The sequence below is a fragment of the Streptomyces sp. NPDC002851 genome (assembly GCF_053591935.1).
Map to the genome: position 1 here is coordinate 173,015 of NZ_JBSFUT010000010.1, position 46,574 is coordinate 219,588.

Here is a 46,574-nt window from a genome sequence, read left to right on the forward strand (position 1 = left end):
GGCACCTGCTTCTTTCCCCTGCCGCTCCTCATCTGATCCGACGCAATTCCGCATTTCGTATTCTGTATTCCGCAAGGCAACCCTGGGGGGTCCTGAACATGGGGGTCCTGACGCCCCGTACGCGTACGAGTGGAACCCGCGCACTACAGCGGGCCGTTGGCGTACTCGCGGCAACGGGCGTCTGCCTCGCATCGGCCGCAATCCCGGCCTCGGCCGATACAAAGGAGCCCAAGGACCCTGGCGACGTCAACCTCACCGCCAGCTCCGAGTGCAAGTTCGGCGGCAAGAACTTCCCGTCAACGCCATGGTCGCTCCAGCGCATACTCCTGGACCAGCTGCGTGACAAGGCCACCGGCAAGGGCGTCACGGTAGCGGTAATCGACACCGGCGTAGACGACTCGAATAAACAACTGGCCGGCCAAATGGCCTCCGGCGGCAAGGATTTCGTCGGCAAGGCGAAAGACGGCACTACTGACATCGAGGGCCACGGAACCAAGGTCGCAGGCATTATCGCGGCCAAGAAAATTCCGGGCACGGGCTTCCAGGGCATCGCCCCTGGCGCAAAGATCCTCCCGCTGCGCTACACGGGCGCGGAGGAGAAGCAGGGCAACTCGAACACGATGGTGGCGGCGATCAATTACGCGATCGACCAGAACGTCGACATCATCAACATCTCTTCGGACACCACGGACCGGAAGAACCCCCCGCCCCTCGCCGCCGCCATCAAGAAGGCCGTGGACAACGGCATCCTGGTCGTCGCGGCCTCCGGAAACGACGGCGCGGACGGAGAGTCCAAGGAGACCTACCCGGCGGCCTACGACGGCGTCCTGGCGGTCGCCGCCTCGGACCGCAACGACGAGCGCGCCTTCTTCTCACAGGCCGGCGACTTCGTCGACATCGCCGCTCCCGGCGTCGGCATGGTCTCGACGGTCCCGAAGGGCGGCCAGTGCACCGACGACGGTACGAGCTTCTCCGCTCCGTACGTCGCCGGAGTAGCCGCACTGCTGATGGAAGAGCACCGCGACTGGACCCCGGAACAGGTCGCGACCCGCATGCAGGAAACGGCCCAGCGCCCGACGACGGACCCGAACCGCTACGTGGGCTGGGGAGTGGTCGACCCGATCGCCGCCCTCGAGTCGGACGGCAAGACACCGGGCAGCTCCCCGAAGCCGGAGCCGCCGGCGGCGAGCGCTGAGCGAGTTGAGCCGATGGCGGTGACGCTGGGGGAGACCAGGGCGGAGCGCGATCAGAGGGTGGCCACGTACGTGATGGGGCTCGGCCTGGTCCTCGTGCTGACGGCGGCCGGTAGCGGGGTGGCCGTCCGGGACTGGCACCGTAAGAGGTCCAACTCGGGCGCGGAGTAGGAAGACTTCAGAACTTCAGGGCAACGCAAGGCACAGGGGAGAGGAACGGGGAGATGTCTGACAAGAGCAACGGGCTCAGGGTCGATCTGAGTGCTCTGGACGAGGTTGTCCAGAAGCTGCGCTGGCTCGTGGACGAGACCAGTGGGGTGGAGAAGAAGGCCAAGTACAACACGAATCTCCCGCCGAACGCCTTTGGTATGTCCGGGGGGACAGCTTCAAACGGAGATGCTGTTGCGTTCCGAGAGGCCGGCGACCTGTATGCGGCTCATGATGAGATGAAGCTGCAGCTTGAGAAAATCATCAAGAAGCTCAACGGACTGATCGACAAGTTCGGGACCGACACAAAGAAGGTCAGGGACACGTACGCGAACCAGGAGCACGGGGTCAAGCGCAACATGGGTGACGGCTCCAGTGGCAGCAATGACGGCGTTTACGGATAAGCAGAATTCGTTCATTGGCGGCTGACGGAGGGGTTGATCCAGGTGAGCAATGACGGTCCGAAGGTGCACAGCGTTACCCCGGAGGCCGAGGGGGATGGCGAGCACCATGACGGTAGTGGCATCAGGTGGTGGGGTGGACCTGATGCGGAGGAACACCAGAAACAAGTAGAGGGAAACCATGACTCCCTCCTGAGTTCGAACACTAACGCCCAGGGTGATCGGCGGCCCGACCGGGTAGCGGATCACCGGCAGGGTGAGGCTGCGCCGACCAACTTCTTCGATTACTCGATCAACGGGATGAAGGAGATGGTCAACTCGGCACAGCCAGACCAGATCGACGAGGTCCGGCTGAACTGGATGCAGGTCTTCGAATGGCTCTCCGGCGGCGACTCACAATCCGATGCGCGGACGGATGTTGAGGCCAAGGACAGCGTCCTCGGCATGCTCAAGGCTGCGGTCACGAACGTGACGGAGCACTGGGAGGGGCAGGCTGCGGCCGCTTTCACGCGAAAGGCCAATGAGATTGCCATCAGCATTCAGAACGCCTCGCGATTCGCCAAACTCACAGCACAGCAAATCGAGCTTGCCAACAACGACTTGAAGGAAGTCCGGACGAAAATCGCGGACATCGAGGAGCCTAATAAGGTCTCCTCGTTCGGCGACTGGGTCTCTGATGGCGGTGAGCAGAACGACGAGCAGGCAATGAAGGACCTCAAAAACGGGGTCAGGGCCGACGTCGTGGCCGCGGCGAATGAAGGAGAGCTGTCCGCTGGTATGGAGCGGAAGCTGCAGGCTGTGGCTCTGATGGAGCAGCTGGCGGCTAACTACACGACTTATGCTCGGAACCTGCGGAGAAACAGCTCCACCCCGATTGACGACGACAAGAAGGGGATCGGCAAGCCGAACGAGGACCTGGAACACGGAGGGCCCATCGGTATCCCGGGAGCGGGGATCGGCGGCCCGGGCAAGGCTGGCGGAGCAGCCAAGCCGTGGAGTGCGGGCCTGCCGAAGAAGATTGATGCGGCTCCCACGACGCCTCGGGATAGGGGCATCACAGGTGGGTCCCAGCTTCCGGGCGCCAAGACGAACATCGACAGCATCTCGCCGGGCCTGACGGGAAAGAACACGCTGCCGAATTCCGGGGGGCTCCCTGGTCCCGGTGGTAGCGGCCCCGGCGGCACAGGAGGCACTGGGCTCGTGCCAGGTGGTGGGCCTGGCCTCGCTGGTGCAGGTCGCGGCGGGACTGGTCCCGGAGGTCGCCCCGGTATTGGCGGCATGGGCGGTGCTGGCGCGAACCGAGGAACAGGGGGCCGCGCCGCTGGTGGCCGCCCCGGTATGGGCGGTATGGGCGGCATGGGAGCCGGCGCTGGCCGTGGTGGTGCAAGCGCTGGCGGCCGCGGTGCACTGGCGAAAGCCCGGGGCGGAGTGGTCGGCGCTGCCAAGGGAATCGGCGGCAAGGGCAATGGCGGCGGTGCGGGACTGCACGGCAGCCGTGGTGGAACCCAGCGCGGCGCAATGGCTGGTGGCATGGGCGCTGGCATGGCAGGCCGCGGTAACGGGCGTGGAGACGACAAGGACCGGGGAGACCGCCCCGACTACCTTGTCGAGGACGAAGAGACGTGGATCTCGGAAGAGGACCGCAACCGGAACGTGCCTAGGAACATCGAGTAAGCGCGTGAGCGAGCCAGCGGGCATGCATCCGCTGGCTCGCGTATGAAGGCTGGTCAGTCCAGCTGTAGTTGAGCGAGGAGCAAGGAATTGAGTGTCAAGCGACTCTGGTCAGTAACCGGGGCCCTGGCGATGGCAGGGGCCTTGCTCCTCACCTCAGCGCCCACTGCGTCAGCCGATTATGTTCGTGACAAGCAGTGGACCTTGGACGCCTTCGACGTCGAAAATGTCTGGCAGGAGTCACGAGGGCGAGGGGTAACAGTTGCTGTAGTGGATACCGGCGTCCGAGGAAGTCATCCTGACCTCAAAGGGCAGCTGGTCAAGGGGAAAGACGTCACCAATGGCTCCAACCCGCAGTTGGACGTCAATGGGCATGGCACTCGGATGGCGAGCCTCATCGCGGGTCGCGGGCACGGCCCAGGTAATGCAGATGGAGTGATGGGCCTGGCTCCCGAAGCCAAGATCATGCCTATCCGTGCTTCAGATGGGGAAATGGGCGGCTTTGATGAAAGGCGCTGGGCAGATGGAGTTCGTTACGCTGTCGACCACGGTGCTGAGGTAATCAACCTTTCGTTCGTTGATGATGCCGCCCGCCCCGGTTCTCCTGGAGCACAAGCAATTGCTTACGCTCAGGAGAACGATGTGATCGTCGTGGCAGGTGTTGGTAATGATGGGATCGATGAACTGGAGTATCCGGCGAAGCTACCTGGTGTAGTTCGTGTCGGTGCGATTGATGAGTCCCAGAACCTTTGGGAGAACTCAAACTACGGCAGTGGAATCACCCTGATTGCCCCGGGCGAGAACATTGTCGCAGCGGACCACACGGTCCCTGAAGAGTACTCCAGCGCATCTGGCACCTCGGACTCCTCAGCCTTCGTATCGGCTACAGCTGCATTGGTCCGCTCCAAATTTCCGGACCTAACCGCAGGCCAGGTGATCAACCGTCTGATCAAGTCAACCACCTTCCTCGACCACAAGGTTGACAAGGTCCCCGACGAGAAGTTCGGCTACGGAATGATCCGCCCGAACAAGGCCCTGCGGATGGACATCCCAGCTGGCCCGAAGGCCGGTCCGCTGCCGCAAGCTCCGGCGGAGAAGGAATCTGCTGCTCCTGAGACCCAGGGGGGCCAAGATTCGGCTTCGGCTGCTCAGAAGGACAGTGACTCTACCTCCGGCGCTTGGCCTCTCATCATCGGTAGTGCCGTGGCGGCGTTGCTCGCCTGCGCGATCATCATCGCCATCGTGCTCAGCCGTCGTCGGAGCTCATGAATGAGTGGCCCGATGGCCTAAGGGCACATGCTCCGGCTTCTCAGGAAGCCGGGAGCTCACTGCTGGGTCGATCGCTTATAGAGATCCCGGCGTCGCCGAGCCTTCGCTTCCTGCTGTGCTGCTCGGCTTGAGAGCAGTTGAACCGTGCAGCAATTAGTGGCTGGAGGCAGATGGTGGAGGATCGAGAAGAGAGCAGCCTGATAGCCAGTTGCATGGTCTGGACGGGCACAGTCGGAGCGATCTTGTGTCTGCTGCTACAGGAAAGCGCATCACCGCCGCGTTGGGATCTTCTGGCCTGCGTCATGGTGTCGGCTGTTGGCATTTCTTGGCGGTTGAGGAGTCAGCAACTGCAAAGAAAGAGGGCTCCATTGGAGCCCAGCGGCCCAATCTCTGGTCAAGCTCCTCCCATTCGGTTGATGGGGCGCTGGACGGCAGTCAATCAGGGTTTCCGTACCTCGCTGCTCGTGGCGGCTTGCACTGTCCTCCTTCTGATAGCGGGCTTTCAAGACAGTGACGTTGCTGCTGGGGAAGACACTCCGGGCTGGGTCACACTGGCCGGCAGTAGCTATGTCGGCCTCATCATCTTGGTCTGGTCTGTGGGATCCCGTGCAGCAAAGGCTGCGGAAGGGTCGAAGACGGCTTCTCGCGTAGAGCAGGCGGCTCAGGAAGGGCTGGCCCGTGTGTTGCCGGTGTCGGTAGTCGGCCCGGGTGTTGGGACTCATGCCCCGCCTCCGCCGAGCTCGTTCCTGAACTTCGACCCTGCTCAGCCTGGTCCTTATCCCTCGAAGCGGTTCCGGGAGGGGCGTACCAAACGTCGGGCGGCTGCTCTGCAGCTTGTTACCGGCCAGGGTGGTACGAGGGCTCTGTTCCTGGAGCGTCCGTTGGGAGCGGAAACACTGGCGGCTGTACTCCACGGACGCCGGGGCTGGCTCTATTGGGTGCCAACCGGCGCGGTCACCCGCCCGGGTTGGTCGGCGCCAGCTGTTCTGGCTCTGGACAACGGCCGCTATGTGCGTGGATGGACGCAAGACGCTCCGCAGTTGGCCCTGCCTCAGGGGGAGGAGATGGGGGCGCATCGAGTCCGGGGGTATGTGCAAGGACTTCAACCGGTGCAGGCGTCTGTCCTGTGCGACCAGCAACCGCGGTGGCTCGGCTTTCTGTTCCTTGGGGTAATCGGGCTCATGGGGGTTCTGACGCTTTTTCTGGGAACCCCGGGATCTGGGTTCATCAGTGATGCCGTACCGGTCATCCTGATAGCTCTCGCGACTTACTTCATCGGCGTACGAGTTGCTCGGTATCGCTCGCTCAAGGAAAGCCCAGCTACCACTCTTGCCGGTGCTGGTTGGGCGTCCTCCAATGATGGAGCGTCGTTGTCCCAGAGGGCGATAGACGGATCTGTTCCCCCTCCGCCTCCTCCGAGGCCTCCAACTAAGTAGAAGTCTCGGCTCTCAGCCGACTGGAAATGTTTAGCCGCACGCGACCGTAGTAATTGAAAACGGGGACGGGGATATCAATGGATACGTTCGGAGTCCAGCCAGGTGACCTTGATGGCTACGCCAAGCTAATTGATCGAGCTGGCGACGATATGGTGGCTGCGGTGCAGTTCGTGCGCGACAACGTGGATGTCGAGCAGTCAGGAGCTGGCAGCGTCATATGGGACATGATGGTTGACGCGCATCGTCAGCATTCAGAAGTGGTCTCTCAAACGCTCGCGCTCTACAAGGAGGTACTGACTGCGTCTTCGGACGAGTTGGTGCGTTCGGCTCAGTATTATCGAAGCACCGATAAGGCGGAGGCAGCGCGGCAGGACGCAACCTACCCTGCAACGAAGACACCAGATGGCCCAGACATGATCGATGAAGTGATCGCGGGGTCTCTGCCGAGCTTCCGTGACACGGAAGATGCGCAAAGTAAGCTGAAGATGGATGCCGATCCTGGATTTGGGGATCGGCTGGAAGCCGCGACTATCGGCCGGGTAGAGAGCGGGTTGGATAATTCCAACGGGACAGCCTGGGGGATGATAAACGCGGGGACTGGGATGGTCCTGGACCTCGCTAGTCCGACTGCCCTTATCAATGAGGGGCTTAAGCTCCTGGGCTGGGACCCGCTGGGAGATCTAGCCCAAACCGTGGGCGGTAACTGGGAAGGATTTTCTGAAGCCGCCCAGGTCTGGGGAAAGCTTGCTGCGTTCAGTTCCGCAGTCTCGACCAATGTGCAACGCGGGGCCGGAGCTGTGTGCATCAACTGGAACGGCATGGCTGCAGACGTCGCGTTCGACTACTTCAACGGGCTTGCCGAAAAAATAGCGGGGGCGAAACCAGTCCTTGAGGAACTGGATCGGATCTATCTGGAAATGGCCGGTCATATCAGTTCGTTCATCGACGTTCTGAAGGCTGCTATGACCCTGATCGGAGACCTTATAATTCAGGCAGTTTTTGCGGCTGCTGCTGGCAGTGCCGCCGCGACAACGGGCGTTGGGTTGTTCGTGACGGCTGGGGCGTATGCTGTCGTGGGCAAGAGAATCATGGATGTCATCAACGTTTTCAACAAGACCATGCAGGCCCTCACGATGCTCTATGTGACGATGAACTCTGCTCAGGCGGCTGGACAGAATGTCACGGTAGCTAAGTTGGACGAGATGAAGAAGTTTCCGAAGCCTGGCGGTTCCTACGACAACAAGCTTGTTTAATCCCGAGCGTAGGGGGCTCAGCCAAGAGTTGGTTGAGCCCCCGTTGCGGCCAGAGTTAGTACAGTGACCAGCCCTGGGCGTCGTGGCGACTCTTTCCAGTGGGACGGCGGTTCTCTTGCTGCTCTCCTGAGAGCTCCTGCTCTATTTTGGAGAGTTCCTGCTCGCCCTTGGCGGCCAATTCTTCACGCTCGGAGTCGGATAGTCCATCCCACTTCTCTTTAAAGTCCTGTATTCCTTGGGTCAGGGCCTCAGCGTATGCCGGAATGCTAATGGCTTCCCTGATTCCAACGCGACCTGAGAGTATCTCCTGGGCCATTTCCTTGAGCGGACTGTCTCCTTTGATTTTGGCAAGACTCTCCATGGAGTCGCGAAGCATCTTTGCGCTGGCAGGATCTCGTCCGATCGCCAGGAACTCCGAGTTGTCGGGTTCCTTGTGTGGGTCTGAGGCATTCGTGTTAGTCATCGCGTCTTCCTGGATCTGATAGGAAAAGGGTGCGTCTTTCTGGGGCATGATGTTAGCCACGGGTTAGTTGCGATGCGATGGGCCCGTCCGCACTCGTCACAAGAGGTGGTCGGCCTTTCCCGCCTTGATGTCGCGGATCATCGTACGCAGCGCCTCGCGGGAGTCGGTGAGATAGGTGTCCTCAGACCCCGTCACCGCGATGTACGCGTTGCCAGCGCTGTCCGTGCCTATACGGAAGCAGTTCGCTCCCTCGGCGCAGAACGGCTCTTCCCAGATTATGTCGGTCATGAGGGGCCTTTCTCAGAGGTGGCGGGCGATGTCATTGATGAGGTCGCGTGACTCAGCGGCTGTGAGTGCCGCGGCTTTCATCCAGTCCAAATGGGTACGGTACTTCTCGAGTTGGGCCTGGGCATGGGTGAACTCCGGGCCATGTGCGGAGTCCAGTTCCACGGTGTCGAGCTGTGGGACGACCCCTTCCGCGTAGATCACCGACTGCCCGGCGCCGGGGAAGGCTCCGGCTTTGAAGGTGATGACCCGGACCTCGACGTTGTCGAGCTCGGACATGGCGCACAGATGGTCCAGCTGGGCGCGCATCACCTTGTCGCCCCCGAACTCGATGCGCAGAGCTGCCTCGTGGACGTATCCGACGTACGAGATCGGAGCCTCGCGATGCAGCACCTGCTGCCGCTGCAGGCGTAGGGCCACGCGCAGTTCCACCTCCTGGGCCGAAAGCGTCGGCAGTGCGGCACCGAAGAGGGTCCGGGCGTACGCGTCGGTCTGCAGGAGCCCAGGCACGTGCACGGTTAGGCCTGCGCGCACGCTCTTGGCGTGCCACTCCAGCTCCGCGATGTCCAGGAGTCCGGCGGGGAGTTGGCCGCGATACGACTCCCACCACCCCCGGGTGCGGTCGGCGGCTATTTCCGCGAGGGCGTCGACGTAGGCCTGGTCGTGGCAGTCGTAGTTGCAGGCGAGTGTACGCAAGCGCTCGGGCGTGATGACGCGCACGCCGGACTCGATATTGGAGATCTTGGTGCGGTCGAGCCCCAACAGGCCTGCGGCGTATTCGGTGGATACCTCCGCTGCCAGGCGCATCTTGCGTAGCTCCGCGCCAAGTCGTCTCTGGCGCTCGGTCGGTGTGGTCCTCGGCGGCATGGCCGTCAGTCTGCCTCTCGGAGGTGTGACCGGTCCACCGATGTGGTGGCAATTGCCTGAAATAAGTGGCACCGTGCCACTCCGCGTTCTATGTTGAGCACCACGACAGTCGCTCAACATCCGTTCAAGCGCTGGGAGTTACCCATGACCGTCACCACGACCTGCTTCGCTGCCCCTGAGAAGTCCCGGGTCCAGCCCGCCCCCGAAGACCTCAAGTACAGCGTCACGCTCCCCGGCCTCCCTCGCCTCACCAGGCATCGCCCGCGGCGCCACCCGTCACATCCTGGACGCCCACGGCCTGCACTACCTGAGTGATGCCGCACTGCAAATCGTGGGAGAGCTGGCGAGTTGCGCCTGCCGCTTCACGCCCCACACGGAGGTGTACCTATCACTGCGGTACAGGGAGGACGCCTTGCGCGTGGCCCTTTACGACGGACATCCGCAACACGAGAACGCGCGGCTCGTTGCTGCCTGCGATGCCCGGCGACGGGCAGCACTCCGGCTCCTGGCCTGTGTGGTGAGGGCATGCGGCGGGGATTGGGGCTACGGGGAAGCCAGGGAACCTGGCGGCGGAACCCGTATGTGGGCAACCCTGCCGATTCAGGGGGCGGCGGAGTATGGCGAGGCGTAACCGTCCAGAGGCAGGTCTCGTGCGGTCCGGTGGTGGCGGGGCCGGGTGTGCCTTTGCTCTGCCGCGGTCGCCTTACGAAGCCGTGGTGCCAGTGGGGAGAGCGGGGTTGATGGTGTCTACGATGCCTTGGTGCCGCACGCTGGTGGGGTTTGAGGGAAGACGACCGCGCCGTCGAAGCTCTGTGCCGGTGGCAGTCGATAGGAGCGAGCTCTGATGAGCAGCAATGGGCCCGGACCGGGCCACGGCCCCCAGGGGGCGCCCCCGCAGCCAACTCCGCCCCATGTTTCGCAGGTCCCGCAACAGCCCGCGCACGGATTTCCGCAGCACGCGCAGCAGGCGTCCCCCGCCCAACAGCAGGCCGTGTCCCCGCAGTCGGCATGCGGCTATCCGCAGGGCTTCACGGGACCGGGCTTCCCGGGACAGCAGCCCGCGCTCCCTGCGGGGCCACGCAAGAAGAGCAGCACCGGGCTGATCGTCGGGCTTCTCGTCGCGCTCGTCGTGTTTGGTGCGGCGGGCGGTGCTGCATGGTTGGTGCTCGACGCCGGTGACGAGGGCGGGCCGCTGTGGAGTGTCCCCACTCAGGCCTACACCCTGTCGGGTGTGGACGAGGTGGACGGCGTCTGGTTCACCGACGAGGCCGTGGTCCAGACAGCGGCCGACGGTGTGAAGGCGTACGACAAGGACTCGGGTGAGCGCTTGTGGGAGAAGCCGCTTCCGGGATCCAGAAATGTGCCATGTCTGGCCCCGGCGGAGTCCTCCGGGGACATCGGCTTCGTCGCCTACGGGGCCTCGGACGAGGGCGGGACACGTCAGATCTGCGATCACCTGGTGGCGTACGACCTCAAGTCCGGCGCGGAGCTGTGGAACAAGAAGCTCGAGGTGAAGGACGAATTCGGCATGGGCAACGACCTGTCGGTCGCCCGGGTCGACGATGTCGTTGTTGTCAGGACGGAGCGGGAGCACCTGGCGCTGAAGGTGTCCGACGGCCGCGCGGCCTGGGATGTGAAGAAGGCGGTCACAGCCGTCTGCAATGACGAGGGCGCATACACCGGCGGCAAAAACCTGATCCGGGTACGTAGTTGCTCCAAGGGCGACCCGCTCGACGACGGGAGCAACTGGAACGAGATCTCGCTGATCGACCCCGAGTCCGGGACCGCGAAGTGGACCACCCGGGTCAAGACCGGCGACGCAGAGAAGGTCGCCTCGACCTCCCCGATCGTGATTCGCACGGAGAAGAAGAGGATGTACTCCGTCGACGAGACGAGTGGGCGCGTCCGGCAGGCGCTCGAGGGCAGCGCGGGCACGTACATCACCCAACTCGCAGATAACGGCAGTCCGTGGCGGCAGATGACGAGCTCCGGAAGCGTCTTCGTGGTGGCCGGCTCTCATCCTGGCGATCCCGACAGCAGTAACCAGTCCATGGCCGCGTACGACCTCAACAGCGGCGAGCGGCTGTGGGAGACGGACCGCGAAGACGGCATCGGCTACTTCCCTGTGCGGGCGAAGACAGACGGCAAGCTTCTCGCCTACAAGCGGACTGCGGCCGAGAGGCCCGAACTCGTTGAGGTCGACATGCAGAGCGGTGACACTACGACCTTGCTCAAGTACCCCGAGGATGTTCGGAAGAAGATGAGCGCCCTGGCCCGCCCGTTCTGGAACGACGGCCGGATTTTCATCGCCAGCCTTGGGGGCAGCATGGCCGGTGAGTCGTACGGTCTTGTGGCGCTGCCGACGAAGGTGCAGTGAAGGTCGTTGAAGTGACTGTGGCCATCTCGGGCTTGGCCTTCAAGCGTCGGCTGTTGCGATCCCCGTGAGCAGTGGAGGGGCCGATGGCGTGCCCACAGGCCTATGTTCTGTGGTGTCCCGGCCAAGCGCTAGGGTGGCCTGCCCGCTGATCGGTCGCTTCCGATGACGCGAGTCCCCAGTGGTGCCGAGAGTGGATGAAGCAGTCGACCTAGGGGGTTGAAGCGTGAGGTTCAAACGGGGCCGGTCGGCGGTGGCGGCCGGAGTGCTGGCGGGGGCTTTGCTCTTCACCTCGGCCCCGCCGGCCGCGGCGGACGACGTCAGGGACCAGCAGTGGATGATGGACGTCTTCGCCTTCGAGGACACCTGGCAGCATTCGCAGGGCGAGGGCGTCACTGTCGGCGTGGTCGATTCGGGGGCGGACGCCAGCCATCCAGACCTGGCGGGCAACGTCCTCAAGGGCAAGGACTTTACCGGCGGTGGTGACGCCCAGAAGGACTTGGACGGGCACGGGACCGCCATGGCGAGCCTCATCGCCGCGCACGGCCACGGTCCGGGCAACGAGTCCGGGATGATGGGCGTCGCGCCCAAGGCCAAGGTCCTGCCCATTCGGGTTTTCCAGAAGCGCACGGACAAGACCCTGGACGAGGAGTGGGCCAAGGGCGTTAAGTACGCGGTCGACCACGGCGCCAAGGTCGTCAACCTGTCTCTGGGAGACCACAGTAACGGTCCCTCGTACGAGGCCAGGGAGGCCATCGCGTACGCCCACGCGCACGATGTCGTGGTCGTCGCGGGCGCCGGGAACGACCCGACATCGCTCATCTACCCCGCGGGCATCCGTGGAGTCGTCGCGGTCGGCGGCGTGGACAAGAACGCCGAGCGATGGGTCGGCTCGCCCTCCAGCACCAAGGCCAAGCAGCTGACGCTGATGGCTCCGGCGGACAAGGTCCTGGTCGCGGACCCGAACAGGCCAGAGGGCTACGAATTCACCGAAGGCACCTCCGATGCCTCGGCCTTCGTGTCCGGCGTTGCCGCTCTGGTGCGCGCGAAGTACCCGGATCTGACGGCCGGACAGGTCATCAACCGCCTGATCAAGTCCGCCTCCTTCCTCGGGCACAAGGGGCTCAAGGCGCCCGACGAGGACTACGGCTACGGCATCGTCCGTCCCCGCCAGGCGGTGACCATGGACATCCCCGCAGGCCCGAAGGAGGGCCCGCTCGGGCTGGTGAAGGCGCCCCCGCCGAGGGACCCAAATCCGGGCAGGGAAGGTGAACTGGACGGTTCGTCATCGGCCTACACGATGCTCTTCGTGGGCGGTGGTATCGCCGGAGCCGTCATCATTGCGGCCATCGTGGTGCTCGCGGTGTTGTCCCGGCGCCGCAACCGCCGGGGCGGGCCCGGCGGGGGGCCGTCACCGGGGCTCGTGCCACCCATGCCTGGTCAGGCTCAAGGATCTGTGCTGCCCATGCCTGGCCAGCCCCAGGGATCCGTGCCGCCGCCTATGCCCGGCCAGCCGCAGTGGTCCATGCCTCCAGCGCCGGGGCAGGTGCCGCAGGGGCCTCCGAACTACGGCCAGTATCCGCCGTCACAGGGACACTGACCGGCCCGGCGCACCGTTTGCCCGAACCATTGGATAGGGCCGGACGGTGTGTCGGGGCGGGTGTCCCGTACGCCCTACGAGCGGTCTCTCTGCGCCGCCTCGAACGTGCGCATGACCTCGTTCAGGGGCGGGGCGTCCGTGCAGGCGGCAGTGGCCCGGACCTCACCCTGGGGCGCCGCGGTCGCGGCAGACGCGGGCTGTGGGGTGGGGCGCGGCTTGTTTCGCTTCCCCGCTTGGCGGGCGAATTCTGCGAGTGCGTACGCTGCACGGGGCTATGGGCAGGGGAAGCGTGCGTCGAGTCCTGGCACAGAGTCGGAGTCGACCAAGTACGGGAGGATCAAGCTCGGATGAGCACCAACAGCCCTGCCCCGGGTGCGGGGCCGCAGTGGCAGCAGCCGCAGTACCCGCCGCAACCGTCACAGCCCGGCCAGGGGGTTCCGCAGCAGCCGATGGCGCCTCAGGCTCAGCCTTCGTCCCAGTCTCAGCACCAGTACCCCGGGGAGCCCTCGTCGCCGGTATTCGGGCAGTCGTGGCAGTCGTATCCCACCATCCCGCAGCAGGCTCAGCCGGGGCGGAAGAGGAATGTGGGACTGGTCGTCGGGCTTGTGCTGGTAGCAGTGCTTGTGCTCGGAGGCGGAGGCACCGCGGCCTGGCTGTTGATTGGTGCGGACAAGGATGCCGATCCGTTGTGGACTGCGCCGATCGTTGCCTCGCCCATGACGGACCTCGCGTCCAACCTCGTTGAGGTGGAGGGCGTGTGGTTCACCGACGAGGCCGTGGTGCAGGCGACGGCCGATGGCGTGAAGGCGTATGACAAGGAGTCGGGGAAGCAGTTGTGGGCGACGGGTCTCCCTGGGTCCGGCAATGTTCCGTGTCTTGCTCCCGCGGAGTCGTACGGCGGTATAGGCGTCGTGGCCTACCGGGCCTGGATGCCTGACGGGTCGCCGGGGATCTGTGACCGTGTTGCGGCGTACGACCTCGGCTCCGGCAAGGAGTTGTGGCACAAGCGGTTCAAGGTGGAGGACGAGCTCGACACCACTGAGTTGTCCGTGGCGCGGGCCGGAGACGTGGTGATCGTCAGGACCGAGCTGGAGCATGCCGCACTCAAGGCGTCGGACGGCAGTGTGGCCTGGGACGTGCGCGCGGCGGTCACCAAGGACTGTGGAGAGGGCCGTTACACGGGTGGCGAGAACCTGATCCGGCTGCGCAGGTGCGGTGTTGGTGATCCGTTTGAGGACGGCCGGGGGTGGGACGAGATATCCCTGATCGACCCGACTACCGGCAAGGCCGAGTGGACCCGGCGGGTCGAGAAAGAGGGGGCGGAGCTGGTGGTTTCGAGCGCCCCGATCGTCGTCGAAAGTGGTGAGAGGGACTGGTACCCCCTGGACGAGAAGGACGGGAAAGTGGGGCACGAATTCGATGGGTCCCCGGACTCGTACGCGTCCTCGCTCGACGACCAGGGTAGCCCTTGGCGCAGGATGACGCGTGTCGGCGACATTTTCGTGATCGCCGGTGGCCATCCCGGAGACGGGCCTGACAGTCCGGGCGGCGGACGGCAGTCGATGGCCGCGTACGACCTCAATACCGGCGAGCAGCTGTGGAAGTCGGATCCGGAGCAGGTGATCGACTTCTATCCCGTGGGTGCCGGGGACGCGGGCAAACTTCTGGCGTACAAGACCGATGGCCACGAGCAGCCGGAGTTGGTGGAGGTCGATGCGCGGAGCGGCGACGAGACCACCGTGCTCAGGTATCCGGAGGAGCTCGCGGAGCGGACGGGCGCGTTGCCGGGAGTGTTCCGGGACGGTGACCAGGTCTATGTCGCGAGCATCGAGGTCGGTGGGGTTTCCGGGTCGTACGGTTTGGCGGCACTTCCGACGAAGGAGCAGTAGTGGTGCAGCCCAACTCACCCCATCCCCAGCACGGTCAGCAGGCGTGCGGCGGTCCGCAGGCCTACGGCGCCCCGCCGGGCGGTGGTTACGCCCCTCAGCAGGCGCCTCAACAGGCCCCTCAGCACGGCTATCTCCAGAGCCCTTCCCAGTTACCTGCGCAGGGCCCTCTGCATCCCGATCCCGGTGGCCGGGGGTATCCGACGGTTGTCCCTGCGCCGCCGCCGAAGCGGGATCGTGCGGTCCGGGTCCTGATCATCCTGACCGCGTTGGTCGTGCTGGGCGCGGGCCTGGCCACGGTCTTCGTGGTCACTTCGGAGGACGAGAAACCTGCTGAGCCCGCCATGCCCGCCCCCACGCGCTACCAGCTGACGCTGCCGAAGAAGGTCTTCGACGGGAAGTACGACTTGGTGGACTCCTCCAAGACACCTCCCGTAGGCGATAGGCCCTGGCACCCGGCCGAGGTCGGCGACCGTAAGGGCATCTCCGGCGTTTACACAGACCCGGAGGAGATCGCGAACGACCTCTCCGTCTCCGGGATGTACGGGGACATCAAGCGGCCCGAGCGCGTGCGGGAAGCCCTGATGCGAGGTGCCGCGGACCGCGATGGCGCCGTGCCTGCGGTGGGCCCGAGAACATTCCGGTTCCACCCCGAGGAGTTGGCGGAAAGCGGGCTCGACGGCGTTCCTGTGCCCGTGAGTTGCGAGGTCGTGATCAAGAAAGAGGGCCAGGGGAGTGCCCGGGCGCTCCTGACCGTATGTGTCTGGGCTGACAAGGACACCGCCGCGGTCATGACGAGTATCTGGCGGAGTCCCGCCGTCGAGGACCCGGAGGATGTCGACCTCGAGAATGTGGCCTTCGAGACGCTGGCCCTCCGGAACGAACGGCGCAAACCGATCGACTGAAGCCCCACTGACGGGGCATATGGGCCATGCCCCGAGCGCCGCTAGGCTTCCGGTGCCGCCCGGTCGGCCGATCGCGGCGCACGGAACAGAGGGCAGGACAGTCATGGCATTCCAGGAGCCGCGGAACTCCGGCGGAGCGCAGTCGGGGAACGGTGGGCCGGTGACGGCGGACGCATTGCGGGACGGGTTTCGTGGTGAAGGGCAGGCGGAGCTCGCCGCCGGGCGGGCGCGGGCGGCTCGGCGGGCGCGGGGGTGGCTTGCCCTTGGCGTTGCCGTGATGTGTCTGGTGCTGGTCGGGGTGCGGCTCGGGCGTGGGGATGGGGTGGGGGTTTGGATGGCCTTCTACTTTGGTGGCAGCGTCGTCAGCGGGCTCGGCTTCGTACTGGCGAAGAACGGGCGTACGCGGTGGGCCACGGCGGCGATTCTCGTCGGGGTCGGGCTCGCTTCGTTCGGGGACAATCCGTTGGTGCGGTGAAGCCGGGACCGGCGGGGCGAGGCGAGGTGCCCCGACCTGCGGCAGGCTGATGCCGTCACAGGAACAGACTCACCAGCCACGCCAGCGCCGCCCCCGCGACCCCCACTCCCAACATTCCGATCACGGTCGGACGCAGCGCGCCGCGCCCCGCCGCGTCCCAGGCCCCGTCGAACGTCACCCTGCTGCGGCCGAACGGTGAATAGCCCGTACCCGCGCAGAAGACGCCGAGGCCGGTCAGGGCCAGGCCGCCGAGGAGACCGGCCGTCCAGCGCAGGGCGTTCTTGGCGGTGACGACCACGTAGCCGCCGTCGGTCGAAATTTCCGGGATCAGCGTTGGGCCGGGCTGCCGTCGCACCGAGAGCTCCGCGCCCTCCGGGTACCCGGCCTTGATGTCGACGTACGCTGAGGTGTCACGGGCGGCGGTGGTGCCCTTGGCGCCACCCGGGACGAACGTGCCGTAGCAGCGCATGTTCTGTCGTCCCTTGCGGCTGTTGCGGGCGGCGTTGTCCGGGTTCTTGACGGCGCACTCCGTCACCTTCAACTTGCCGTCGGCACCGGCGAGTCCGGCCGCGTACGCCCCCTCGTAGCCCGCGTAACCGATCACGAGCAGGCCCAGGATGAGGAGGACGGCGCTGCCGGTGCGGGAGAGGAGTTGTGACATGGGGCCGTCCGTCCTTTCGTAGGTAGGTCTGACGTCTGTGAGGAGCGCGAGGGGCGATGTCCCGCCCACTGGTCATGCGGAATACTTCCGTGGACGCGAGGTGAGGAGAAGCCCTGTGGCCAGGCAATCACAGAACCCCCAGAACCCCCAGAACCCACACGGCCCTCAGGGGCCCACGGGCTCGGGTCCGCAAGGCCCCGACGCCGCGTCCGACGGCAGCGGTGCGTGGGACGAAGCGCTGGAATCGGAGCAAGTGGCCTCCCTCAACTCCGCGTTGCGTCGTATCACCAACACCCCCGGTGCGAGCCCTGAGATGCAGGAGATGGCCAAGAAGCTGCTGTCCGGGCGGGTTTCGCTGCGCGACATCGTTGACGACCCGGATGGTTCACGGGCGCTCGGTAGTGGTCTGGCCTCGCTGCGGGGCAAATGGGAGGCGCTCTCGGAAGAGGACCGCGATCGGTTCCGGGCGGGGGAGCCGCTGTCCGGTGACGCCGCGGCGGGCGGCTCGGACAGTTCGGGTGGTTCGGGTTCCGGTGGTTCGGGCGCCGGTCGGGACGGTGCCGGACAGGGGCCCTCCCGTAAGAAGGGCCAGGGGCGGCACAGCGGGGGGTTCTCGCTGTACTGAGAGCGTAAACCGGTGAACCGGCCCGTCACACGCAGGAGTGGCCGAACTGGACCTTCGCCTCCGTGGTCGCGTACAAACTACGACTGCAGGGCCTCCTGACACTCGTTGTAATAGCAACCACGAGCTACCAAGAGGCCCTGTCCTCGTGCTCAGGCCGCCTCTCCTCGTGCCCAGGCGGCCTCCGCACCGATGAGGTGACCCTCAGAACAACCCGTGCCACATCTGCTCGACGATCAGCGACCACCACGTGTCCGGACCGGTCTGGGCCGAGCCGTCGATCGCGGCGAGTTGCTCCTGCAGTCCGGCCACCGCCGCGCCCGCCTCGTACGGGTCCATGCCCCGCATCTGCTGCCGGGTCTCGGCGAGCAGGGCGAGGGAGCGGGCGTAGGCGGGGACGGAGGTGTTGACGTAGCGGGCGGAGGCGGTGACCGGGTCGATGGCCCAGACCGCGCCGAGGCCGTCGGGCCGGGTGGAGCCGGGTACGCACTGCACGGAGATGACCGCGACGCCGTCCCAGCCGATCCGGGTGAGGTACCCGAGCGCCGCGAGCTTCTCCTCACCGGCCGGGCTGCGGCGCTCGCGCAGGTTCGTCGGTACGTCGGTGAACAGGCCGCCCGCGGGCGGGGTTTCGGGGCGGTCCGCGGTGAAGAACAGCGGGACGTCGGCGGGAAGTCCGGCGCGGGTCAGCGTGCCCTGTACGGCCTCCGGGAGTTGGCTCGCGGCGACTGCCTCCGCGTCGTAGAGGCGTACGCCGTCCTGGCCGAAGACGGCGGTCAGGTGCTCGCCCAGGGCCGAGTCGGTCAGCATTTCGGCGGGTTGCACCTGTGCGGGCAGCGGGGCGCGGTGCGGGCGGGGTGGCGGCGTCCGGCCTGCCAGACGGTGAGTCTGCTCGACCTGGGCGACGAGTGCGGCGATGCCTTCGGCGCGGGCCTCGGCGCGGGCGCCGTAGCTCTGCGAGCAGGTGAGATGGGCGTTCCGGAAGGTGTTGAGCAATTCGGCCGTGTAGCCGCCGGGCAGCAGGCTGGGGCGCAGGTCGGTGTGGATGGCGGTGACGCTCTCCGGCGGTACGCCAAGGCGTCGTAGTTCGGCCGCGACCTGGTACTCGACGGGCGGTTGGCCGGGAGACGACGTACGGAAGAGGGTCTTTTCCTCGCCCGACGCCGGGTCGGAAGCCGGGTCGGGGAAGGTGAACACCGCTGTGTTGCCGGGGCCCGTGGCCGGGCGGCCGTCGCCGCCGTCGCCGCCGTGCTTCTGCCGGTACATCTGGATGACCTCGTCCACGGGGATCGAGGGCCACACGGTCAGTTCGCCGGTACGGCGGTCCACCACGCCGCAGGCGTCGCCGAGTTCGGCGGGCGGCCGCCGCTCGCCCGTCTCCGGGTCGCGTTCGAGGGGCGCCGGTGCGGCCCACACCACCCAGCCGAGGTCGAACTCGCGCATGCGGACCTCACGGCGAGGAGTCGTCGCACCGCTCGGGTTGAGCCAACGGTCGGCGGCGGCGAGCGCCTGCTCCTGGCTGGTCACGAGGGAACTCCTTTACGGTTCGGCTGGCGTGGCTGCGCGTTCATGAGGCCGGAGCCTCGGGCGGGGGCAGGATGCGCAAGGCCTTGGCCCCACGCTCGGTCGCGACCAGAAGGATGCCGTCGGGCGACAGATCCGCTCCCGTGAGAGGCAGATCGCTGACCAGGAGAGCCAGGATCTCCTCGCTCTCCCGGTCCCATACGCGCAGATAGTCGGCGCCACCGCTGAACTCGTAGCGGGAAGCGGCCCGTTCCTCCTCGGAGGGCCGCACCACCTGGCTGGGGTCGACCTGGCTGGGATTGAGCTGACTGGGGTCGGCGCCTTCGGGCAGATCCGGCTGCGTGAGCCCGTGCAGGAGCAGCGCCGCGTCGCCCGGGCCCGGTACGGGATGCGCTCCGGGGGTGCCGGCCGGAACCGCGAGCGCGGCCACGGCGCAGGACCGGCCGTCGGGCCCAGGCCCGGGCTCGGGCCCGGGCAGCGCGCCGACGGTCACGGCACTGACCCCGTGGACCGGCACGCTCCACAGCGTCTCCCACGGCAGATCGAGGCCGAGCCGCCGCACCGCCGCCGCGTACTCGGGAAGGCCGTCCTCGACGAACGCGCTCTCCAGGAGCGCGGCACGGAACGCGGCATCGGCCTGGGTACGGGTAAGCAGCGGAGCGATGCGCAGATACGTCCGCGCGGGCGCGCCCAGCGACTCGATCGGTACGGCCTCCATGGCCGACCGCAGCGGAACCGGATCCGCGTGCACGAAGAGTCCCGGATCGGTGAGGAGCTGTGGCAGCAGCCCGGCCTCAAGGGTGTGCCCTGCTATGTGGTCGCGTACATAGGGATCCGCCTTGCTCCAGTCCTGCTCGGGAACGGCCGACAGGAGGGCGGAGGCGATCCGGGACTGGGCGGTGCGCACCTGGGGCAGCCCGGCCCGGACCGCCTCGGCGACGGCCGGGTGCTGCAGCCGAATCACGACCCGTCCGGGTACGTCGGCGTCCGCCGCCTCCGCTGCCGCGTCCGTCGCGTCCGCCGAGTCCGCTGCGTCCGCCGAGTCTGCTGCGTCCGCCGCGTCCGCCGGGCCCGGCGTCTCGCTCGCCGTCTCGTCCAGCTCGACGAAAGGACCGACGAGCATCAGCCCGTCCTCGACGGCCTGTTCCAGATCCTGGCCGCCGAGTGCCCCGACGAGCCGTGTCCACAGCGCCATCGGTACGCCGGAGTCCTCGGCCAGAGCGAGCGGCGCGAGCAGGGAACGCAGCACCTGCGGATCGCTGCCGAGCCGTGTGGCGTGCAGGTCGAGCGCCTCGCCGACCGACGACGGGAGCTGCCGCTCGTCGCCCGGGTCGAAGCCGTCCGGCGCCATCAGGATCGACTGGACGCACAGCTGTACCACCAGAGGGCTCGTTCCCGCTCGGCCGGCGATGGCGGCGGCCAGTGCGGTGCGGGTCTCGGCGTCGGTGGTGAACGCGAGCTCCGGCGCCCCGAGTTCGGGGGACAGGGCCGCCTCGGCGTGCCGCACGAGCCCCTCCGGGTCGGCCCATTCCGGTTCGTCGAGGTCGATGACCTGGGCGGCTCCAGCGGGCAGCCCGTCGACGAGCTCCGGCACGCAGGCGCGGGGAACGTCCGCGAGGAGCCGTACGGTCCCGGACGCGGCGAGCGGCTTGAGCACGTCCCGCACCACGCGCGCGGGCTCCCCCACGGCCCGGACCGGCCCCGCCCGGTCGACATCGGGGACGACGACGGTCGCGGGCGTCTCGCGGGCGGCCAGCTGGTCGAAGACCTCCTGGGCCGTCGGCGCCCGCAGATCGTAGTGATCGGCGAGCAGCCAGGTCAGCTGTGCGGCGGTCAGCCCTCGCGGGTCCGGCACCGCCGGGGCTGGCAGCTCCGGGGGCACGGTGGACGGGTCCATGTCGTTCAGCGGCAGACGCTTGCGGAACTCCGGGTCGCACATCATCAGGAAGCCGCCGACCAGCCGGGACACTCCGCTGCCGGGACTTCCCGTCAGGACGATGACGCGCGGCGCCCCGGGCCATTCCATGCGCCAGGCGGCGAGCGCACGCAGCGCTGCGGTACGGCCGCCAAGGTGCGGGTGCGGTACGTACTCGCTGCCCCTGCTCATATCCCTGCCTTCCGGAGTGCAAGCATCCGTGCGTGCCTCTGCGCGTGGCTCTGTGCATGCCCTCTGCGCGTGCCTCTGTGCGTGCGCGTCGACCCTGTCGATCCTACGGTTGCGCTCGTGGCGGTCTCTGCGGGCTCGGCCCGGGAGGTCCCGGCCCCTGACCTGGGGGCCGATGCCCCCTAGGGCGCGCCCCCTAGCGCTCCCTGGGGACGACGACAGTCGCGTTCAGACGATGTCATCGCCGTAGGCGGCGAGGTCCCAGGTGCTGTCCTCGAATTCGTAGCCCTCGAGGATGTTGGCCCAGACCTCGCCGCGGGCGGCCGGGCCGTCGATCTGTTCGCACCAGGCCGTGAGCGAGGCCCGGGCGTCCTGATGGTCGATGTCGTACGGGAAGTGAACGCGCCGGAATTCGTCGAAGAGCCGGACCATGGCGAAGAATTGGGACAGGCTGCTGCCCGCCAGGGGTTCGTGCATCCCGCCGGTGGTGTCCCGCCAGAGCTGTCCCGTCGCGCCGTCCAGGAGCAGTCGGGAGTACATCCAGTGCCCGAGCTCGTAGAACGGGCCACTGGTGGGGGCCTCGACCTTGGCCTGCTGTCGCCAGGGCGCGTCAGGGCCTGTACTGGGCCAGGGCACTTCGACGAGTGCGCGGCCGCCGGACGGTGGTGTGATGCCCAGGTGCAGCAGGCTACGGATGTCCGGGAGGCCGGTGTCGGTGAGGAACCGCCGGGCTCCCCGGTGGATCAGGCCCGCGGGGAGCTGATCGGGGTCCAGGCGGTGGCAGCTGCCTTCGCCGAAGGTCTCCTCGAACCAGTCGCGCAGCCCCTCGCCGCGGAGCGCCGCGGCCGCGCGCTCGGGCAGCGGCCAGAGCGCGGCGGTGGTGTGCGGCGCGACCACGGGTTTGACGGGGAACGGTTCGGGGTGCTCCGGCAGGTTCTCGTCAAGGACCCGGATGCCGAAGATCCCCGGTCTACCTGCGAGAACCCAGCGGCCACGGTCGCTTTCGAGCCGGACGGCGTCGGTCACCGGTGCCGGGCAGCGGGGCGGCAGCGGGCCGGTGCGAACGGTCTCGCTCTGCCAGGTGCCGTCGACGTTCCGGGCGAAGACAGCGGAGCCGTCCCGCGGCTCGTGCTCGGCGCTGTACCAGGGCCAGCCGCCTTCGGCCAGCGGCTCACTCACGCTCACCGGTGCCGATGAGGAGGTGCCCGACTCCGCGTCCCATTCCTGCCGCAGATACTTGTGGATCGGGTAGGAGTGGCGGTTTCTCGTGATGTCGCGTGCGGTGATCACCGACGGCCCGTTCGGGCCATCCGCGTCCTTGGTGATGCCCAAGACGTCCACTCGCCCGGAGGCCTGTGACCGAAGCCCGAAGACACCCATGGGACGGCACCGGGTCCACTCGGTCCGCCACGGCAGCGGCACCCCGGAGTCGAGGAGCTGCGCGGCCAGTTCGGCGCGTCCCTCGGTGAGCGCGGCGTGGTGCAGCCAGGCCACCCACTCGCCCTGCGTGGCCGCCTCGACGCCCTGGGCCTCGAGGTAGCGCACGAGGGCCGGGACGGTCGCGTACGGGACACCATCGGGGTACGCGAGTGCCAGGGCCGTGTGCAGTCCAGAGGGTGCGCACTGGGCCAGCAGGCGGCCATCGTCCAGGACTCGGGACAGCACACCGGCCAGGGCCGCGTGCACGGCGAGCGTCCGGCACGCATACTGCGCCACCGGACCGAGCTGTTCCCATGCGGTGTGCGGCAGTTCACGGCACGCGGCGACCAACGCGTCCACGGTACGCGCCTGTTCGGCGGGTCCCCACGGGGTGCGTCGGCGCCAGTTGTGCAGGACCGTGTCGTCCAGGAAGCCCACCAGGACGGGTCCGGCCGTGCCACCGTCACCGCCCGCCGTGATCCGTACGTCGGTACGGTCTCCGGCGAGGGCGAGGAGTTCCGCAGCAGTGGTTTCGGTACCAGCCGCGGAGCACAGCAGTCGCCAGACCTCCGGGGGGACCGCGCGCTGCTCGGCGGCGGCGAGGGCGGTCAGGCGGGGGTCAAGCTGTTCCGTCTCGGTGTCCGGCAGGGGGGTCGTGCCGATCGGCAAGGTGATGTCGTAGTCGTTGGGCCTAGGGGCCGGCACCCGGGCCGGGTCCCGCTCAATCATGACCCACACCTGACGCTTGCCGACTCGGCGAAGGCGCCACGCCACAGGGTGAACGATCCGCGAGGGTTCGGTGGACGTGGGCAGTTCACCGGCGTACTGCACATTGGCGAGCAACAGGACGACGGGCTCACCGTCCGGCAGGTCCAGACAGGCCCGGCGCATTCGCGTCGCCACCTCGTCGGCACTGAGGCCTGTGCAGTCGATGAGCGCGGAGCCGGGGAGCCGGTATCGCACTGCTTCCAGGAACGCCGTCTTCCCGGAGCCGGCAGGCCCGGTGACGGAGAACACCTGTGTCTTTGCCCGTGGCTGCCCGAGCCATGCCTGGACGAGTTCCCAGTCCTCTTCACGCAGAGCAGGCAACGGAGGGGTCCTTTCCACACACTGAGGAGGTCGTTCCGATGGGTCGCTCCATGATCACAGGCCGCCCGTCGCGTTGCTCCGCCATGTGCTCTTCAGGTGATTCACGTATCGCACGAAGTCGTTGGAGAATTGCTTCGCGACATACTTCTTCGCCTCGGCCTCGGTCAGCGCGTCGCCCTTGTCATCCGTCCACTCGACATCCGGGTCCATCTGCCCTCTCCGGAAGCCGACCCCGTAGTGGATGCGTAGCTTGTTGCGCTGACCGCTCTCGCTGGATTCGTCCCCGCCGCCCTCGACCCTGTCGCCCAGGTAGTCGGAGCAGTCGTTGCCCGAGGCGGGTCCGCAGGGTTCTCGCTCGGTGTAAAGGCTGATCGGCTCGTAAGGCTGGAGGCCTTGGTCCTCGCGGCGCTGGTTGACCGACTTTATCCACTCCATGGCATGGGGCTCGGAGTGCACACCGCCGCCCCATGCGGAACTCATGGGGAGCGAACTGTCGACCACGTAGCGAATCTCCCCGCTGTTTTCAGGGTCAAGCACTTCGACCACGGCGAAGTTCTTGCGAGACCAATCCCCCTTGTGGTCCTTGAGGGAATCGATTTCCCTTTGAACCGCGTCCGAGAGCTCGTCCGCGGTGAGGTCGTTCGCGCCCTGCACGCGCTGGGTGATCGCCTCTTCCAGGGCGGCACGTCCGGGTAGCGCCTTGCCGTTGTGATAGTGCAGCCCGGCGGACTTGATTCCGGCCTTGTCCATCAGGTTCTGGATGACATCACGGGCACGCTGCGACCGTTCGAGCTTTTCGGCGTCATCCGTCTTCGGCTGGAAATTCTGGGGCGAGTGCGGGTTGTCCGCGTCGGGGTCGAGGGTGGTGCCCACCGCACTTGTGGCGTGGAACGCCAGATCCATACGAGCCAGTGCCGCGACCACGGCGCTCTGCTGACCCTCGGTCAGGTCCCGGAAGCCGGTCAGGGCGTTCTCCAGCGTTTCCTTACGGACGCCGCCCTGCTCGTCCGCCAGACCGTCACGGAGCAGGGACTGCAGCTCGCCCGTGCTGCTCCACTGATCCAGGCTGTCGTAGACCGGCTGAAGGTCCGTCTGGAAGACGTCGTTCGAGTCCCGCAGCGCCGCCTGGGACGGCTCGGGGAGCATGTCGTAGTGCGTGTCGTCCGGACTCTGCGCGGTGTCGTACGGGGCGCTGCCGCGCGGCCGCTCCGGAGTGGAGTCCTGGCCGTCGTCCTGCGGCGCACCGGCCGGGTCGTCGGGCGGCCGGCGGTCGGTGCCCGTGGGAGTGCTGTCCGGACGGCGCTCGGGCTGTGCGGCCGTCGAGTCGGTGTCGGTGGTCCGGGTCGACGTGACCGGCTGCCGGTCGCTGTCCAACGGGATGGCGAAGACCCCGTTGTTGCCGCTGTGCAGCGGGTTGGGGCTGGTGCGGCCGGTTTGGGCGTCGATGTAGGTGATCTTGCCGTTGTGGTTGACGGCGTTCCAGGCGTGGGCGCGGCCGTTGGAGTCCTGGGTGATGATGACGGCCTGGGAGCCGTGGCCGCTCTGGCGGAGCGTGTTCTCCAGGCGGTTGAAGGCGTCGCGGCCGTTGCCCATGTCGCTGAAGCGGGCGCCGAGGGTGTTCTCGATGCGGTCCCGGCCGCCGCGCTCACCTCGGTCGGAGGGCGTGCCGTCCGCGTCCGGGTCCGGGGTGCGCGCACCCGCGGCCGTGGGGTTGCCCGCGTACGTGTCGACGGTGGACAGGGCCGTGTCGACGCAGTTGTTGTTACGGCCGGGGGCGTCCGGGCCCTCGCCGTTGATGTGCTGCACCCATGGGCCGTCCGCGGGGTCCGGTGGCCGGGTCGGGTCGCCGTTCTCGTCCCGGGGGACGGAGTTCTCCAGGCTGTCCTGCTCGTCCCGGGTGGGGTCGGTGACGCCGCCGGGTGGGGAGTCGTCGCGGGTGGCGGCGGCCGGTTTGGGGTCCGGCCTGTCGGTGGCGGTGTCGGGGGTGTTCGGCGTGTTCGGCGACGGGGTGGACGTCTGGATGGTGTGCGGGGACTGGCCGTTGGGCGTCGCCGGGGTCGTGGTTGTGGTTGTGGTTGTGGTTGTGGCGTGGGTGTGCGTGTGGGTGTGGACCGGGGTCGCCTGCTGCTGGGGTTGCTGGGTTTGCTGATTCGGCTGCTGGTGGGGCGCGTTGATGGCCGTGGGGGTTTGGCCGGGGTGGTGGGTCCAGGGCTGGCCCGGCTGGTTGGGGCTGTTGGGGTTGTTGGGGGTGGTGTTGGGGGTGTTCGGCTGGCCGGACTGGTGGGGGGTGCTCGGGGAGCCCTGGGTGCCCGGTGTGGAGGGGGTCTGGTTCTGCGGGGTGTGGCCCGGGGCGGCGTTGCTCGGCGACTGGTGGGGTGTGGATCCCGGCGTACGTCCATCGCCCGACGGAGATGGAGACGGAGACGGGGACGGAGACGGAGAGGGGGCCGACGAGCGTGAGGGGGACGGGGAGGACGTCGACGGTGACGACGACGGGGAGGAGTGGGACGGTGACGGCGACGGCGAGGTCGGGGAAGGCGTCGACGACGGCCCCGACGACGGCCCCGGCGAGGGCGTCGACGACGGGCTCTGGTGCGGCCGCGACGACGGGTTCGGGCTGTTCGGCGTGGAACCGCTGTCCGACGGCGTACTCCCCGAAGGGCTCGGGCGCGAACTCCCGTCCCCCGCGGACGGCGTGGTCGGTGAGGTGGGCGAGGACGGCATGCCGGACTGGCCGCCGCTGTCCGGACGCGGTCCGGACGCCGAGGGGTCCGAAGTGGTCGGCGGCGGTGCCGAGTTGGACGAGGACGGCATCGTGGCCGCCAGGCTGTCCACCTGGGCGCCCACCCCGTTCCCGTCACCCGACGGCGTACTGCTCGACGGCGTCGGCGGAGGTGCCGACTGCGGCGTGGGGGAGGTGATGCCGCCCGGGTTGGAACCCCCGGAGCTGCTGGTGCTGGGCGTCGAGCCGTTCGACGACGGGGCGCCCCCACTGTCCGGCGAGCTCGGCGACGGCGAGGGGGAGGGTGCGGACGACGAGGGGGACGGGTCGTCGAAGTCCCCCAGCGACGGGCCGTCGGACGGCGACGGCGCCGGGTAGCTCGTGCGCGGCGTCGAGTCCGGGCCGCCACCCGAATCGGAGTCGGGCCCCGCCCCGATGGTCGGCCCGGAGGGCCCGTCGCCGCCGGTGTCCGCCTGGACCGTGCCGCCGATGTCCGGCGTCGGGTTGGAGGACGACATGGGCGACGTGCTCGGCGTGCTCGGTGTACTCGGCGTGTCTGAGGAACTCGACGGCGAGTCCGAGGACGGCGTATCCGAGGACACATCCGATGACGAAGGTGAATCCGACGTCGAGGGCGTCTCGGTCGACGCAGGCCCGTCCCCGTACAGCGTGCTGTTGATGTGGTTCTCGGCCCCGCTGCGTACCGCGCCGCCCGCCTTGCTGCCCAGGCTGTCCCGGATGCTCTCGCCGAAGGTCTGCGGCGTCTGTTTGAGGGCCTCCCAGCCGCCCTCGGCACCGGCCTTGGCGGTCGCCGCGAGGTCGTAGCCCTGCTGCGCGCCGAAGCTCACGTTCACCGTCTGCCGGACCAGGTCCTTGACCATGTCCTGGATCGCCGAGATGGCGGGTTCCTTCATGCACTCGACGACGGCTTCTATGAGCGCCTGTTTCAGCTCGTCGAGGAGTCTGCGCACAATGACGCGCGTGGCCGCCGTCGCCCCCAGCGCGCCGAGCTCGGACAGACCGAAGGTGAACGGCGCCGCCGCCTGCGCCGCGATGAATTCGATGGCCAGCGCGATCAGTTGGACGATCACCGCGGCCTTGCAGATGACCACGACGATGGCGGCCCCGCGCAGCGCCATCCCGATGGTGAGCGCCGCCGTCGCCGCGTCCTGGAGATATCCGTCGCTGCCGGTGTCGAACTTCTTGTACGTCTTCTGGAACTTCTCGATCGACAGGCCGGCGTTGTGCGAGACGACGTTCGACGCGCTGGTGTTGGCCCGGGTACGCAGGCCCATGACCGTCTGCGCGAACTGCTCCCACGCCTCCGCGCACTCGACGAGCTTGTCCTCGTCCCCGGTCGGCCAGTTGAAGCCCAACATCTCGAGAACCCACTCGAGTTCGTCCGGCAACATGAGCGACACGGCAGAGCACCCCCGATGAGCGGCACCTGACAACACCCCGTGATGTCAGGGGAGTTGTGGTGGGGAGAACAGCGGCACTTGAGCCTATGACGTCGATCCCGGGCCCACATGGGCGGGATGTCACAGGAGTGCTGCAGGATTTCGACGAATAAGCGGCTGCTGGGCGGCCGTTGGACGGTCTACGTGGCGGACCGCTTCAGGCGGCCTGCTTCACACGAACTGGGTCAGGCGGACTGCGTCAGACGGACTTCATCGACTTGACCTCGGCGCCTACCTGCCCGTCGTACTCCGACGTGGCCGCCTGGTACGCCTCGTACTGGGCCAGTTCGCCCTTCTTGTGGCGTACGCCCATCTCGCCGAAGGCGATGCCCATCCCGGCGAGCCGCTCGGCGAGGCTGCCCATGGACTCGTACATGCCGTCACGCAGACCCTCGTAGGCCACGCCGAAGTACTCGCCCAACTCGTCGTCGCCCCATGGGGGAGTATCGCTTTTCTCCAGGGCGGTGAGGGTGGCCTTCAGGTCGTTCACCGCCTTGGCCCAGTCCTGCCCGACCTCGAACATGTGCAGGCCCTCGGTCTCGAGCACTTTGGCATCGGCGCGCAGTCCGTCCCCCATCGACATAACTGGTCCCCCATGACTCGCGATTGGCTACGGAAGAGCAGCGTAGCGCCCCCAACAGGGCGGCAGCACAGGTCGATTAGGGTCGGGAGCCGGTATCGACACCAAAGCCTTACAGCTGTCTTACGCGCCCTCTGAAGGAACCCTCCGTGATCAGCGCCCCGCATCAGACCCTGCATCAGGCCCCGTACGGCATACCCCCCGCCACAGGCCCCGGCCAGACGGCCGTCTTTACTTATGTGGACCCGAAAAACGGTGAGGAGACCTCACTGTTCCGCACCTCGTCCCCGGGGCTGCCGCACGCCGAGATCCAGTGCTTCGGGGAACTGCGGCGGATGGGGGTCCCCGAGCGGAACGTGGTCGCCGTGCACACGGACCTGCGTCCCAGCCTGCTGCCCGGCGGCTACACCGGGGAGTTGGTGGTCGGCGGCATGCTGCCGAGCGCGCAATTCTCGTGTACACAGAAGTACGGCATGTTCGAGCACGAGCGTGAGGAGGGCATCCACGCCCTCATCGACCACGTCGAGTTGATGCACCGCGTCGCCGGGCAGGAGCCGCCGCCGCGCATGCACCGGATACCGGTCCCCGAGCGGGTGGCACCGGCCCGGCCGGTCGCCGACGCCGACCTCGGCCGTCACCTCGACAAGCTTCTCGAAGAAGCCAATGGCGTACGGCGGTTCGCCCCCGAGGAACTCGCCGCGCTCCCGCTGCCCGAGGCCGCCCGGCAGACACTCATTGTCGCCGGGCTCCCCGCCGACGTGCCGTTCTTCTTCGGTGCGGCCCGGCCCGGCCATCCGGTGATGGACGCGGCGAGCCATCTGCGGCACATCGGCGCCGAGATCCCCGAGGCCCAACTGGCCACGCTCGCCGGGCACGTACGGATCGGCACCGACGGCTGGGCCGAGATCACCGTGCAGTGCGCGGGCCCGGCGGACTGGCAGGGTCTGGTGTGGGCGGCGAGCCCCAAGTCGGGCTCGGGGCGCCTGGTGAACACCTCGGTCGCCGCGTTCGTACGGTCCCTCGCCCTGCTCGTCGCCACCCGCAACGGCATGGTGGGCATGGACCCGTACCAGGCGGGCGCCGCCGTCGCCGCCTTCCAGGAGCGCCTGACGGCGATCGACGGCCGCGCCCTGGAGAAGGACAACTGGTGGGCCACGGTGGTCGACCAGATGTGGCACGGGCTGTTCTGAGCCCGGCCGACGCCGGTACGCCGAAAGGGGCGGCACCCACACGGGTGCCGCCCCTTCGACGACGTACGGCGAACCTCAGAAGCGCGGCGGCAGCCACCCCGTCTGGATCATCTGACCGCCCCGGCGGCGGGTGTGGAACTGGCCACGGCCCGGCGGCAGTTGGGTCGGCGTGATGTTGCCCAGGAGCTGTCCCTCGCTGCGGTCGCCGGAGAGCACCACGCCCTGCGCGCCGAGTTCACGGATGCGCTGCATCACCGGCTCGTACAGGGAGCGGCTCGCGCCACCGGACTGGCGCGCGATGATCAGGCGCAGGCCGACGTCGCGGGCGAACGGCAGGTACTCCTGGAGCGGGCTGAGCGGGTTCATGCCCGTGGCCACCAGGTCGTAGTCGTCGATGATGACGAACGCGTCCGGGCTGCTGTACCAGCTGCGGTTGCGCAGCTGCTCGGGCGTGACGTCCGGCCCCGGCATCCGGCGGCTGAGCGAACCGGCCAGGCCCTCCATGGTCTCCTGGAGTGCGGGCGCCGCGGCGCAGTAGCGCGACAGGTGCGACTCCGGGACGCCCTCCAGGTGGGCGCGGCGGTAGTCACCCATGACGATCTTCGCCTGCTCCGGCGTGTACCGCTCGGTGATCTGCTTGATGAGCAGCCGGATGAGCGCCGACTTGCCGGACTCGCTCTCACCGAAGATGACGAAGTGCGGGTCGGTCTCGAAGTCCACGAAGACCGGGGCGAGCGCGGTCTCGTCGATACCGAAGGCGACACCGCGGTCCGGCACCTCGAAGCCCTTGGGCAGCCGGTCGGCCTCCAGGAGGCGGGGAAGGAGACGCACCGCGGGGGCCGGGTTGCCCTGCCAGTTCTCGTTGACGCCCTGGATGAGGACCGCGGTGGCCTCGGACAGGTCCTCGTCCGAGGAGGAGCCGTCGACCCGCGGCAACGCGGTCATGAAGTGCAGCTTGTCCTGGGTCAGTCCGCGGCCGGGGACCGCCGCCGGGACGTTCTGCGCGACCTTGCGGTCGACCTCGGACTCCGTCGGGTCACCGAGGCGCAGCTCGATGCGGTTCTGCAGCATGTCCTTGAGCGCGGGCCGCACTTCGGTGTACCGGCTCGCGGTCAGGATGATGTGCACACCGAAGCCGAGACCGCGCATCGCCATGTCGGTGATGGACGCCTCGAGCGCCTCGTAGTCCGTCTTGAAGGTGCCCCAGCCGTCGACGACCAGGAAGACGTCGCCCCAGGGCTGGTCGGGCAGCTGGCCCGCGTTCCGCCGCTGGCGGTAGGTGTTGATCGAGTCGATGTTGTTCGCGCGGAAGTACTCCTCGCGCGTGTTGAGGATCTGCTCGACCTCGCTGACCGTACGGCGGACCTTCTCGGCGTCCAGACGGTTGGCGACGCCACCGACGTGCGCCAGCTGTTCCATCGCGATGAGGCCACCGCCACCGAAGTCCAGGCAGTAGAACTGCACTTCGCTGGGCGTGTGCGTGAGCGCGAAGGATCCGATCAGGCTGCGAAGGAGCGTGGACTTGCCGGACTGCGGGCCACCCACGATCAGACCGTGACCGGCGCCGCCGGAGAAGTCCCGGTACAGCACGTCACGCCGCTGCTCGAACGGCTTGTCCACCATGCCGACCGGCACATTGAGGCGGCCGAGCGCGGTGTAGTCGGGCGCCGTGAGACCGCGCTCCGGGGTGACGGCGAGCGCCGGGAGCAGCTGCTCCAGGGACGGCGCCTCCTCCAGCGGGGGCAGCCACACCTGGTGGGCGGGCGGGCCCTGGTTGACCATCTTGCCGACGATCACGTCAAGGACGGTGTCGGCGAGCGCGTCGTCGACCCGGTCGTCCGGCTCCGGCTCCTCGATCACCGGCTGCGGCGGCAGGGCCACCTTCTCCGCGGTGAACAGCGCGGGGCGCAGCTGTGTGGAGCGCTGCACGCGTGTGGGACCCTCGCCGCGGTACGGCCCCGACACATAGGCGGCCTTGAAGCGGACCATCGTGTCCGTGTCGTACCGCAGGTAGCCCGAACCCGGCACCGACGGCAGGTGGTAGGCGTCCGGCACGCCGATCGCCGTACGAGACTCGGCCGCGGAGAACGTCCGCAGACCGATCCGGTACGAGAGGTAGGTGTCGAGGCCGCGCAGCTTGCCCTCTTCGAGGCGCTGCGAGGCGAGCAGCAGGTGTACACCCAGAGAACGGCCGATCCGGCCGATCTGGATGAACATGTCGATGAAGTCGGGCTTGGCGGTGAGGAGTTCGGAGAACTCGTCGAGCACCATCACCAGGGACGCCATCGGCTCGAGGGCGGCACCGGCGGCGCGCGCCTTCTCGTAGTCGTGGATGTTGGCGTAGTTGCCCGCCGTACGAAGGAGCTCCTGGCGGCGCTGCATCTCACCGGTGATCGAGTCCCGCATACGGTCGACGAGGGTGAGGTCGTCCGCGAGGTTGGTGATCACGGCCGCGGTGTGCGGCATGTCCGCCATACCGGCGAACGTCGCACCACCCTTGAAGTCCGCGAGGATGAAGTTCAGCGTCTCCGAGGAGTGCGTCACCGCGAGGCCGAGCACGAGCGTACGAAGGAGCTCCGACTTACCGGAACCGGTGGCGCCGACGCACAGACCGTGCGGGCCCATGCCTTCCTGAGAGGCTTCCTTGAGGTCGAGCATGACGGGCTCGCCGCTCTCGCCCACACCGATCGGCACCCGCAGGCGCTCGTGCAGGGTGCGCGGCCGCCAGGTACGCGAGACGTCCACGGAACCGGCGTCGCCGATGCCCATGAGGTCGGTGAAGTCCAGGTTGGACAGGAGTGGTTCGCCCTCTTCGGCGCTGCCGACCCGGAACTGGGCCAGCTGGCGCGCGAGCGCTTCCGCCTGCGCGTGGCTGAGCACATCCGGCTTGCCGGTGTACGCGGACTCGTGGCCGACGAACAGCTGAAGCCGGTCCGGCTTCACATAAGAAGTGAGGCCGCCGCGCAGCTCGTCCTCGAGCTCACCCGGGGCGATCTCGACGAACGTGACGCCCTGCAGGCCCTCGGCGCCCGCGAGTTCGGAGTCCGGCGGGACGGTGCCGCCGTCCAGGATGACGATCAGGTGCGGCTGGTCGTAGACCGGGTTCGCGTCGCGGTTCCAGCGAGGCCGGTCTACGAGCTGGTCCTCAAGGGCCTCCTCCAGCTCACCGAGGTCGTCGAAGAGCAGCCGCTCGGAGCCCGCGCCGTCCTTGGCCTTGGGGTGCTGCGCGTGCGGCAGCCACTTGATCCAGTCCCAGTCCTTGTTGGCGGACGGGTGCGCCACGACCGCGAACAACAGGTCCTCGGGGGAGTGCAGCGTGGCGAGTTGGGCGACCGCCGCGCGCGCGTTGCCGTACACCGTGTCCGTGTCACCGCAGAGGGCGATGTGGTAGAAGGCGCGCAGCGAGACGGAGACCGGCAGGTCTCCGATGCTGCCGTGAGCGTCGAGGAACGCCTTCATGGCCGCCGCCGTCAGCGGCTCCAACTCCTCCTTGGGAGCGGTCTCCGGGGCGACGAGCGGGGTGGCGAGCTGCTGGCTGCCGAGGCCGATGCGGACGGAGGCGAAGTCGGCGTCGGTCGGGCGCCGTTCCCACAGCCGCTTGCCGTCCGCCGCCAGCGCCCAGAGCTGGTCCGGGTCCGGGTGCTGGAACAGCTGGCTGTTGCGCTGTGTCTCGGCGGTCTTGTGGACGTCCTTGCGGACCTGCTCCAGATAGCGGAAGTAGTCCCGCCGGTCCTGTGCCATACCGGAGCCGCCGGTCTGCCGGGACTTGGCGAACTGCGCGATGGCCATGGCGAGCGTGGAAGCGAGCATCAGACCGCCGACAACCCGCATGTACGGCGGCAGGCCCGGCATGAAGAAGAAGCCGACGGAACCCAGCATGCCGAACATCGGCAGCAGGTTCATCAGCATGCCGTCATCGCCCTCCCGCGGAATTTCGGGCGGCGACTCGAGCTTGACCTCCCCCTCCGGGACGGCAGGCGGCTGGATCCGCGGCTGCCGCTTGATGATGACGACGCTCACCGATGCACTCATCCTTCATGGTTGCTGTGTCTTCCCGGGGCCGTGACACTGGCGAACCACGTCGCGGTCCCCCGGAACCCCCGGCCGACAGCCAGCCGGTCAGTCTCTGCACCGACGCCCCCCGTTGAGCGGCGACGGCATACCCGTCCGCGTAGGCGCCGATCCTACTGTCAAGCACTGACAGCCAGACAGTCAGGACGGTGGAGAAGGCGCAAGGGTGCGGTGAGAAATGAAGAGGCGACACCGGGCCCCCGGAAAGTGGACGGTAGGGTGGCGCTCCGCGTTATACGCGCGGCATAAAGACGTCCCGGAGCGAAGGCCCGAGCACGGCGTGCGCAGGCGCTTGGCGCAATGCGGAAGACGTTCGAGAACACGTTCAAGATGCCTTGTCCAACAGGGGGAACAATCAGGTGAGCACGGGCACATCGACGGGTTTCTGCCGGGTCACCGTCGCAGCGCCGGACAGTCGCATCGATGTGGCGCTGCCAGAGGACCTGCCCATCCAGGACATCTATCCGGAGATCATCCGGCTCTCGGGCATGGCCCAGGCGGACGGCGCGCTCGCCGGCTACCACCTGGTGCGCCGGGACGGTGACGTCCTCGACGCCAGCAGGTCGCTCTTGGAGCACCGCGTCCGCGACGGCGAGGTGCTGCTCCTGCGCCCCTTCGCCGACTCGCTGCCGCCGGCCGTCCACGACGACGTCGTGGAAGCGGTCGCGGCCGCCGTCAAGCAGGACCAGCGCAGCTGGAACGACAACCTCATGCGGATCGCGGGCCTGGTCTCCGGCGTCCTGCTCCTGACCATGCTCGGCTTCGTCCTCTGGTTCGCCGACCCGCTGCGCCACGACATGCACGGCCTCCAGGGCATCGTCGCCGGTCTCATGGCGATCGCCCTGACCGCCCTCGCGGGCGTACGCGCCCGGGTGTACGAGGACCGCGGCGCCGCCGTCGCCCTGGGCATCGCCTCGTTGCCGCACGCGCTCATCGCCGGATCCGGCGTGCTTCCGCAGGACGCGGGTGAGGGACCGGGACGGCTCCAGTTCCTCGTCGGCTGCGTCGTGGTGCTGCTCTTCTCCGTCGTACTGATCATGCTGCTCCCGCAGGGCGACGCTCCTTTTGTTGCCGCCGCCCTCGCCGCCGCGATCGGCACCCTGGCCGCCTTCGGCGGCGTACTGACCGAGGCCGCCCCGAGCGAGATCGCCGCCTGCACCGCCGTCGTCGCGGTCGCCGTGGTCGGCTTCCTGCCCGGCTGGTCCGCCCGGTTCGCCAAGCTGCCGATCGGCTTCCGCTCCCCGGAGGACCTCGCCCGGGCCCGCCGTGAGGGCCAGGACGGCGACGTCGAGGCCGTCGACGTACAGCGCATCGTCGCCCAGACCAGCCGCGGCCACGAGCTCCTGCTCGGCCTCGTCGGCGGCTGCGCCATCGTCATCGCCGGCTCCGGCGGTGCCGTCCTCGGCTTCAGCAGCAACGGCTGGGCCCAGCTCGTGGCCCTGGCCGTCGGCCTCGCCGCGATGCTCCGGGCCCGCCTGTTCCGCTACACCGCGCAGGTCAACTGCCTCCTGGTGTCCGGCGTCGTCACCATCGCGCTGCTCGTCCTCGGCCTGGCCATCAACCCGCCCATGGAGATCCTGAAGGACCTCTACACCGGCGACTCCGGCCCGGTCGACCTGCGCACCCTGTGGCTCGGCGCCTGCGTCGCGTTCGGTGCGCTGCTCCTGATCGCGATCGCTCTGATCGTGCCGCAGAAGGGCCTCTCGCCGTTCTGGGGCCGGATGCTCGACCTGGCCGACTCGCTGGTCCTGCTCTCCCTGGTGCCGCTCTGCCTGGCGGTCCTCGACGTCTACGCCAAGGTCCGCGGCGGCATCTGACCCACTGCCCCGCACAGCACCGTTCGGCACACCGCAAGGGCCCGGGACCAGCCGGGCCCTTGCGGCGTTCCCGGGCCGTACTTCTGTGGTCAGGGGCCCGGACCCCGGCTGGTACTCTGTGTAGCGGCCGTTTGTGTACGCGCCCCCGGAACGCTCTTGACAGCTCTCTGGAGGCAGCGCCCAGCGGATCCCCGCCTCCCGAGTAACGGAAGCTCCCCTGAGACCAAGACCAGGGGCACTCGGTGGCCTTCAGAAGACGCATGAGGAGTTCGCGTGTCCCTCGACACCGCCACGAAGAAGAAGATCATGGCCGAGTTCGCCACCAAGGAGGGTGACACCGGCTCCCCCGAGGTTCAGGTCGCGCTGCTCTCGCGCCGCATCTCGGACCTGACCGAGCACCTGAAGACCCACAAGCACGACCACCACTCCCGTCGTGGTCTGCTCATCCTGGTCGGCCAGCGCCGCCGCCTGCTGCAGTACCTGGCCAAGAAGGACATCCAGCGCTTCCGTGCGCTGGTCGAGCGCCTCGGCATCCGCCGCGGTGCGGCGGGCGCCCGATAAGACGCCCGGAAGGGAGCGGTTCCCACTCGAAGGGGGCCGCTCCCTTCGTGCTATACGTGCGCAGTGTCACCGCCCCTTTGTAGGCTGGTCGCACCAGGCCGTACGAGACGCACGTCACTCCGTGCCGTTCTGCGGCACACAACGCAATACCGTACGAGGAGAAGCGCCCCTCGCCGCCGCCGGTCCTCGGTAGTGGCCCCCGGGACTTCACCCCGGGTGCTTCGATCGAAGACCGGCAAGCTGCAAGCTCACACGGCGCGCTTCTCCACCCGTCCCTCCGCCATACGGGCGCCGGGACAAAAGACGCAACGCAACGTCGCAACGTAATGGAGAAACCGCTAGTGGAGAACGAGACCCACTACGCCGAGGCCGTCATCGACAATGGCGCCTTCGGTACCCGCACCATCCGCTTCGAGACGGGCCGCCTGGCCAAGCAGGCCGCCGGTTCCGCCGTCGTGTACCTCGACGACGAGACCATGGTCCTTTCGGCCACGACCGCGTCGAAGCACCCCAAGGACCAGCTCGACTTCTTCCCGCTCACGGTCGATGTCGAAGAGCGCATGTACTCGATCGGCAAGATCCCCGGCTCCTTCTTCCGCCGGGAGGGCCGCCCCTCCGAGGACGCGATCCTCACCTGCCGCCTGATCGACCGCCCGCTGCGCCCCACCTTCAAGAAGGGCCTGCGGAACGAGGTGCAGATCGTCGAGACGATCCAGGCCCTCAACCCCGACCACCTCTACGACGTGGTCGCCATCAACGCCGCCTCCTGCTCCACGCAGCTGTCCGGCCTGCCCTTCTCGGGCCCGATCGGCGGCACCCGCGTCGCCCTCATCAAGGGCCAGTGGGTGGCGTTCCCGACCCACACCGAGCTCGAGGACGCCGTCTTCGACATGGTGGTCGCCGGCCGCGTCCTCGAGGACGGCGACGTCGCGATCATGATGGTCGAGGCCGAGGCCACCGAGAAGACCATCGAGCTGGTCAAGGGCGGTGCCCAGGCGCCGACCGAGGAGGTCGTGGCCGCGGGCCTCGAGGCCGCCAAGCCCTTCATCAAGGTGCTCTGCAAGGCCCAGTCCGAGCTCGCCGCCAAGGCCGCCAAGCCGGTCGCCGACTTCCCGGTCTTCCTCGACTTCCAGGACGACGTCCTGGACGCGCTCACCGCCGCCGTCCGCGAGGAGCTCTCCCAGGCCCTCACCATCGTGGGCAAGCAGGAGCGCGAGGCCGAGCTCGACCGCGTCAAGGACCTCGCCGCCGAGAAGCTGCTCCCGCAGTTCGAGGGCCGCGAGAAGGAGATCTCCGCCGCCTACCGCGCGCTCACCAAGGAGCTCGTGCGCGAGCGCGTCATCAAGGAGAAGGTCCGCATCGACGGCCGCGGCGTCACGGACATCCGTACGCTCGCCGCCGAGGTCGAGGTCATCCCGCGGGTGCACGGCTCCGCCCTGTTCGAGCGCGGCGAGACCCAGATCATGGGCGTCACCACGCTGAACATGCTCCGCATGGAGCAGCTGCTCGACACCCTCAACCCGGTGACGCGCAAGCGCTACATGCACAACTACATCTTCCCGCCGTACTCCACCGGCGAGACCGGCCGCGTCGGCTCCCCGAAGCGCCGCGAGATCGGCCACGGCGCCCTCGCCGAGCGCGCCCTGATGCCGGTCCTGCCGACCCGCGAGGAGTTCCCGTACGCGATCCGTCAGGTCTCCGAGGCCCTCGGGTCCAACGGCTCGACGTCCATGGGCTCGGTCTGCGCCTCCACCATGTCGCTCCTGAACGCCGGTGTGCCGCTGAAGGCCCCGGTCGCCGGTATCGCCATGGGCCTGATCTCCAAGGAGATCGACGGCGAGACGCACTACGTCACCCTCACCGACATCCTCGGTGCGGAGGACGCCTTCGGTGACATGGACTTCAAGGTCGCCGGTACGAAGGAGTTCGTGACCGCCCTCCAGCTCGACACCAAGCTGGACGGCATCCCGGCCTCCGTCCTGGCCGCGGCCCTCAAGCAGGCCCGCGACGCCCGCCTGCACATCCTCGACGTCATGACCGAGGCCATCGAGGTCCCGGACGAGATGTCCCCGAACGCGCCGCGGATCATCACCGTGAAGATCCCGGTCGACAAGATCGGCGAGGTCATCGGCCCCAAGGGCAAGATGATCAACCAGATCCAGGAGGACACCGGCGCCGACATCACGATCGAGGACGACGGCACGATCTACATCGGTGCCGCCGACGGCCCGGCCGCCGAGGCCGCCCGCGCCACGATCAACGGCATCGCCAACCCGACCATGCCGGAGGTCGGCGAGCGCTACCTGGGCACCGTCGTGAAGACGACGACGTTCGGCGCGTTCGTCTCGCTGCTCCCGGGCAAGGACGGTCTGCTGCACATCTCGCAGATCCGCAAGCTCGCCGGCGGCAAGCGCGTGGAGAACGTCGAGGACGTGCTCGGCGTGGGCCAGAAGGTCCAGGTCGAGATCGCCGAGATCGACTCCCGCGGCAAGCTCTCCCTGATCCCCGTGATCGAGGGCGAAGAGAGCGCTGACGAGGAGCCGAAGGACGACGCCGCCAAGTGACGTCCCGTAGCACCAAGGCGACGGCCCGCACCTCCGCGCAGGTGCGGGCCGTCGCCCGTACGCAAACCCTGCTCAAGGGCAAGGACGGCATCGGCACCGTCCGCCGCACCGTCCTTCCGGGCGGCCTGCGCGTGGTCACCGAGACCCTGCCCTCGGTCCGTTCGGCGACCTTCGGCATCTGGGCACACGTCGGCTCCCGCGACGAGACCCCGAGCCTCAATGGCGCCACGCACTACCTGGAACATCTCCTCTTCAAGGGCACCGAGAAGCGGACCGCCCTGGACATCTCCGCCGCCATCGACGCGGTCGGCGGCGAGATGAACGCCTTCACGGCGAAGGAGTTCACCTGCTACTACGCGCGCGTGCTCGACAACGACCTGCCGCTCGCCATCGACGTCGTGTGCGACATGCTCACCGGCTCGCTGATCGAGCAGGAGGACGTCGACGCCGAGCGCGGCGTGATCCTCGAAGAGATCGCGATGACCGAGGACGACCCGGGCGACTGCGTGCACGACCTGTTCGCGCACACCATGCTCGGCGGCACCCCCCTCGGCCGCCCGGTCCTGGGCACCGTCGACACCGTCAACGCCCTGGACGCGTCCCGTATCCGGCGCTTCTACAAGAAGCACTACGACCCGCGGCACCTCGTCGTCGCGGCCGCGGGCAACGTCGACCACGCGAAGGTCGTACGCCAGGTCCGCGCCGCCTTCGAGAAGGCGGGTGCCCTGAAGGACCTCGCGGCCGAGCCGATGGCCCCGCGCGACGGCCACCGCACCATCCGCGCCGCCGGGAACCTGGACTTCGTCGACCGCCGTTCGGAGCAGGCCCACGTCGTGCTCGGCATGCCCGGCCTGGCCCGCACGGACGACCGCCGCTGGGCCCTGAGCGTGCTGAACACCGCGCTCGGCGGCGGCATGTCCTCGCGCCTGTTCCAGGAGGTACGCGAAAAGCGCGGCCTCGCCTACAGCGTCTTCTCGTACACCTCGTCGTACGCCGACTGCGGCCTCTTCGGCGTCTACGCGGGCTGCCGTCCGAACCAGGTGCACGACGTACTGAAGATCTGCCGGGACGAACTGGAGCACGTGGCGGCGCACAGCCTGTCCGACGACGAGATCGGCCGCGCCATCGGCCAGCTCGCCGGCTCCACCGTCCTCGGTCTGGAGGACACCGGCGCGCTCATGAACCGCATCGGCAAGAGCGAGCTGTGCTGGGGCGAGCACATGTCCGTCGACGACATGCTGGCCCGCATATCCGCCGTCACCCCCGACGAGGTCCGTGAGGTGGCGCGCGACATCCTGGGACGCCGCCCGTCGCTCTCGGTGATCGGTCCGCTGAAGGACAAGCAGGCGTCCCGGCTCCACGAAGCAGTCGCCTGACGGCTGCCCCGCCCTCAACCCCCGTAAGGAAGCAAGGACATGAGCAAGCTGCGCGTGGCGGTCCTCGGCGCCAAGGGCCGGATCGGCTCCGAGGCGGCCCGGTCCGTCGAGGCCGCCGACGATCTGGAACTGGTCGCCGCCCTCGACCGCGACGACAAGATCGAGGCGCTCGCCGAGGCGGGTGCACAGGTCGCCGTCGACCTGACCCACCCCGACGCGGTGATGGGCAACCTCCAGTACTGCGTGGCGAACGGCATCCACGGCGTCGTTGGTACGACGGGCTGGACCGACGAGCGCCTCGAGCGGCTCCGCGGCTGGCTGGCGGCATCCCCGTCCACCGGCGTCCTGGTGGCCCCGAACTTCTCCATCGGCGCGGTCCTCACCATGCAGTTCGCACAGCAGGCGGCCCGCTTCTTCGAGTCCGTCGAGGTCATCGAGCTGCACCACCCCAACAAGGCGGACGCCCCCTCGGGCACCGCCCACCGCACCGCCCAACTCATCGCGGCCGCCCGCGAGAAGGCGGGCAGCGCCCCGCAGCCCGACGCCACCAGCACCGCCCTGGACGGCGCCCGCGGCGCGGACGTCGACGGGGTGCCGGTGCACTCGGTGCGCCTGCGCGGCCTCCTGGCCCACCAGGAGGTGCTGCTCGGCGGCGAGGGCGAGACGCTGACTATTCGCCACGACTCCCTGCACCACAAGAGCTTCATGCCGGGCATCCTGCTCGGCGTGCGTCGCGTCGTGGACACCCCCGGCCTCACCTTCGGCCTGGAGCACTTCCTCGACCTGGGTGGCAACTGATCGCCATGCGCGCAAAGGTCACGTACTTCGCCCTGGCTGCCGCCCTCGTCGTCTACTTCGTCCTGGTCGGCAGCCGGGGCGTGCTCCTGATACGGGAAGGCACGGCGGTCACCGTCACGTTCGGTGCCGCGGTGCTCGTCCTTCCGCTGATCGGTGTGTGGTTCCTTTGGCAGACGACCCAGTTCGCCCGTAAGGCAGGAGCCCTGGCCGCCGAGTTGGAGGCGGAGGGCGGTCTGCCGGTCGACGAGCTGAAGCGCACCCCGAGCGGGCGGATCGACCGCGACTCCGCGGACGAGGTGTTCGCCAAGCGCCGCGCGGAGACCGAGGACGCACCGGACGACTGGCGCACCTGGTTCCGCCTCGCGGTCGCCTACCACGACGCCCGCGATACCCCGCGGGCCCGCAAGGCGATGCAGCGCGCGATCGCGCTGCGGGCCACATCAAGCCCGTCCGGCGAGTAGGACAGGCTTTACGCGGCCCGCCCGTACTCGTACGCCCATGCCTCGATCGTGTCCGCGGCCCGGTCGAAGGCCTCGCCGCGGGCCAGGAAGTCGGCGTTGTGGTCGGTGAACAGCGGCGCGGGCAGCGGCTCCCCACCTTCTCGTACGAGCAGCAGCGCCTGCCCCTGCACGGTGCGCGGCAGCCCGAGCCAGCGCACCGGCTGCTGAGTCGTGCGGACGGCCGTGACCTGCGCCCACGGCACCGTGCACGTCTTGAAGAAGCTCACGTGCCGCAGCCCGCGCGCGCTCACCCAGGTCCCGATGCGCAGGAGCCGGAGCGCGACCGCGATGACCAGGACGGCGCCGAGGCCGCAGGCCAGCGCGCCGGGCAGCGCGCCCGCGAAGGCGATGATCACGGCGGCGAGGAGGACGTACGCGGCGAGCAGCAGAAGCAGGGCCGCGACACCGACCCGCCACGGGCCGGGCCGGTAGGGGCGTCGCCACTGGTCACGGTCGTCGTACGGCAGTGCGGCGTCGGCCGTGTCATCGGATCCACCGAACGCGCGGTCGGCCGTCAAAAAGGGCAGGGGCACGACTTGGACCTCACTCAAACACGCTCAATTGGGCTGTGCCCGGTGAGGCTATCGAGGCACGCAGCGAGCGACCACCCCGGGGGGCCAAGGGGGTTGCCGCGCGTCGCCGACGCCGACGGCGGGCGTCAGCGCCCGTCGGACGCCTCGGACTGCTGGGTCTTGCCCGGTGACTGATCGGGCGACAGGGCGGGCAGCCCGAACAGCAGGGAGCCGACGAGTCCGGCGACCACGGTGAGGCCGACCAGGGTGTGGCCGAGTATCTGGCCGGTCGTGGCCCGTTGACGGGGCGGGGGCGTGACGTTGCTGCGGTACTTGTCGGCTTCGGCTATGAAGGCGAACGGAACGGGCTCGCGCCGACGGAACATGGAGGGGGGCTCTCCTCTTCGCTCTCAAGAAACCCGCGGGTCTCGAACTGAATCGCTGCTACCAAGACAGACGTTCAAAGGGGCACATTGGTGCCCTGATTCGGGAAAATTCCCCGAAGCAGGTCGAGAACGCAGCAGAGCACCGCCGATCGGCCGACTGTCAGTGCCGCGCCGTAGAGTGGGCACCGCCCTGAGCGAGTGCAATTTGGAAGGACCCCGCCGGTGAGCGAGACCCCCGCAGCAGATCAGAAGCCGAGCTTCCGCAGCGATGTGACCGTCGAGTTGGTGAAGCACACCGCGAGCGACTCGGACGTCCTGTTCGCCGCCCGCGTCTCCACCCTCGGCGAGCAGTCCCTGGACGAGCTTTCCAAGGACCCGGAGCGCTCCAAGGGCCTGATCAACTTCCTGATGCGGGACCGGCACGGCAGCCCCTTCGAGCACAACTCGATGACGTTCTTCATCAGCGCCCCGATCTTCGTCTTCCGCGAGTTCATGCGGCACCGCGTGGGCTGGTCGTACAACGAGGAGTCGGGCCGCTACCGCCAGCTGGAGCCGGTCTTCTACGTTCCGGGGGAGTCCCGCAAGCTCGTCCAGGAGGGCCGCCCGGGCAAGTACGAGTTCGTCGAGGGCACGCAGGCGCAGCACGAACTCACCGGCCGCGCCATGGAGGACGCGTACCGCACGGCGTACGAGGCGTATCAGGAGATGCTGGCCGCAGGCGTCGCCCGCGAGGTGGCTCGCGCGGTCCTGCCGGTCGGCCTCTTCTCCTCGATGTACGCGACGTGCAACGCCCGCTCCCTGATGCACTTCCTCGGCCTGCGCACCCAGCACGAGGACGCCAAGGTGCCGTCCTTCCCGCAGCGGGAGATCGAGATGGTGGGCGAGAAGATGGAGGCGGAGTGGGCCAAGCTCATGCCGCTGACTTACGCCGCGTTCAACAAGAACGGCCGCATCGCCCCGTAGAAACGGACTGGGGAAGACGGGCACAGCCGGGCACAGCGGGACCACACCCGGGCACGAGCAGGCACGGAAGTGCGGGCACAGATGTACGGTCAGCCGAGCGAAGTGTCCGCATTGCAGCATTTGTAGAAGTTCATCTAGCCTGATCAAACGGACCCGGTACTGCTTGAACCCCCGAGCAGGCAGTGCCGGGTTCCGTCCGTTTCACCCAGCTCACCGCCCCCGAGGGGGGACCACCGCCTGAGCAGCGAGTAGCGTGTTACCCATGGCTCCGACCTCGACTCCGCAGACCCCCTTCGGGCGGGTCCTCACCGCCATGGTCACGCCCTTCACGGCGGACGGCGCACTCGACCTCGACGGCGCGCAGCAGCTCGCCGCCCACCTGGTGGACGCAGGCAACGACGGCCTCGTCGTCAACGGCACCACCGGCGAGTCCCCGACCACCAGCGACGCGGAGAAAGCCGATCTCGTACGAGCCGTCGTGGAGGCCGTCGGCGACCGGGCGCATGTGGTCGCGGGCTGCGGCACCAACGACACCCGGCACAGCATCGAGCTCGCCCGCCAGGCGCAGCAGGCCGGCGCGCACGGCCTCCTGACCGTGACGCCGTACTACAACAAGCCCCCGCAGGAAGGCCTGTACCGGCACTTCACGGCCATCGCCGACGCCACCGAGCTGCCGGTCATGCTCTACGACATCCCCGGTCGCAGCGGCGTCCCGATCAACACCGAGACCATCGTCGCCCTCGCCGAGCACCCCCGGATCGTCGCCAACAAGGACGCCAAGGGCGACCTCGGCCGCGCCAGCTGGGCCATCGCACGCAGCGGCCTCGCCTGGTACTCCGGCGACGACATGCTCAACCTGCCGCTCCTCTCCGTCGGCGCGATCGGCTTCGTCTCCGTCGTCGGCCATGTGGTGACGCCCGAGCTGCGCGCCCTGCTCGATGCCCACGTCACGGGCGACGTGCAGAAGGCGACGGAGATCCACCAGCAGCTGCTCCCGGTCTTCACCGGCATGTTCCGCACCCAGGGCGTCATCACCACCAAGGCCGCCCTCGCCCTGCAGGGCCTGCCCGCCGGACCGCTCCGCCTCCCGCTGGTCGAGCTCTCGCCGGAGGAGACGCATCAGCTCAAGATCGATCTTGCTGCGGGCGGGGTAGAGCTCTGATCACAGACTTCACAACTGAATACACCCGACAAGCAGTACGGCGACGCATCGCGCCGCAGCGCGCCCGGCTCGCCGAACAGCGTCAGACAGAGACAACTGCACTGCACGAATGACATGCGCGCCACGTGCCTCTGGTACGTGGCGCGCATGGGTAGGAGAGTCTTTTGAGTCATCCGCATCCTGAGCTCGGCTCCCCGCCGAAGCTGCCCGAGGGTGGCCTGCGCGTCACCCCGCTCGGCGGCCTCGGCGAGATCGGCCGCAACATGACCGTCTTCGAGTACGGCGGCCGCCTGCTGATCGTCGACTGCGGCGTGCTCTTCCCCGAGGAGGAGCAGCCCGGCATCGACCTGATCCTGCCGGACTTCAGCAGCATCCGGGACCGCCTCGACGACATCGAGGGCATCGTGCTCACGCATGGGCACGAGGACCACATCGGTGCCGTCCCCTATCTGCTCCGCGAGAAGCCCGACATCCCGCTGATCGGCTCCAAGCTGACCCTCGGGTTCATCGAGGCGAAGCTCCAGGAGCACCGCATCCGCCCGTACACCCTTGAGGTCAAGGAGGGGCAGCGGGAGCGCATCGGCGCCTTCGACTGCGAGTTCATCGCGGTCACGCACTCCATCCCGGACGCGCTCGCGGTCGCGATCCGCACCCCCGCCGGCATGGTGGTGCACACCGGCGACTTCAAGATGGACCAGCTCCCGCTCGACGGTCGCCTCACCGACCTGAACACCTTCGCGCGCCTCAGCGAGGAGGGCATCGACCTCCTGCTCAGCGACTCGACGAATGCCGAGGTCCCCGGCTTTGTACCGCCGGAGCGCGATATCTCGAACGTGATCCGGCAGGTCTTCGCGAGCGCCCGCCGCCGCATCATCGTGGCGAGCTTCGCCAGCCATGTGCACCGCATCCAGCAGATCCTCGACGCCGCCTACGAGAACGGCCGCAAGGTCGCCTTCGTCGGCCGCTCGATGGTCCGGAACATGGGCATCGCCCGTGACCTCGGCTATCTGCGCGTACCGGCCGGACTCGTCGTCGATGTGAAGACGCTCGACGACCTGCCGGAGCACGAGGTCGTCCTGGTCTGCACGGGTTCCCAGGGCGAGCCGATGGCGGCCCTGTCCCGGATGGCCAACCGGGACCACCAGATCCGGATCGTCCAGGGCGACACCGTCATCCTGGCCTCGTCGCTGATCCCCGGTAACGAGAACGCGGTGTACCGGGTCATCAACGGCCTGACCCGCTGGGGCGCCAATGTCGTCCACAAGGGCAACGCCAAGGTGCACGTCTCGGGCCACGCCTCGGCCGGCGAGCTGCTGTACTTCTACAACATCTGCAAGCCGAAGAACGTGATGCCGGTTCACGGCGAATGGCGCCATCTGCGGGCCAATGCGGAACTCGCCGCCATGACGGGAGTCCCGCAGAACCAGATCGTGATTGCCGAGGACGGCGTCGCCGTCGATCTGGTCGAGGGCAAGGCGAAGATCGTCGGTAAGGTCCAGGCCGGTTATGTGTACGTCGACGGGCTTTCGGTCGGTGACGTGACGGAAACGCACCTGAAGGACCGCCGCATCCTCGGTGACGAGGGCATCGTTTCGGTCTTCGTGGTGGTCGACTCCACCACCGGCAAGATCACCGGCGGCCCGAACATCCACGCCCGCGGTTCCGGAATCGAGGACTCGGCCTTCGACGTCGTGATCCCGAAGATCCAGGACGCCTTGGACCGTTCGGCCCAGGACGGCGTCGTCGAACCCCACCAGCTCCAGCAACTCATCCGCCGCACGCTGGGCAAGTGGGTCTCGGACACCTACCGTCGGCGCCCGATGATCCTCCCGGTCGTCGTGGAGGTCTGACCCCGCCGGAGCAGCTCAACTGAGAAGGGGGCGCCTCGATTTGCATCGGGGCGCCCCCTCCAGTACGTTTACGGCTCCGCCTGAACGCGACCGAGCGCACGTGTGTGCCCGGAGCGGACCCGAAAGGGCAGCGGTAAATCCGACTCAGAGTCTCTGATAAAGTCGGTGCAGCCGAAAGGCAAATGGCTCTCCAACGGCCACGGATTCGAATTCTCGAACCGCTCCCGATGGGAAACGGAACGGGAAAAGGATCTGGTAAGGTTGGAAACACCGAAGGGAAGCGCCCGGAGGAAAGCCCGAGAGGGTGAGTACGAAGGAAGCGTCCGTTCCTTGAGAACTCAACAGCGTGCCAAAAGTC

At 68.0% G+C, this 46,574-nt stretch carries 33 protein-coding genes; 21 read left to right on the forward strand and 12 right to left on the reverse strand.

The window, feature by feature from the left end:
- Positions 1-98 precede the first annotated feature (98 nt).
- The 5 genes from mycP (ACWD10_RS13775) to ACWD10_RS13795 all read left to right on the forward strand — a co-directional run bounded on the left by mycP (ACWD10_RS13775) (position 99) and on the right by ACWD10_RS13795 (position 7,430).
- Positions 99-1,364 carry a type VII secretion-associated serine protease mycosin gene (gene mycP / locus ACWD10_RS13775; protein WP_451090333.1) on the forward strand — a complete coding sequence of 422 codons (1,266 nt, stop codon included), beginning with the start codon at positions 99-101 and terminating at the stop codon, positions 1,362-1,364.
- A 53-nt stretch (positions 1,365-1,417) separates the two neighbouring features.
- The gene (locus ACWD10_RS13780) at positions 1,418-1,804 is read left to right on the forward strand and encodes a hypothetical protein (protein WP_451090335.1); all 387 of its coding nucleotides are present in this window, start codon (positions 1,418-1,420) and stop codon (positions 1,802-1,804) included.
- Between the two features lie 42 nt (positions 1,805-1,846).
- On the forward strand, positions 1,847-3,475 hold the full coding sequence (locus tag ACWD10_RS13785) for a hypothetical protein (RefSeq protein ID WP_451090336.1): 1,629 nt from the start codon (positions 1,847-1,849) through the stop codon (positions 3,473-3,475).
- 201 nt (positions 3,476-3,676) lie between these two features.
- Positions 3,677-4,741 (forward strand): type VII secretion-associated serine protease mycosin, encoded by a 1,065-nt coding sequence (gene mycP, locus ACWD10_RS13790; RefSeq protein WP_451090338.1) that lies wholly within the window; start codon positions 3,677-3,679, stop codon positions 4,739-4,741.
- 1,513 nt (positions 4,742-6,254) lie between these two features.
- Positions 6,255-7,430 (forward strand): hypothetical protein, encoded by a 1,176-nt coding sequence (locus ACWD10_RS13795; protein WP_451090340.1) that lies wholly within the window; start codon positions 6,255-6,257, stop codon positions 7,428-7,430.
- 55 nt (positions 7,431-7,485) lie between these two features.
- On the opposite strand, the gene ACWD10_RS13800 is transcribed toward ACWD10_RS13795, so the two are convergent.
- Genes ACWD10_RS13800 through ACWD10_RS13810 form a run of 3 tightly spaced genes read right to left on the reverse strand, consistent with a single transcriptional unit; the run spans position 7,486 to position 9,045 of the window.
- On the reverse strand, positions 7,486-7,953 hold the full coding sequence (locus ACWD10_RS13800; RefSeq protein ID WP_451090342.1) for a hypothetical protein: 468 nt from the start codon (positions 7,951-7,953) through the stop codon (positions 7,486-7,488).
- A 36-nt stretch (positions 7,954-7,989) separates the two neighbouring features.
- Positions 7,990-8,181 carry a hypothetical protein gene (locus tag ACWD10_RS13805; RefSeq protein WP_451090344.1) on the reverse strand — a complete coding sequence of 64 codons (192 nt, stop codon included), beginning with the start codon at positions 8,179-8,181 and terminating at the stop codon, positions 7,990-7,992.
- A gap of 12 nt (positions 8,182-8,193) precedes the next feature.
- A complete protein-coding gene (locus ACWD10_RS13810; RefSeq protein ID WP_451090346.1) occupies positions 8,194-9,045 on the reverse strand; it encodes a helix-turn-helix domain-containing protein in 852 nt (283 codons plus the stop codon).
- 844 nt (positions 9,046-9,889) lie between these two features.
- On the opposite strand from ACWD10_RS13810, the gene ACWD10_RS13815 reads away from it, so the two are divergent.
- The 5 genes from ACWD10_RS13815 (at position 9,890) to ACWD10_RS13835 (ending at position 16,285) form a co-directional block, all read left to right on the forward strand.
- Positions 9,890-11,422 (forward strand): outer membrane protein assembly factor BamB family protein, encoded by a 1,533-nt coding sequence (locus ACWD10_RS13815; RefSeq protein ID WP_451090348.1) that lies wholly within the window; start codon positions 9,890-9,892, stop codon positions 11,420-11,422.
- Positions 11,423-11,645: 223 nt separating this feature from the next.
- Entirely contained in the window at positions 11,646-13,019 is a 1,374-nt protein-coding gene (gene mycP / locus ACWD10_RS13820) for a type VII secretion-associated serine protease mycosin (protein WP_451090350.1), read from the forward strand.
- A 716-nt stretch (positions 13,020-13,735) separates the two neighbouring features.
- Positions 13,736-14,908: an outer membrane protein assembly factor BamB family protein gene (locus ACWD10_RS13825; RefSeq protein WP_451090352.1), complete on the forward strand. Its 1,173-nt coding sequence runs from the start codon at positions 13,736-13,738 to the stop codon at positions 14,906-14,908.
- Positions 14,909-15,174: 266 nt separating this feature from the next.
- Positions 15,175-15,810 (forward strand): hypothetical protein, encoded by a 636-nt coding sequence (locus ACWD10_RS13830; protein ID WP_451090354.1) that lies wholly within the window; start codon positions 15,175-15,177, stop codon positions 15,808-15,810.
- A 334-nt stretch (positions 15,811-16,144) separates the two neighbouring features.
- Positions 16,145-16,285: a hypothetical protein gene (locus ACWD10_RS13835; RefSeq protein WP_451090356.1), complete on the forward strand. Its 141-nt coding sequence runs from the start codon at positions 16,145-16,147 to the stop codon at positions 16,283-16,285.
- Between the two features lie 55 nt (positions 16,286-16,340).
- Here ACWD10_RS13835 and ACWD10_RS13840 read toward each other — a convergent pair whose 3' ends face one another.
- Positions 16,341-16,946 (reverse strand): hypothetical protein, encoded by a 606-nt coding sequence (locus tag ACWD10_RS13840; RefSeq protein WP_451090358.1) that lies wholly within the window; start codon positions 16,944-16,946, stop codon positions 16,341-16,343.
- 115 nt (positions 16,947-17,061) lie between these two features.
- On the opposite strand from ACWD10_RS13840, the gene ACWD10_RS13845 reads away from it, so the two are divergent.
- Positions 17,062-17,571: a hypothetical protein gene (locus ACWD10_RS13845; protein WP_451090360.1), complete on the forward strand. Its 510-nt coding sequence runs from the start codon at positions 17,062-17,064 to the stop codon at positions 17,569-17,571.
- A gap of 201 nt (positions 17,572-17,772) precedes the next feature.
- On the opposite strand, the gene ACWD10_RS13850 is transcribed toward ACWD10_RS13845, so the two are convergent.
- The 5 genes from ACWD10_RS13850 to ACWD10_RS13870 all read right to left on the reverse strand — a co-directional run bounded on the left by ACWD10_RS13850 (position 17,773) and on the right by ACWD10_RS13870 (position 28,469).
- The gene (locus tag ACWD10_RS13850; RefSeq protein WP_451090362.1) at positions 17,773-19,095 is read right to left on the reverse strand and encodes an SUKH-4 family immunity protein; all 1,323 of its coding nucleotides are present in this window, start codon (positions 19,093-19,095) and stop codon (positions 17,773-17,775) included.
- Positions 19,096-19,135: 40 nt separating this feature from the next.
- A complete protein-coding gene (locus ACWD10_RS13855; RefSeq protein ID WP_451090364.1) occupies positions 19,136-21,199 on the reverse strand; it encodes an ATP-binding protein in 2,064 nt (687 codons plus the stop codon).
- Positions 21,200-21,424: 225 nt separating this feature from the next.
- Complete coding sequence (locus ACWD10_RS13860; RefSeq protein WP_451090366.1) at positions 21,425-23,704, reverse strand: SUKH-4 family immunity protein; 2,280 nt, start codon at positions 23,702-23,704, stop codon at positions 21,425-21,427.
- A gap of 54 nt (positions 23,705-23,758) precedes the next feature.
- Positions 23,759-27,838 carry a toxin glutamine deamidase domain-containing protein gene (locus ACWD10_RS13865; protein WP_451090416.1) on the reverse strand — a complete coding sequence of 1,360 codons (4,080 nt, stop codon included), beginning with the start codon at positions 27,836-27,838 and terminating at the stop codon, positions 23,759-23,761.
- A gap of 247 nt (positions 27,839-28,085) precedes the next feature.
- Positions 28,086-28,469 (reverse strand): hypothetical protein, encoded by a 384-nt coding sequence (locus ACWD10_RS13870; protein ID WP_451090368.1) that lies wholly within the window; start codon positions 28,467-28,469, stop codon positions 28,086-28,088.
- A gap of 146 nt (positions 28,470-28,615) precedes the next feature.
- On the opposite strand from ACWD10_RS13870, the gene ACWD10_RS13875 reads away from it, so the two are divergent.
- Positions 28,616-29,656 carry an SUKH-4 family immunity protein gene (locus ACWD10_RS13875; RefSeq protein WP_451090370.1) on the forward strand — a complete coding sequence of 347 codons (1,041 nt, stop codon included), beginning with the start codon at positions 28,616-28,618 and terminating at the stop codon, positions 29,654-29,656.
- A 75-nt stretch (positions 29,657-29,731) separates the two neighbouring features.
- Here the strand turns inward: ACWD10_RS13875 and eccCa are convergent, their stop codons facing one another.
- Positions 29,732-33,676 (reverse strand): type VII secretion protein EccCa, encoded by a 3,945-nt coding sequence (eccCa, locus tag ACWD10_RS13880; protein WP_451090372.1) that lies wholly within the window; start codon positions 33,674-33,676, stop codon positions 29,732-29,734.
- A 410-nt stretch (positions 33,677-34,086) separates the two neighbouring features.
- Here eccCa and eccD point away from each other — a divergent pair, with 410 nt between their 5' ends.
- The 6 genes from eccD to ACWD10_RS13910 all read left to right on the forward strand — a co-directional run bounded on the left by eccD (position 34,087) and on the right by ACWD10_RS13910 (position 41,304).
- A complete protein-coding gene (gene eccD / locus ACWD10_RS13885; RefSeq protein WP_451090374.1) occupies positions 34,087-35,544 on the forward strand; it encodes a type VII secretion integral membrane protein EccD in 1,458 nt (485 codons plus the stop codon).
- A gap of 273 nt (positions 35,545-35,817) precedes the next feature.
- Positions 35,818-36,105: a 30S ribosomal protein S15 gene (rpsO, locus tag ACWD10_RS13890; protein ID WP_451090376.1), complete on the forward strand. Its 288-nt coding sequence runs from the start codon at positions 35,818-35,820 to the stop codon at positions 36,103-36,105.
- A 341-nt stretch (positions 36,106-36,446) separates the two neighbouring features.
- Complete coding sequence (locus ACWD10_RS13895; RefSeq protein WP_451090378.1) at positions 36,447-38,669, forward strand: polyribonucleotide nucleotidyltransferase; 2,223 nt, start codon at positions 36,447-36,449, stop codon at positions 38,667-38,669.
- Complete coding sequence (locus ACWD10_RS13900; RefSeq protein WP_451090380.1) at positions 38,666-40,045, forward strand: M16 family metallopeptidase; 1,380 nt, start codon at positions 38,666-38,668, stop codon at positions 40,043-40,045. The genes ACWD10_RS13895 and ACWD10_RS13900 overlap by 4 nt, the downstream gene beginning before the upstream one ends.
- A gap of 39 nt (positions 40,046-40,084) precedes the next feature.
- On the forward strand, positions 40,085-40,843 hold the full coding sequence (gene dapB / locus ACWD10_RS13905; RefSeq protein WP_451090382.1) for a 4-hydroxy-tetrahydrodipicolinate reductase: 759 nt from the start codon (positions 40,085-40,087) through the stop codon (positions 40,841-40,843).
- 5 nt (positions 40,844-40,848) lie between these two features.
- Positions 40,849-41,304, forward strand: a complete 456-nt coding sequence (locus ACWD10_RS13910; RefSeq protein WP_451090384.1) for a hypothetical protein — start codon at positions 40,849-40,851, stop codon at positions 41,302-41,304.
- A gap of 8 nt (positions 41,305-41,312) precedes the next feature.
- Here the strand turns inward: ACWD10_RS13910 and ACWD10_RS13915 are convergent, their stop codons facing one another.
- Both ACWD10_RS13915 and ACWD10_RS13920 read right to left on the reverse strand, forming a co-directional pair.
- Positions 41,313-41,876, reverse strand: coding sequence for a hypothetical protein (locus ACWD10_RS13915; RefSeq protein ID WP_451090386.1), 564 nt, complete (start codon positions 41,874-41,876; stop codon positions 41,313-41,315).
- A gap of 125 nt (positions 41,877-42,001) precedes the next feature.
- Complete coding sequence (locus ACWD10_RS13920) at positions 42,002-42,241, reverse strand: hypothetical protein (RefSeq protein ID WP_451090388.1); 240 nt, start codon at positions 42,239-42,241, stop codon at positions 42,002-42,004.
- Positions 42,242-42,463: 222 nt separating this feature from the next.
- On the opposite strand from ACWD10_RS13920, the gene thyX reads away from it, so the two are divergent.
- From thyX to ACWD10_RS13935, 3 genes are all read left to right on the forward strand, one after another.
- Positions 42,464-43,204 carry an FAD-dependent thymidylate synthase gene (gene thyX / locus ACWD10_RS13925; protein ID WP_451090390.1) on the forward strand — a complete coding sequence of 247 codons (741 nt, stop codon included), beginning with the start codon at positions 42,464-42,466 and terminating at the stop codon, positions 43,202-43,204.
- Positions 43,205-43,466: 262 nt separating this feature from the next.
- Positions 43,467-44,366, forward strand: a complete 900-nt coding sequence (gene dapA, locus ACWD10_RS13930; protein ID WP_451090392.1) for a 4-hydroxy-tetrahydrodipicolinate synthase — start codon at positions 43,467-43,469, stop codon at positions 44,364-44,366.
- Positions 44,367-44,530: 164 nt separating this feature from the next.
- Positions 44,531-46,216 carry a ribonuclease J gene (locus tag ACWD10_RS13935; protein WP_451090394.1) on the forward strand — a complete coding sequence of 562 codons (1,686 nt, stop codon included), beginning with the start codon at positions 44,531-44,533 and terminating at the stop codon, positions 46,214-46,216.
- The last annotated feature ends 358 nt before the right edge of the window (positions 46,217-46,574 follow it).

Coding starts and splice junctions, on each gene's coding strand:
- mycP (WP_451090333.1), top strand. CDS start 99: ATGGGGGTCCTGACGCCCCGTACGCGTACGAGTGGAACCCGCGCACTA.
- ACWD10_RS13780 (WP_451090335.1), top strand. CDS start 1,418: ATGTCTGACAAGAGCAACGGGCTCAGGGTCGATCTGAGTGCTCTGGAC.
- ACWD10_RS13795 (WP_451090340.1), top strand. CDS start 6,255: ATGGATACGTTCGGAGTCCAGCCAGGTGACCTTGATGGCTACGCCAAG.
- ACWD10_RS13805 (WP_451090344.1), bottom strand. CDS start 8,181: ATGACCGACATAATCTGGGAAGAGCCGTTCTGCGCCGAGGGAGCGAAC.
- ACWD10_RS13810 (WP_451090346.1), bottom strand. CDS start 9,045: ATGCCGCCGAGGACCACACCGACCGAGCGCCAGAGACGACTTGGCGCG.
- ACWD10_RS13815 (WP_451090348.1), top strand. CDS start 9,890: ATGAGCAGCAATGGGCCCGGACCGGGCCACGGCCCCCAGGGGGCGCCC.
- ACWD10_RS13825 (WP_451090352.1), top strand. CDS start 13,736: ATGACGGACCTCGCGTCCAACCTCGTTGAGGTGGAGGGCGTGTGGTTC.
- ACWD10_RS13835 (WP_451090356.1), top strand. CDS start 16,145: ATGGCCTTCTACTTTGGTGGCAGCGTCGTCAGCGGGCTCGGCTTCGTA.
- ACWD10_RS13840 (WP_451090358.1), bottom strand. CDS start 16,946: ATGTCACAACTCCTCTCCCGCACCGGCAGCGCCGTCCTCCTCATCCTG.
- ACWD10_RS13855 (WP_451090364.1), bottom strand. CDS start 21,199: ATGAGCAGGGGCAGCGAGTACGTACCGCACCCGCACCTTGGCGGCCGT.
- ACWD10_RS13865 (WP_451090416.1), bottom strand. CDS start 27,838: ATGTTGCCGGACGAACTCGAGTGGGTTCTCGAGATGTTGGGCTTCAAC.
- ACWD10_RS13870 (WP_451090368.1), bottom strand. CDS start 28,469: ATGTCGATGGGGGACGGACTGCGCGCCGATGCCAAAGTGCTCGAGACC.
- dapB (WP_451090382.1), top strand. CDS start 40,085: ATGAGCAAGCTGCGCGTGGCGGTCCTCGGCGCCAAGGGCCGGATCGGC.
- ACWD10_RS13910 (WP_451090384.1), top strand. CDS start 40,849: ATGCGCGCAAAGGTCACGTACTTCGCCCTGGCTGCCGCCCTCGTCGTC.
- ACWD10_RS13920 (WP_451090388.1), bottom strand. CDS start 42,241: ATGTTCCGTCGGCGCGAGCCCGTTCCGTTCGCCTTCATAGCCGAAGCC.
- dapA (WP_451090392.1), top strand. CDS start 43,467: ATGGCTCCGACCTCGACTCCGCAGACCCCCTTCGGGCGGGTCCTCACC.